Origin of the sequence: Psychrobacter sp. L7 (genome assembly GCF_002810365.1) — a bacterium.
GTDB lineage: Bacteria > Pseudomonadota > Gammaproteobacteria > Pseudomonadales > Moraxellaceae > Psychrobacter > Psychrobacter celer.
The window spans coordinates 1-57,671 of the sequence record NZ_NEXR01000002.1; the positions used below are offsets into that span (position 1 = coordinate 1).

The 57,671-nt window shown below is 47.0% G+C and carries 51 protein-coding genes and 1 rRNA gene (1 of these 52 running past the window's edge); 30 read left to right on the forward strand and 22 right to left on the reverse strand.

All coding sequences use genetic code 11. The annotated features are described in order from the left end of the window. Positions 1-221 precede the first annotated feature (221 nt). The 6 genes from rrf (at position 222) to CAP50_RS02695 (ending at position 5,488) form a co-directional block, all read left to right on the forward strand. Positions 222-336: ribosomal RNA gene (rrf, locus tag CAP50_RS02670) — 5S ribosomal RNA — on the forward strand. 287 nt (positions 337-623) lie between these two features. Continuing rightward, positions 624-1,682 carry a TRAP transporter substrate-binding protein gene (locus CAP50_RS02675; protein WP_100748983.1) on the forward strand — a complete coding sequence of 353 codons (1,059 nt, stop codon included), beginning with the start codon at positions 624-626 and terminating at the stop codon, positions 1,680-1,682. Between the two features lie 17 nt (positions 1,683-1,699). Continuing rightward, the gene (locus CAP50_RS02680) at positions 1,700-2,227 is read left to right on the forward strand and encodes a TRAP transporter small permease (protein WP_100748984.1); all 528 of its coding nucleotides are present in this window, start codon (positions 1,700-1,702) and stop codon (positions 2,225-2,227) included. Next, complete coding sequence (locus tag CAP50_RS02685) at positions 2,224-3,513, forward strand: TRAP transporter large permease (protein WP_100748985.1); 1,290 nt, start codon at positions 2,224-2,226, stop codon at positions 3,511-3,513. Before CAP50_RS02680 ends, CAP50_RS02685 begins: the two co-directional genes overlap by 4 nt. A 264-nt stretch (positions 3,514-3,777) precedes the next feature. Beyond that, positions 3,778-4,803 carry a 5'-nucleotidase gene (locus CAP50_RS02690; RefSeq protein WP_100748986.1) on the forward strand — a complete coding sequence of 342 codons (1,026 nt, stop codon included), beginning with the start codon at positions 3,778-3,780 and terminating at the stop codon, positions 4,801-4,803. 82 nt (positions 4,804-4,885) lie between these two features. Continuing rightward, positions 4,886-5,488 (forward strand): rhomboid family intramembrane serine protease, encoded by a 603-nt coding sequence (locus CAP50_RS02695; RefSeq protein WP_100748987.1) that lies wholly within the window; start codon positions 4,886-4,888, stop codon positions 5,486-5,488. Positions 5,489-5,502: 14 nt separating this feature from the next. Here CAP50_RS02695 and CAP50_RS02700 read toward each other — a convergent pair whose 3' ends face one another. From CAP50_RS02700 to CAP50_RS02710, 3 genes are all read right to left on the reverse strand, one after another. Next, on the reverse strand, positions 5,503-6,051 hold the full coding sequence (locus CAP50_RS02700; protein WP_100748988.1) for a hypothetical protein: 549 nt from the start codon (positions 6,049-6,051) through the stop codon (positions 5,503-5,505). Positions 6,052-6,285: 234 nt separating this feature from the next. After that, entirely contained in the window at positions 6,286-8,154 is a 1,869-nt protein-coding gene (locus tag CAP50_RS02705; protein WP_100748989.1) for a sodium:solute symporter family protein, read from the reverse strand. Between the two features lie 3 nt (positions 8,155-8,157). Then, positions 8,158-8,418, reverse strand: coding sequence for a DUF4212 domain-containing protein (locus CAP50_RS02710; protein ID WP_100748990.1), 261 nt, complete (start codon positions 8,416-8,418; stop codon positions 8,158-8,160). Between the two features lie 678 nt (positions 8,419-9,096). Between CAP50_RS02710 and CAP50_RS02715 the strand changes: the two genes are divergently transcribed. Continuing rightward, complete coding sequence (locus CAP50_RS02715; RefSeq protein ID WP_075102512.1) at positions 9,097-10,593, forward strand: alanine/glycine:cation symporter family protein; 1,497 nt, start codon at positions 9,097-9,099, stop codon at positions 10,591-10,593. A 128-nt stretch (positions 10,594-10,721) separates the two neighbouring features. On the opposite strand, the gene CAP50_RS02720 is transcribed toward CAP50_RS02715, so the two are convergent. Beyond that, entirely contained in the window at positions 10,722-12,359 is a 1,638-nt protein-coding gene (locus CAP50_RS02720) for an electron transfer flavoprotein-ubiquinone oxidoreductase (RefSeq protein ID WP_100749110.1), read from the reverse strand. A 555-nt stretch (positions 12,360-12,914) separates the two neighbouring features. Here CAP50_RS02720 and CAP50_RS02725 point away from each other — a divergent pair. The 4 genes from CAP50_RS02725 to CAP50_RS02740 all read left to right on the forward strand — a co-directional run bounded on the left by CAP50_RS02725 (position 12,915) and on the right by CAP50_RS02740 (position 16,762). Continuing rightward, positions 12,915-13,664: a DUF1285 domain-containing protein gene (locus tag CAP50_RS02725; protein WP_100748991.1), complete on the forward strand. Its 750-nt coding sequence runs from the start codon at positions 12,915-12,917 to the stop codon at positions 13,662-13,664. 209 nt (positions 13,665-13,873) lie between these two features. Further along, entirely contained in the window at positions 13,874-14,932 is a 1,059-nt protein-coding gene (gene murI / locus CAP50_RS02730; protein WP_241900625.1) for a glutamate racemase, read from the forward strand. 186 nt (positions 14,933-15,118) lie between these two features. Beyond that, positions 15,119-16,147: a DUF4062 domain-containing protein gene (locus CAP50_RS02735; RefSeq protein WP_153045424.1), complete on the forward strand. Its 1,029-nt coding sequence runs from the start codon at positions 15,119-15,121 to the stop codon at positions 16,145-16,147. 315 nt (positions 16,148-16,462) lie between these two features. Then, on the forward strand, positions 16,463-16,762 hold the full coding sequence (locus CAP50_RS02740) for a hypothetical protein (RefSeq protein ID WP_075102515.1): 300 nt from the start codon (positions 16,463-16,465) through the stop codon (positions 16,760-16,762). Positions 16,763-16,936: 174 nt separating this feature from the next. On the opposite strand, the gene CAP50_RS02745 is transcribed toward CAP50_RS02740, so the two are convergent. From CAP50_RS02745 to msrA, 3 genes are all read right to left on the reverse strand, one after another. Further along, positions 16,937-18,418 carry a lytic murein transglycosylase gene (locus CAP50_RS02745; RefSeq protein ID WP_100748993.1) on the reverse strand — a complete coding sequence of 494 codons (1,482 nt, stop codon included), beginning with the start codon at positions 18,416-18,418 and terminating at the stop codon, positions 16,937-16,939. A 240-nt stretch (positions 18,419-18,658) separates the two neighbouring features. Next, positions 18,659-19,372 (reverse strand): DUF1499 domain-containing protein, encoded by a 714-nt coding sequence (locus CAP50_RS02750; protein ID WP_100748994.1) that lies wholly within the window; start codon positions 19,370-19,372, stop codon positions 18,659-18,661. Between the two features lie 268 nt (positions 19,373-19,640). Beyond that, positions 19,641-20,162, reverse strand: a complete 522-nt coding sequence (gene msrA / locus CAP50_RS02755) for a peptide-methionine (S)-S-oxide reductase MsrA (RefSeq protein WP_100748995.1) — start codon at positions 20,160-20,162, stop codon at positions 19,641-19,643. Between the two features lie 289 nt (positions 20,163-20,451). Between msrA and cmoA the strand changes: the two genes are divergently transcribed. The 5 genes from cmoA (at position 20,452) to cmoB (ending at position 25,010) form a co-directional block, all read left to right on the forward strand. Then, positions 20,452-21,228: a carboxy-S-adenosyl-L-methionine synthase CmoA gene (cmoA, locus tag CAP50_RS02760; protein WP_100748996.1), complete on the forward strand. Its 777-nt coding sequence runs from the start codon at positions 20,452-20,454 to the stop codon at positions 21,226-21,228. 236 nt (positions 21,229-21,464) lie between these two features. Next, a complete protein-coding gene (locus CAP50_RS02765; RefSeq protein WP_100748997.1) occupies positions 21,465-22,538 on the forward strand; it encodes a hypothetical protein in 1,074 nt (357 codons plus the stop codon). 5 nt (positions 22,539-22,543) lie between these two features. Continuing rightward, entirely contained in the window at positions 22,544-22,993 is a 450-nt protein-coding gene (locus tag CAP50_RS02770; protein ID WP_100748998.1) for a hypothetical protein, read from the forward strand. After that, on the forward strand, positions 22,990-23,685 hold the full coding sequence (locus tag CAP50_RS02775; protein ID WP_100748999.1) for a hypothetical protein: 696 nt from the start codon (positions 22,990-22,992) through the stop codon (positions 23,683-23,685). Before CAP50_RS02770 ends, CAP50_RS02775 begins: the two co-directional genes overlap by 4 nt. A gap of 305 nt (positions 23,686-23,990) precedes the next feature. After that, a complete protein-coding gene (cmoB, locus tag CAP50_RS02780) occupies positions 23,991-25,010 on the forward strand; it encodes a tRNA 5-methoxyuridine(34)/uridine 5-oxyacetic acid(34) synthase CmoB (RefSeq protein ID WP_100749112.1) in 1,020 nt (339 codons plus the stop codon). Positions 25,011-25,106: 96 nt separating this feature from the next. On the opposite strand, the gene CAP50_RS02785 is transcribed toward cmoB, so the two are convergent. Further along, on the reverse strand, positions 25,107-25,325 hold the full coding sequence (locus CAP50_RS02785) for a DUF2788 domain-containing protein (protein ID WP_075102521.1): 219 nt from the start codon (positions 25,323-25,325) through the stop codon (positions 25,107-25,109). Between the two features lie 478 nt (positions 25,326-25,803). Here CAP50_RS02785 and argS point away from each other — a divergent pair, with 478 nt between their 5' ends. The 3 genes from argS to CAP50_RS02800 all read left to right on the forward strand — a co-directional run bounded on the left by argS (position 25,804) and on the right by CAP50_RS02800 (position 29,852). Next, positions 25,804-27,633, forward strand: coding sequence for an arginine--tRNA ligase (argS, locus tag CAP50_RS02790; RefSeq protein ID WP_075102522.1), 1,830 nt, complete (start codon positions 25,804-25,806; stop codon positions 27,631-27,633). 64 nt (positions 27,634-27,697) lie between these two features. Further along, entirely contained in the window at positions 27,698-28,519 is an 822-nt protein-coding gene (locus CAP50_RS02795) for an SPOR domain-containing protein (RefSeq protein ID WP_075102523.1), read from the forward strand. A 241-nt stretch (positions 28,520-28,760) separates the two neighbouring features. Continuing rightward, complete coding sequence (locus CAP50_RS02800; RefSeq protein WP_100749000.1) at positions 28,761-29,852, forward strand: PTS transporter subunit IIC; 1,092 nt, start codon at positions 28,761-28,763, stop codon at positions 29,850-29,852. Positions 29,853-29,950: 98 nt separating this feature from the next. On the opposite strand, the gene CAP50_RS02805 is transcribed toward CAP50_RS02800, so the two are convergent. The 6 genes from CAP50_RS02805 to rdgB form a co-directional block, all read right to left on the reverse strand. Next, entirely contained in the window at positions 29,951-30,895 is a 945-nt protein-coding gene (locus CAP50_RS02805) for a c-type cytochrome (RefSeq protein ID WP_100749001.1), read from the reverse strand. Between the two features lie 514 nt (positions 30,896-31,409). After that, a complete protein-coding gene (locus tag CAP50_RS02810) occupies positions 31,410-32,423 on the reverse strand; it encodes an SDR family NAD(P)-dependent oxidoreductase (RefSeq protein ID WP_100749002.1) in 1,014 nt (337 codons plus the stop codon). Positions 32,424-32,753: 330 nt separating this feature from the next. Further along, positions 32,754-34,025: an ATP-dependent protease ATP-binding subunit ClpX gene (clpX, locus tag CAP50_RS02815; protein WP_100749003.1), complete on the reverse strand. Its 1,272-nt coding sequence runs from the start codon at positions 34,023-34,025 to the stop codon at positions 32,754-32,756. A gap of 132 nt (positions 34,026-34,157) precedes the next feature. Then, positions 34,158-34,796 carry an ATP-dependent Clp endopeptidase proteolytic subunit ClpP gene (gene clpP, locus CAP50_RS02820; RefSeq protein ID WP_172953052.1) on the reverse strand — a complete coding sequence of 213 codons (639 nt, stop codon included), beginning with the start codon at positions 34,794-34,796 and terminating at the stop codon, positions 34,158-34,160. A 511-nt stretch (positions 34,797-35,307) separates the two neighbouring features. Beyond that, complete coding sequence (gene tig, locus CAP50_RS02825; RefSeq protein WP_075102528.1) at positions 35,308-36,645, reverse strand: trigger factor; 1,338 nt, start codon at positions 36,643-36,645, stop codon at positions 35,308-35,310. Positions 36,646-37,092: 447 nt separating this feature from the next. After that, positions 37,093-37,710 carry an RdgB/HAM1 family non-canonical purine NTP pyrophosphatase gene (gene rdgB, locus CAP50_RS02830; RefSeq protein WP_241900637.1) on the reverse strand — a complete coding sequence of 206 codons (618 nt, stop codon included), beginning with the start codon at positions 37,708-37,710 and terminating at the stop codon, positions 37,093-37,095. Between the two features lie 559 nt (positions 37,711-38,269). Between rdgB and CAP50_RS02835 the strand changes: the two genes are divergently transcribed. Continuing rightward, positions 38,270-38,899 (forward strand): superoxide dismutase, encoded by a 630-nt coding sequence (locus tag CAP50_RS02835; protein ID WP_075102530.1) that lies wholly within the window; start codon positions 38,270-38,272, stop codon positions 38,897-38,899. 134 nt (positions 38,900-39,033) lie between these two features. Here CAP50_RS02835 and CAP50_RS02840 read toward each other — a convergent pair whose 3' ends face one another. From CAP50_RS02840 to CAP50_RS02850, 3 genes are all read right to left on the reverse strand, one after another. Continuing rightward, positions 39,034-39,840: an HNH endonuclease gene (locus CAP50_RS02840; RefSeq protein WP_100749005.1), complete on the reverse strand. Its 807-nt coding sequence runs from the start codon at positions 39,838-39,840 to the stop codon at positions 39,034-39,036. A gap of 82 nt (positions 39,841-39,922) precedes the next feature. Next, the gene (locus CAP50_RS02845; protein ID WP_100749006.1) at positions 39,923-40,741 is read right to left on the reverse strand and encodes a DUF72 domain-containing protein; all 819 of its coding nucleotides are present in this window, start codon (positions 40,739-40,741) and stop codon (positions 39,923-39,925) included. A gap of 40 nt (positions 40,742-40,781) precedes the next feature. Next, a complete protein-coding gene (locus tag CAP50_RS02850) occupies positions 40,782-41,843 on the reverse strand; it encodes a polyprenyl synthetase family protein (RefSeq protein WP_446737502.1) in 1,062 nt (353 codons plus the stop codon). A 752-nt stretch (positions 41,844-42,595) separates the two neighbouring features. Between CAP50_RS02850 and fadB the strand changes: the two genes are divergently transcribed. The 5 genes from fadB to CAP50_RS12665 all read left to right on the forward strand — a co-directional run bounded on the left by fadB (position 42,596) and on the right by CAP50_RS12665 (position 47,984). Next, positions 42,596-44,755 (forward strand): fatty acid oxidation complex subunit alpha FadB, encoded by a 2,160-nt coding sequence (gene fadB, locus CAP50_RS02855; RefSeq protein WP_100749008.1) that lies wholly within the window; start codon positions 42,596-42,598, stop codon positions 44,753-44,755. Positions 44,756-44,994: 239 nt separating this feature from the next. Next, entirely contained in the window at positions 44,995-46,167 is a 1,173-nt protein-coding gene (gene fadA, locus CAP50_RS02860; protein WP_075102534.1) for an acetyl-CoA C-acyltransferase FadA, read from the forward strand. A 269-nt stretch (positions 46,168-46,436) separates the two neighbouring features. After that, the gene (locus tag CAP50_RS02865; RefSeq protein ID WP_100749009.1) at positions 46,437-47,012 is read left to right on the forward strand and encodes an isochorismatase family protein; all 576 of its coding nucleotides are present in this window, start codon (positions 46,437-46,439) and stop codon (positions 47,010-47,012) included. A 151-nt stretch (positions 47,013-47,163) separates the two neighbouring features. Continuing rightward, a complete protein-coding gene (locus CAP50_RS02870; protein WP_100749010.1) occupies positions 47,164-47,817 on the forward strand; it encodes an HD domain-containing protein in 654 nt (217 codons plus the stop codon). Beyond that, complete coding sequence (locus CAP50_RS12665; RefSeq protein ID WP_172953050.1) at positions 47,814-47,984, forward strand: hypothetical protein; 171 nt, start codon at positions 47,814-47,816, stop codon at positions 47,982-47,984. The genes CAP50_RS02870 and CAP50_RS12665 overlap by 4 nt, the downstream gene beginning before the upstream one ends. Positions 47,985-48,079: 95 nt before the next feature. On the opposite strand, the gene asd is transcribed toward CAP50_RS12665, so the two are convergent. Next, positions 48,080-48,901, reverse strand: a complete 822-nt coding sequence (asd, locus tag CAP50_RS02875; protein ID WP_100749113.1) for an archaetidylserine decarboxylase — start codon at positions 48,899-48,901, stop codon at positions 48,080-48,082. A 110-nt stretch (positions 48,902-49,011) separates the two neighbouring features. Here asd and dtd point away from each other — a divergent pair, with 110 nt between their 5' ends. From dtd to phoR, 3 genes are all read left to right on the forward strand, one after another. Beyond that, complete coding sequence (dtd, locus tag CAP50_RS02880) at positions 49,012-49,467, forward strand: D-aminoacyl-tRNA deacylase (protein ID WP_100749011.1); 456 nt, start codon at positions 49,012-49,014, stop codon at positions 49,465-49,467. A 187-nt stretch (positions 49,468-49,654) separates the two neighbouring features. Further along, entirely contained in the window at positions 49,655-50,359 is a 705-nt protein-coding gene (phoB, locus tag CAP50_RS02885) for a phosphate regulon transcriptional regulator PhoB (protein WP_100749012.1), read from the forward strand. Between the two features lie 170 nt (positions 50,360-50,529). Continuing rightward, positions 50,530-51,621, forward strand: a complete 1,092-nt coding sequence (phoR, locus tag CAP50_RS02890) for a phosphate regulon sensor histidine kinase PhoR (protein WP_241900626.1) — start codon at positions 50,530-50,532, stop codon at positions 51,619-51,621. 87 nt (positions 51,622-51,708) lie between these two features. On the opposite strand, the gene CAP50_RS02895 is transcribed toward phoR, so the two are convergent. Then, positions 51,709-52,329: a M23 family metallopeptidase gene (locus tag CAP50_RS02895; protein ID WP_100749014.1), complete on the reverse strand. Its 621-nt coding sequence runs from the start codon at positions 52,327-52,329 to the stop codon at positions 51,709-51,711. 200 nt (positions 52,330-52,529) lie between these two features. Here CAP50_RS02895 and CAP50_RS02900 point away from each other — a divergent pair, with 200 nt between their 5' ends. Next, positions 52,530-53,237 (forward strand): putative quorum-sensing-regulated virulence factor, encoded by a 708-nt coding sequence (locus CAP50_RS02900; protein WP_241900627.1) that lies wholly within the window; start codon positions 52,530-52,532, stop codon positions 53,235-53,237. A 34-nt stretch (positions 53,238-53,271) separates the two neighbouring features. On the opposite strand, the gene CAP50_RS02905 is transcribed toward CAP50_RS02900, so the two are convergent. Continuing rightward, positions 53,272-54,183: an alpha/beta hydrolase family protein gene (locus CAP50_RS02905; RefSeq protein WP_100749015.1), complete on the reverse strand. Its 912-nt coding sequence runs from the start codon at positions 54,181-54,183 to the stop codon at positions 53,272-53,274. Positions 54,184-54,500: 317 nt separating this feature from the next. On the opposite strand from CAP50_RS02905, the gene CAP50_RS02910 reads away from it, so the two are divergent. Next, positions 54,501-55,184 (forward strand): LOG family protein, encoded by a 684-nt coding sequence (locus tag CAP50_RS02910; RefSeq protein ID WP_100749016.1) that lies wholly within the window; start codon positions 54,501-54,503, stop codon positions 55,182-55,184. Between the two features lie 194 nt (positions 55,185-55,378). Here the strand turns inward: CAP50_RS02910 and CAP50_RS02915 are convergent, their stop codons facing one another. Together CAP50_RS02915 and CAP50_RS02920 are read right to left on the reverse strand one after the other, a co-directional pair. Then, positions 55,379-56,902, reverse strand: a complete 1,524-nt coding sequence (locus CAP50_RS02915) for an FAD-dependent oxidoreductase (protein WP_100749115.1) — start codon at positions 56,900-56,902, stop codon at positions 55,379-55,381. 741 nt (positions 56,903-57,643) lie between these two features. Continuing rightward, positions 57,644-57,671, reverse strand: partial view of a GNAT family N-acetyltransferase gene (locus CAP50_RS02920; protein ID WP_100749017.1) — the 3' end only. 1,061 nt of this gene lie beyond the right edge of the window; 28 of the gene's 1,089 nt are visible here — the last part of the coding sequence; its start codon lies beyond the right edge, outside the window — the gene reads right to left on this strand; its stop codon occupies positions 57,644-57,646.

Here is a 57,671-nt window from a genome sequence, read left to right on the forward strand (position 1 = left end):
GTTGTATGGTCAAGCCAAACGAGCAATTAGTACAGGGTGTGGAAGCGCAGCGATGTGTGGAGCTAACCTGTACTAATTGCTCGTTTGGCTTGACCATACAACACCCAAGTGGTTTGTATCAAGCAATTATATCGATATCACCTTTATCCTTGATTCAGTTAGGATAAGTGATACTTAAGTCATTAAGTAAAACAAACACAGACTCATATCTAACCCCCTTTGCTGACGACAATAGCACGATGGCACCACCTGATCCCTTCCCGAACTCAGAAGTGAAACATCGTTGCGCCAATGGTAGTGTGGCTCCGGCCATGTGAGAGTAGGTCATCGTCAGCTCCCTATACCCTAAAAGCCCCCTAACTTGATTGTTAGGGGGCTTTTTTATCTAAAACTGTTAACTGCTATTAGCTTTGGTTCTAGTAAGCGGCTTTTGACTCAATAACAAGTTTAAGCATCCAAAATGATTTGACTTATATCATTATAACTGCTAATTTTAAATAGTAATATTTATTACAGGTCTATAAAAGGATGTTTTAGGCTTGTAGCGTCATAAATGATTTGACGAGATAAATACTAAGTTTGTCTTTGACTTTTATTCTTACAGTTATCAAAAGGAATTGATAATGAAGTTAGCTCCTCTTTTTTCGATTGGTGCATTAGCTGCCGCGAGTCTTTTTGGTTGTTCAAATCAATCTGCGGATAGTACCGATGGTGTGTCAGCAAATTCTCAAGAAACCACTGTTCTACGTTTTTCTCATTTTTGGCCTGCAACCTCCTCAATCAGTACAGAAGTCTTTGAGCCATGGGCCAAGCAAATCGAAACTGATTCTGATGGCCGATTAAAAGTTGAGCTATACCCTTCAGCAGGTCTTGCAAAAGCTGACGTGACCTATGAGTCCGCTGCTAAAGGTACCATAGATATTGGCTCACAAGCGCATGGTTATACCAATGGACGTTTTCCATTAACGCAGATCACTGAGCTTCCAGGTTTGTCTAATTCTGCCACACAGATGGGCTGTATGCTACAAACCCTCTATGATGACGGCACCTTGGCCGGTGAGTATGAAGACTCACATCTCCTCTTTATGTATGGTGCTGGACCTGGCTCTTTGCACACGACCGATAAGCTAATACGCACGCCAGCAGATATGAAGGGCATGCGTATTCGTCGTCCTTCTGCGGTCGCTGGTGATATCATAGAAAGTGCTGGAGCCTCGCCTGTGGGTCTGCCTGCCAATGATATGTATACTTCTTTACAGCGCGGTGTCGTTGATGGTCTGAGCTTTCCGTGGGAAGCTGTGACAGCTTTTAAAATAGACGAAATCACCAAATATCATACCAATATTCCTTTTTATAGCTCTGCCCTGATGGTCACGATGAATAAGGACAAATACGACGCCCTGCCTGATGATTTAAAACAAGTTCTTGATAACAACTCAGGCATGGCGCTTGCCAGAAAGGTAGGTGAAGTATTTGATAAACATGACGCTATGGCAATAAAAGCGGCCCAAGCTAAAGGCGATGAGATTGTGGAGATTCCAGATCCATTAAATGATCCGGATTGGCGAGGCCCATTATTAGAAGGCACAAAGAAATATCTCAAAGATGTAAATGCTTTGGGCCTAGATGCAGATAGTGTTTACGAAAAAGCCAAAGCCGCCAGCGCCGCCTGCAAGGTCTAACCTAAAGGAGTCGCCGCATGGCCTACTTGGTCAAAATCAGTACCTTCATCTCACGGCTATGTCAGCTCATCGGTGGTATCAGTCTGATCATCATCGTTTTGACCACCATGCTAGATGTTACCGCCCGTTATATCTTCAAGCTCACCGGTGGTGAGTTTGGTTTCACTGTCAAAGGCAGCGTCGAGATTGTTTCTTATTTTATGCTGTTTGCGCTATTAGCTGCCTTTGCCGCTTTTGTCGAACGCTCACAAATCATTGTTGATGTTTTCACCCAAAAGATGCCCAAGTCTATCAAAGGTTATATGATGGGCGTCTTTATGCTGGGGTTCTTTGTCATCGGTATCGTCTTTGCTTGGGGGCTGTTTGAGAGCGCCGTTGATGCTATCGAGTTTGGCAAAGTCACCCAAGATTTGCGGATTTCAATGATGCCCATTTACCTTGTCAGCGCCTTTTTAAGTGCTTTGCTGGCCATTCGATCCTTGATCGAGTCCATCAATATCTTTAAGACAGGCGAGTTTTTTGACGCTGAGGAGACAGGCGCATGAGTCCAGAAATCGTTGGAGCCATCGGCTTAATCGTCATGATCCTACTCGTCGTTTTACGAGTACCCGTTGCCCTTGCTATGCTTGGCGTTGGTCTGGTCGGCTTTGGCGCTGTGACGGCACCGAGTGGCGCTGTACAAATGCTCAAAGACCTCCCCGTCGACGTTTTAGCCAAATATGACTTTAGTGCCATTCCATTATTTATTTTGATGGGTGTCTTTGCCACTCATTCTGGTATGGCAGGCAAATTGTTTGAAGCAACCCGCACCATCTTTGGCGGTGTTAGGGGCAGTTTGGGGATCGCCGGTATCGGTTCATCGGGTATCTTTGCCTCAATCTCGGGATCATCGTTAGCGACCGCCTCTACCATGACCAAAGTGGCCTTACCACAAATGGAGAAGTATGGCTATCAGCCAGGCTTTGCCTGCGGCATTTTAGCGGCTGGTGGTACGCTTGGGATTATGATTCCGCCCAGTATTGCCTTACTGGTTTATGCCATTTTGACCCAGCAGTCGGTCGGTGACATGTTTATTGCAGGATTTTTGCCCGGTATGCTAGGCATGGTCATGTATTCGATCACTGTCATGATCATGGTGCGCTGGAAACCACACTTGGCGCAGCGCGGTGAATCTACCTCATGGAAAGCCAAGCTGATAGCGTTGACAGGACTCATTCCCTTTAGCTTTATCTTTATCGTTATTATCGCTGGTATTTTCTTTGGGTTGTTTACCCCAACGGAAGGCGCTGCCGTCGGGGCGTTCGTTTCTTGGGCTTATGCGTTTGCCAAAGGCATGCGTATGAAGGGACTAAAGCAGTCGTTGATTGAAACCTTAGCATTATCTGCAGTGGTGTTTTTTATGCTACTAGGTGCAGAGGCGCTGGGCTACTTTATCTCAGTCTCTAGATTGTCATATACCTTAGCGAGCTGGATTGGTACCTTGGCAGTGAGTCCAATGGTGGTACTGATTTGTATTTTGATCATGTACTTTTTATTAGGGCTATTTATGGATGCCTTGGCGATGCTGGTCATCACCATTCCGGTAGTGTATCCGATCATCGTAGCCTTAGGTTTTGATCCGGTATGGTTTGGTATCATCGCGGTACTGACGGTAGAGCTTGGGTTGATTACGCCGCCGATGGGCATGAACATCTTTGTGATTAAGGCGATGGCTCCGCATATTAAGCTGTCCGATATGTTTCGAGGGGTAGCGCCGTTTATTGTCTCCGATGTGATTCGCTTGGTGATTTTGGTGGCGTTCCCTGCGATTTCTCTGGTACTGCTAGCATAAAGGGAGGCGGCTAACGTACAAGATAGGCAAGACATGTCGCGAACGACAACGCTATCTTTTTCAAATAATAGCCTAAACGGTAACTGTGTCTAAATGGCCATATTGTTTATAAAGCAATATGGCTTTTCTGTTTTAGTGATAATGGTTGAACGATAACGCTCGCTATCGATGCCAGCGCTAGTCATAAAAGTGCCATATATCTTCTGGTAGCGCCTTGTTACAATAAACTCTACCATGGAGCCTGACAAGTGAGAGCCTTTTATTATGGCAGTTGATTTTAGTAATACGTTGATTGTAGCGGTCTCTGCAACGGCGCTGTTTGATTTAACGGAGTCTGAGAGCTATTTATCACAGTTATTAGCGCAGCATCCTGATACGGCCATTAAGGCGTTTCGCGATTATATGACGGAGCGCGAAAACGATCCTTTGAGCATTGGCGCAGGCTATCCTCTGATAAAAGCGCTGCTAAACCTGAACAGGTACTGTCAGGCTGACAGTCAAGAAACTGAGCTAGAAGCGCCGCTGGTTGAGGTGGTTATCGTCTCAAAAAGCAGCCCTGATACTGGTATTCAGGTTCTCAATGCCATTCGTGAGCATGGCCTCAATATTTCTCGATCGGCTTTTATCTCAGGCAGCCCGGTGGCGCCTTATATCGATGATTTTAATGTGGACTTGTTTTTGACCACCAATCGCGAGGACGCTCAGCAAGTTGCCGATGCCAATATTTGTGCGTGTGCCATCTTGGATGCGACGCCTGTCAATACTTATGAGCTGGATACTCAGCAGCTGCGTATCGCTTTTGATGGTGATGCGGTGCTCTTTGATGACTCAGGTGAGCTGCTTTATAAGCAAAAAGGGCTACGCGCCTTTCATGACCGTGAAGCCAAAATGCGGGATTTGCCGATAGAGAAGGGGCCATATGCCGAGCTCTTGATTAAGCTCTCAAACCTGCAAGAGCGTCTGCCGGCGGGGCTTAGCTACTCTCCGGTAAAAATCGCTCTGGTCACCGCTCGCAACGCCCCTGCCGATTTGCGGGCTATCAAAACATTGCGAGAATGGGGCGTCAATGTCGATATGGCGTTTTTTTTGGGTGGACTAGAAAAGACAGCGGTGCTCAGAACCTTTGCGCCGCATATCTTTTTTGATGATTCAATCCAGCATATCGATGCAGCGCGCCGTTTTATCCCAACGGCTTTGGTGCCTTATCATTCAGCCTCGTTGCTACACGGTGATAGCTATTTGGCCGCTGATAAAGAAAACAGTCTGCTATTTATACCAGTTCCACGTTGACATACAATGTATCTGTTTAATTTAGAATCAACTATAGCGTAAGCATTAAATACAAGGCATAGAGTCAAGGGCAGGTCACGATATGAATGGGCAGCAGTTATTTTCTCTCATCATGACACGGGTCAAACAAGTCATCGGACTATATGCTTTTGTGCTGATTCCAATGTGGGGGATGTTTTTTTTAAATGAAACGGTCTTTTTTGGCATCTGGAATGTATTTGGTATTGTACCGCGTGCTTTAGATGTAGGTAGCATGATTGGGGTGGTCGCTTCATGGACAATGCACGGTAACTTTTCTCACCTATTGGGCAATACCATCACGTTGTTGCAGATTTTATTTTTGTTTGGGTTGTTTGAAAAAAACGCCTATCGTACGGTGATTAAACTGGTGATTGCCTCAGGGCTGGTCACTTGGGTCATCGGTTCGCCGTCTTCTATTCATATCGGCGCATCGGGGCTATGCTTTGCCATGATTGGGTATATGATCGGCGGCGCGGTATTTGCCAGACGTTGGGGCTACCTGCTCGCTTGTATTGTCATGGGTACAGGCTATTGGCTGATTATCAAGCAAGGTTTGATGCCGCAGCAAGGCATTTCATTTGCCGCGCATTTCGGCGGCTTGTGCGCCGGTCTGCTATTGGGTGCCAACTCCAAACATACCTATCAGGTAGGCTCTATACGCTAAACACGGTAGAGGCGTTATGGATTACTATCTGTGCAAACACGGATAAATAAAGAATCTGCTTTGGTCAATGGGTGCCATGTGCTGGTTTGCTGCACATGCTCATCAAGTGATAGGGTGCTGCCTGCTTTTGGCAATATATAATCTGCACGCGCAGGCGCCGCGCAATCGATGACTTGCGGGATTTTTTGTACGCTTCTACGTCTTTCAAACAGATAAAGAGTGACTAAGCGCATATCCGCATTGTCTACTTGGGCACGGGCATTTTTGATATCTGCAGCGATAAAGCGCAGTATTTGCGGTTTGGCATAAGACCAAGGCCGGAACCAAGTGCGACTCTCTGCTGTTTTGACCACCTCTACGCCCGCGGGCAACTTGCTGACTTGCTGAGAATACCAGTTGTATTCTTGGTGAATTTGGAAGGTAAAAATGCCAACCGCTGCAAAGAGTGGCACCAGCCACTTTGGCGCGCGTTTGCCCGACAGTTTACTGAGGTGAGCTATGATCAGTGCCAGTCCAGCCATACCAAACGCTGCGGCTATGGTGGCAATAAACTCAAAAAGCATAAAATCCTCCTTAATGGGTTAGAGCGGTTTGCGTTTTATTTAGGCAAAAATAAATCTGGCAACCATCCAAGACTTATTCTTCACCTAAAGGGATAAAAAAATCACTCACAAGCAGCGCCTGCCTGTGAGTGACACTTTACATATGATATCTATAATCATTCCAAGAAAAAAAGTGACGTTCAACATTTATCCTTTTAGCGTGGTTTGATTATAGAGTCAACATGGCTCGTACGCCTAGTGGTCGATGGCACCGCCAGCGCCGCGCGGAGAGCGAACACTTTCAACCAGCTCTTGGATGTGCAGCGGTGGCGCTTTTGTCGAATAAGAAACGATAAAGGCGACCGCAAAGTTAATCAGCGCGCCAATGGCCCCAAACGACAGCGGTGAGATACCAAACAACCAGTACTCTGCGGTATCGGGGAGGTTGGCAGTACCACTGATAAAGAACCAGCCTTTAAAGACAAAGATATATACCAAGGTCGTGATAAGACCGGCGAGCATCCCAAAGATTGCGCCCAGATTATTGATGCGTTTTGAGAAGATACCCATCATTAGCGCGGGGAACAAGGAGGCGCCAGCGATACCAAAGGCCAAGGCCACCACCTGTGCGGCAAACCCTGGCGGATTTAGGCCAAGCCACGTTGCCACCACAATCGCAATCGCCATAGAGATTCGAGCAACTTGTAGCTCTCCTTTATCAGTGATGTTTGGGTTGAGGTTTCGTTTGATTAAATCGTGACTAATGGCAGACGAGATGGCCAGCAACAATCCTGCCGCGGTCGATAGCGCGGCTGCCAAACCACCAGCAGCGATAAGACCGATCACCCAAGGTGGCAGCTGAGCAATCTCTGGGTTGGCCAAGACTAAGATATCGTTATTGACATCCAGCTCATTACCCGCCCAACCTGCTTCAGCAAAGCGTCCATCAAGCTCTTGGTCGTGAGCGGCTTGCGCCTTGGCGACTTCTGCCGTAGCAGCGGTGACATCGCCACCTTCTGCTTGCGCGGCCGCTAATGCAAGTTTTGCCTCACCAAGACCGCTATCGAAGTAGCGTTGAATACGGCCATCATTATTTAAGTCATTATATTTAATAAGACCCGTATCTTCCCATGTGCGCATCCAGTCAGGACGCTGCTCATAAGGCAGTGCCGGCTGATCAACGCCTTGTGGATAGATGGTGTCGTTTAAGTTCAGACGGGCCATGGCACCCACCGCCGGCGCGGTAAAGTATAGCAATGAGATAAAGACCAACGTCCAGCCAGCTGTCCAGCGCGCATCAGCGACTTTTGGTACAGTAAAGAAGCGAATGATAACGTGTGGTAGGCCTGCTGTACCAATCATAAGTGATAGCGTAAACAGTACCATGTTAAGCTTATTTGGCACATCAGCAGTATAAGCAGTAAAACCAAGATCAGTGACCACCTGATCAAGCTTGGTCAAAATAGGCACGCCGGACTCAGCATGCGTAGAAAAAAGACCCAAACCTGGAATAGGGTTGCCGGTCAGCTCAAGCGAGATAAAGACAGCCGGAATGGTATAGGCAATCATCAAGACGATGTACTGAGCGACCTGTGTATAGGTAATGCCTTTCATCCCGCCTAGTACTGCGTAGAAAAACACCACCACCGCGGCAATGATAAGACCTGTGTCATTCTCCACTTCTAAAAAGCGAGAGAAAGCAACACCTGCACCAGTCATCTGTCCGATAACATAGGTGGTCGATGCCACAATCAGACAAACCACCGCAATCATCGCCGCTGTCTTGGAATAAAAGCGATCGGAGATAAAGTCTGGTACCGTAAACTTTCCAAACTTACGTAAATAAGGCGCTAACAGCATGGCCAGTAAGACGTAACCCCCTGTCCAGCCCATCAAATAGGTGGAGGCACCGTAGCCACCCGCGGCCAAAAGACCCGCCATCGAGATAAATGACGCGGCACTCATCCAGTCAGCAGCAGTCGCCATACCATTGACGACAGGATGGACGCCGCCGCCTGCCACATAAAATTCACTGGTGGTCCCAGCACGAGCCCAAATCGCAATGCCGAAATATAGCGCAAAGGATAGACCCACAAAAATAATGTTAATCACATATTGACTCATGATCTATTCCTCATCTACGCCATATTGTTTGTCCAGCTTATTCATACGCCAAGCGTAGAAAAAAATTAAGACGATAAAAACCCCGATAGAACCTTGCTGGGCAAACCAAAAGCCCAAATCAGTACCACCGATTTTTATACCTGCCAAAAGAGGACGTAAGAGAATAGCAAAGCCATACGAGCATAATGCCCAAATGATAAGGCTGCCTAAAATGAGACGGACATTGGCACGCCAATAGCCGGATGGATCGTTGTGGTTTTCCATAGGACAACTCCTTTTGTCTTACCTAAAATATCATGATTGATCTCAGTCTTGTCAGTCTGATAAAGACATCTGACAAGCACGCACTGACGATCAGATAACGCGAGTGCTGATTTAGCATGATGACTATTTGCCAAGATCGCTGTATTTAAGAGCGCTATAACAAACAATATTTGAGGAAGAAAGGAGGGGGGCAGACCATCCACTGTCTTTGATTACCGTCTCGTCTTCCTGACAAGCGTCTTAAAGTTTTTAGTATGCCAAACAATCATGACAATAAGTGAATATTCAATAAGTCACAATGCCTATAAAATTTAGTCTATCACTTTCAAGTCTGTGTCACTGCAAACAAATAGGCATAAACCAAAAATCCTGCATAACCATTAGTAATAAAAACCTGATAGGTGGATGACAGTATGTAAAAACCATCACCGCTGGCTTACTTTATGCAGTAAATTGGTTACTTTTATCATTCTATAGGATGGGAGAAGCCTGCAGTATTTATTTTAAAAATAAATATCTTGAACCGATAAGTAAACGTGATGGTCGTGGCGCACCGAATCTCTATAAAATGCACAGCAGATTTGACGACTGAGCATGGTATGCTGGTTTTAATGGCGTTTATTTGATATAAAACGCAAAAAATAAGCAAGTTTTAAAAAATATTCACGAGGAGTTGATATGAGTGAAGGGATAGTAGGGTGGTTTAACAGCCTCGTAAATTATGGTGTCAGTATTATCTGGGGGAACAACGATTGGTTGATTGCCAGTAACCCTTGGTATGGTCTGCTGATGTTTGTACTGATTGGCGCAGGTCTGTATTTTACTGTCGTGACACGTTTTATTCAGTTTCGCCACTTTGGTCATATGTGGAAGCTATTGCGCGTCTCTAACCAAGGACGCAAAAATGGCGGTATCAGCTCATTTGAAGCATTGATGACGTCGCTGGCGGCGCGTGTGGGTACGGGTAACTTGGCAGGGGTTGCGATTGCGATTTATCTCGGTGGGCCAGGTGCAGTGTTTTGGATGTGGATGACCGCGCTGGTTGGTATGTCGACCAGCTTTATCGAGTCGACTCTCGCTCAAGCATACAAAGTCCCTCACAACGACAATGTGTACCGCGGCGGACCGGCCTACTATATCGAAAAAGGCTTGGGTAAACGCTGGCTTGCGATATTTTTCTCACTGTGTCTGCTCGTGGCCTTTGGTCTTGCTTTCAATGGCGTACAGTCCAACACCATCGCACAAGCGACCAACGAAGCCTTTGGCGTGCCAACATGGATGACAGGCCTTGTATTGGTGGCACTGGTCGCGCCTGTGGTGTTTGGAGGGTTGCGCTCGGTGGCTCGTATCGCGGGCAAAATCGTCCCTATCATGGCGATTTTGTATATTTTATTGGCACTGTTTATTATCATCACCAACTTTAGCCAATTCCCAGCTGCCATCGCCTTGATCGTAAAATCAGCTTTCGGATTTGAGCAAGCGGCGGGCGGGGTCATCGGTTATGGTATCGCTCAGGCGATGATCAACGGTATCAAACGCGGACTGTTTTCTAACGAGGCAGGCATGGGGTCGGCACCCAATGCGGCAGCTACGGCTAAAAGCCATCCTGACCATCCCGCGGTGCAAGGGTTTATGCAAATGCTCGGCGTGTTTATGGATACGCTGGTGATTTGTACCGCAACGGCTTCTATTATCATTTTGTCAGGCGTGGTCGACCCCAATGTCGAGCAAGAAGGCATTCAGCTGACGCAGCTGGCATTGTCGCAGTACGTGGGTGATTTGGGTATTATCTTTGTCGCCATTGCCATTTTCTTCTTTTCTTTTACTTCCATCATTGCCAACTACAGCTATGGCGAGTCGAACCTTGAGTTTATCTCAGGCGCCAAAAACGCCAAAGTGATGATCATGATATTCCGCTTTATGGTATTGGGAATGGTGTTTATTGGTGCTATCGCCAGCTTGCCCGCGATTTGGAACTTTGCGGATTTATCCATGGGTATGATGGCACTCGTCAACTTGGTGGCTATTTTGCTCTTGTCTCCTGTGGCGCTACGCATACTGCGTGACTACGAGCGTCAAATCAAAGAAGGCAAATCAGGTACACAAATCAAATTTGACCCTGATGATTTTGTCAAATTAAAAGACGAAGCCAACCGTGACGCTTGGACAGATTAAGATGGGTTGTCGCGTCATTTAATTGAGGCATTGAATGTATAAGTATTAAAAAACCGCCCTTATAAACTAAGGGCGGTTTTTTATTGCTCAGCGGTGAGCAGATGACTGCTCAAGGCTCTCCAACACCATTACATGTTTGGATAGTTGGGGCCACCGCCGCCTTCTGGCGTGACCCAAGTGATGTTTTGTGATGGATCTTTGATATCACAAGTCTTACAGTGTACGCAGTTTTGCGCGTTGATGACGAATTTTGCGCCTTCGGCATCCTTGACCACTTCATAGACGCCCGCTGGGCAGTACAAACGCGCAGGCTCGGCATAGAGAGGTAGGTTGATCGACACTGGCACGGTTGGGTCAGTGAGCTTAAGATGTGTTGGCTGATCTTCTGCGTGGTTGGTATTAGAGATAAATACCGACGACAGCTTATCAAATACCAGCTTACCATCTGGTTTTAGGTAGGTCGGCTGATAGGCATGGTTGGCACGCTCTAGCTGATCATAGTCAGGGATGTTGTCATGCAGGGTCAGTGGCATTTTACCTTTTAATAGATTGTGCTCGATAAAGGTAAAGGCGCCGCCCATAAACAGACCCATGCGATGTATCGCAGGGGAGAAGTTGCGTGACTCATAGTTGTCTTGATATAACCATGACTCTTTATACATAGTGGTATAAGCCACCACTTCGTCGTGCTGGCGGTCAGCTTGCAGCGCCTCAAAAATCGCCTCAGCCGCGAGCATGCCTGATTTCATCGAGGTGTGCGTGCCTTTGATTTTGGCTGGGTTTAAGAAACCAGCATCGTCACCGACCAACACGCCGCCTGGGAAGGTGAATTTTGGTAGAGAGTTTAGGCCACCTTTGGTCAGGGCGCGGGCACCGTAGGAAATACGCTTGCCGCCTTCTAAGACGTTTTTGATAACAGGGTGCGTCTTTAAGCGCTGCATTTCATCAAATGGCGACATATATGGGTTGTGATAAGACAAATCTGCCACCAGACCAAAGCTGACTTGGTTGTTTTCGTCGAAATACAACCACCAGCCACCCGTCGAGCCAGTTTCGGTCAATGGCCAGCCAAGACCGTGCATGACCACGCCTTGCTCATGTTTTTCAGGTGCCACTTCCCACAGCTCTTTTAGACCGATACCATAATGCTGAGGATCGGCGTCTTTATCGAGACTAAAACGGCTGATTAAACGTTTACCCAAGTGACCGCGGCTACCTTCAGCAAAGATGGTGTATTTGGCCAGTAGCTCATAGCCTGGCTCAAAGCTTGGCTTGGCCTCGCCGTCAGCTGCCACACCCATATCGCCTGTCAAAATACCACGTACTGAGCCGTCATCATTATATAAGATATCGGCGGCAGGGAAGCCTGGGAACATCATCACTTCTAGCTCTTCTGCCTGTACGGCAAGCCAGCGCACCACATTGCCTAGAGAGACGATATAGTTGCCATCGTTGTGCATCGGTGCTGGGATTAAAGGGTCAGGTACTTTGGTTGAGCGCGTGGCTGAATTGAGATAATAAAAACGATCTTCGGTCGCAGGTACGTTGAGCGGGGCACCTTTTTCTTTCCAGTCAGGGATGAGCTCATTGAGCGCGCGTGGCTCGATGACTGCACCAGATAAGGTATGAGCGCCAAACTCAGAGCCTTTTTCGACCACACAAACCATAAACTCATCATTGCCCGCCTCAATGGCAAGCTGACGCAGACGGATAGCCGCAGACAACCCTGCAGGACCGCCGCCGACGATGATGACATCAAACTCCATAGACTCGCGTTCTATCTCAGGCTCTGCAGCCACGCTTTGTGCTTGCACGTCTTGCTCGACCGTATCTGTCGCTACCGTATCGCCATCAACGACTGGCTTTTGATTGTCTTGCTCTTGCATACCTACTCCTAAACTTATGGTGGCTTATCTCAGGGCATCATTAGCTTAACAATTAAATAATAGACTTGTGGCGCTAACATCACTCGACATATGGCTGCCCGATAAAAACTGTCTGCGCCGTATCAATAACAATGAGCTGGGCTCTTTGCGAAAAACCATTTATGCAAAGATATCAACGCTTTAAAAAACGCCTCATTGATACAGCACCCACTTAACCATGTAAATAAAAACACGTAAATGAAAAATCGTTACTCATTATAAAAGAAAAGTCTTACAAACACGATACGCATTTGTGAGTATCGATGTTAAGGTGAAATTAAAATAATGAGCTAATTATGATGATTGATTGACGACAAAGATTCATCATACCTGAAACTAAAATTTATAGTCATAATAGATTTGCCAAACTTTGCATACTAGATAGGAAATCATAAGATGGATAGCCATAACAAGCAAGCCAATAAATACCAGAACGATACGCCACAAGCCCCAAACGACGTGCCATCAGACCTAAATAGTATGGATGCATTGAGCCAGTATCTAAAGACCACTGCTGGGGCGCGCGAGGGGCGAGCCATACCGCCACTAGAGCGCTGGCATCCTGAGCAAGTGACGGATATGGATTTGGTGATCAAGGCAAATGGCGAGTGGTGGCACGAAGGCGGGCAAATGACCAGAGAGTCATTGGTGAGTCTGTTTGCCACGATTTTGTGGAAAGAAGAAAATCAGGGCAAAACAGAGTATTTTTTAAAGACGCCTGTACAAAAAATTCGTATTCAAGTTGAAGATGCGCCGTTATTGATCAACGATGTGGGTATCGTTGAAGAGGCAGGCCTGCGCTGGTTGGAGTTTACCACGATCACAGGCGATGTCGTTCGCTTAGATGACGAGCACAAAATCGTCTTAAAGGCGTATAATCCTAATGTACCAGACAAGCATACCGAGAGGCAGCCTCAGGCCAGCAGCGCTCAAGCCAATAATGCACAAAACGCCAAAGACCATCAGCAACAAGCCGCCGAGCAGCAAATACGTCCGTATATGCCCGTCAGGCATGGCTTGATGGCACTGATCGGCCGCAATACGTTTTATCATTTGGCTGAGATTGGTGAGCTGACAGAGCAAAACGGTGAGACGATATTAACCTTACAAAGTGGCGGGCAATGCTATCAATTATCGATGCCTTAAGCTATCAATGTCTTAACGTACCAATTAACGTACCAATCAAATTAGCAATAACTTAAGCTATCAAGGCCTTAAGATATTGCTAATTTGTAGCATAAACAATAAATAGCAAAGCGTGACAAAATATGTGTAGCAGTTTGATTGACTACCGACAAGTCACGCAATCAGCAGTATAAAGATACCGATATGACCAAAAAAACGACAGTACAGCCATGAAGGGTATGAGCGAAAATGACGCGCTAAACGTGGATAGGGCACATCCTGAAGCTGTGCTAGCCAAACACATGAAGACAGCGGCTATCCGGCAGACCGCTGCTCATGCGGTGGCAGCTGAGGCAACGACTTATCATGCCGACCCAAACGCACCGATAGGCTTGTTTGACTCGGGGGTAGGCGGTCTGTCTGTGTATCTGCATCTGGCCGAGCAGCTGCCTGCTGAGCGCTATGTCTATTATGCCGATACGCTACATGTCCCTTATGGCAATCGCGACAGTACCGATATCGAGAGGCTGACATTAAGAGCGGTCGAGTGGTTGTATCAGCAAGGCTGCAAACTTATCGTTATCGCGTGCAACAGTGCTTCTGCCTATGCGCTAGAGACGGCTAGGCGTTGTTATCCGCAGCTTCCTATTGTGGGATTGGTGCCAGCATTAAAACCGGCGGTATTGGCCAGCACTACCCATCGCGTGGCGGTGCTGGCGACCAAGGCGACCTTAAATGGTGCGTTACTAAACAAGGTTATCGATGCGTTTGCCCTGCCCAATAATGTAGAAGTGACTAAGTACTTTGACCCTCTACTAGTGCCATGGGTGGAGGCGGGCATGCCAGAGGAGGACGAGACCGCGCGGCGTTTACGTCAGCAGCTCACAGTCTTTGCGCAAGCTGGTATCGATCAGTTGGTCCTTGGGTGCACGCATTATCCGTTTTTTAAGGGTTTTTTGTTGGAGGAAATTGCGCGCCAGCAGTTATCGATACAGGTATTGGACTCAGGACAGGCGATTGCAGAGCGGGTCAAGCAGCTGCTACTGAGCAATCAGCTATTGGCAAGTGCTAATATTAAAGGCAATGGCTATAACCATATCAATGAAGATTGCAATGATGATAGCGAGAATGACAGCAACGCTCACCGAGCGATAGCGACAAACCATCAAATATCGCCTGTTGTTCGACTGCCGTTGACTTTTTATGCCAGCAAATATGATGATACGTTGGGCGCTTTGATAAAACAATTGGTCGGACAAGAGACCGTTTTGCAATACGCTTCTAAATAAGTGCTATTATGGAATTTCTGATCAGCGGTTTGAGTGTCAGGCGCGCCTATATGACGATGAAGCTGCTGTAGTCGAAATAAAATAATTCCATTTCTATAAGTTTATGCTAGTCTGTGCAAAACAAGATATTTGTGCTTTATTTTATCTGCTTGTTACTTATGTCATGACTGAAGCTTAGAGGTGATTGTGCCAAACCGTCGCTATCATATCCACGTCATATGCGCTGATAATGATCAATTGCTGGTACTGGACAACCTAGCGATATTTTTTCAGGCGCGCGCTTTTTTGACTTATGATGTGTCAAGCCAACTGTCAAAGGCGTCGGTATATGGGCGTCAATGCATCGACTCCTGCGACTATGCGTTGATGGTAATCGGTGATAGCTACGGTACCGTACAAAAAACCGGCGTCAGCCAAATGCATTTGAGCTATCTAAATGCCAAAGCCAAGCTCAAGCCTCTACTGGTCTTAATCAAAAACCAGCCGCCAGACAGCGCCATTAGCCGCCAGTTACAAGAATTTATCAACGCAGTGACCAAGCAAGACAATCGCATATACTATTATGACAATGCTGATGAAATCGAAAGCCTGCTGGTACAAGCCTATTACACCATCATTGCTGCGCATAAAGTCACGGGCGGCTGGATAAAGGCCAGTGACGAGGTTATTGAGTTTAGCAAACAAGCTACTACGCAAAAAACCGCTGAGCGGCCGTCCGCCAAAAAAGCCATCAACAAACACAGCCTGACCCAACATAATCTTGCCTACCCTCATGAGCAGTCCAAAGCCAGCTTTGCAGAAGATAATGTCAGTAACCTCATCGTTTTGACAGAGTCCTTTGAGATCTCTTATAGTGCGCAAGCCTATGCAGGGGGTAACCTGACAGATGTGACACGGCCGATGACGCTGACATGGCAAGAGGTGCTGATTGCCTTATCAAAAATTCCCTCGACGTTCTCTAGCTATGGTCTACAAACCGCCATCAACCGACTGATAGCATCAAAAGCTGAAGCAGACGTCAAGCAAGACATGCCAAATGTCCACGCGGTCGCGCGCTGTCAGATATCACAAGACGACTTAAACGTCTTGCAGCGTCAGCTGGTCAGTGCCAATTGGATACAGCTGACCACCTATGGCACACGGGTATCGCAGGAGCTATGGAAGCTGACTTTTTATGCAAAAAACTTGTTAAAAAACACCCCGTCTCAGTCTTAATCGCCTTTTTTACATTCTTCTCTTCTTTGGTAACTTATTTGTCTTAGCAGTCCTCTAGTGATAGCTGTCTCGAGCAGATATGCCGCAAGCATCTGCGCGCGACTACGTTTTGTAATACAAAGCATACGTGGCAGAGGTTGTGAATCTGAGCAGGACTGGTGATAATAAGAATCATGAGTCAGCGCACGTTCAGTCGATAGCCGAATGCCATGAACGAAATGACTAAAGAACAAAATCACTAAAACGATAACACGTCATACAATAGCGCTGAGATACGTATCATTGACGATCACTGAATAATTAAGGAGAGTAGACATGAGTAACTCTAAATATGATGAACGAAACCATGAAATCGACGGCTTAGAAAAAGCCATGCATGATGCCGATCAGTTTCGCACCCTAGAAGAGCAAGTTGCCGATATGAAACGCCGCGGCATTGACCCTAGCCAAGCCTACAAAGACTTGGATAGAAAAGAAGAAGATGCGGATTGGGGTGATGAAACATGGAAAGAAAATGGCAAATGGGAGCCAAAAACCCCTGCTGACCTAGACGACAAGGCACGGGAAAACTGGGATGGCGACAATGGTAAGCCCAATCCGCCGCCTATCGTATAACGCCGCGTCACTATAATCAAAGGATCAAAACGTAGGTTTGTCAAAAAGACAACGCTAAAGACTTATCTGTTAAATGTACCGTCCTAAAGGTCTCGTCCTAAAACACATAAAAAGGCCACGCTAGCTATAGCGTGGCTTTTTTGCTATCAGAGGGAGCGCGATAAAACCTAGCGGTTATGAGCCTTCATCAATACGTACCAGCTTGATAGTACCGTCGCTGCCGATCACGCGGCGATAGCGCGGGTTGCTAGACGTAGAGGGCTGCGGCGACTGAGAGTAAGCGCTTGGCGCGGTGGTCTGCTGCTGGATCAATTGCCCCATACGATCGGCAGGTGCTGGGTTTAAAGGCTGACTATTAACGGACGGATTGCCGGCTGGTTGGCCATATTGATTACCATACTGGCTTTGGCGAGGGGCGGCACTACCAACGATGGTACGATAAAATTTTTGCCCTGCACGGCCATCAGCAGGGAAGATACCGCGGCTGGTTTGGTATTGCTGAATTGCCGTACGAGTGTTGTCACCGATGATGCCGTCGACACCGCCAATATCATAGCCAGCATCGAGCAGTGCTTGCTGAATGTCTTTGGCTTGTTGGCGGCTGATACCTGGGTCATCTGTGGGCCACGCAGTGATAAAGTCCGTCTTGCTGCTGTCTTCGCGCGTGATCAGATCTGACAAGTGCGCGATGGCCAATGCGTAGTTTTCTGACGCGTTATACGAGTAAAAGGTATCAAAGTTTTTACCAACCAAAAACGCCGGCCCTTCTATACCAGCTGGTAATAGCAGTCCTGCACTACTCAAATCATAGGGCAGCGGGCTACCATTTGCCAATGTCAGACCTTGGCTGCGCCAGTGACTCATGGATTTTTTGTTTTTACGATTGGACGCCGCCCAGTAGCCATCAGGGAGTTTGACTTCATAACCCCACGGCTCCCCTGTACGATAGCCACGGTTGTCCAAAAAGTTGGCGGTAGAGGCTAGCGCATCAGGGACGCTATTGACGAGGTCGCGGCGACCATCGCCATCAAAGTCGACGGCCAGCTCCAAAAAGGTGCTCGGCATAAACTGCGTTTGCCCAAAGGCGCCCGCCCACGAGCCTGTCATGTCGTTTGGTGCGATATCACCGCGTTGGACGATTTTGAGCGCGTTGGCAAACTCCCCCTGAAAGTAGCTTTGGCGACGATCAAAGCAGGAGAGAGTCGCTAAGGATTCAAATAGCGGTTTTTTACCTAGTGTCTGACCAAAGTTGGACTCCACGCCCCAGACGCCAAGGACGTGCTCGGCTTTTACGCCATAGCGCGATTCAATTTGGCGCAGCGTATCACGCCATTGGCGCTTGGCACGAATACCATCTTCGACGCGCTCTTTGTCCACCAGCGCCGATAGGTAATCCCAGACATCTTTTTGAAACTCGGGCTGATAGTTAAGCGACTGAATAACGCTAGGATCAGGCTGAGCTGGGCGATAGTTGTTGAAGGTAAAGCTGTCTACGCCGCGAAACTTACTAGAGCCTTTTAGCCTATCTAGACACTGCTGAAACTCGCTATTGGACAAGTCTGGCGCTGGTGGTTTGGCCGCTTGGGCAGTGCTGGCAAAGCTCAGACCAATAGCCGCAGCCAGCATGGATAGGGTCGAAAGAGGAGTCAAACGCATGAGAATATCCTATAAACGTCAAAATTATTATGAGAAGTGGCTGGGACGTGATGATAAGTAATGGTTATAAATAAGAGCGATCAATAAAACAGCATAAAGTGCAAAATCGTCATATTTACTTAGAGTAACCAATCTACATAATAAAGAAAAGCGGTCGCAGCACCCTGTTACTATAAATTGACGTAGGTGTGAGGTTGCAAGCGGCTTTTGCTTCTTGTCAAGCTTCTATCAAGGATGTCGCTACGACTCTAAAACCTTATCCAGCTCTTTGACAAAACGGCGTATACGCTCAGCATTTTTGCCCAAATCGCTGCCACCAATTCGTGATTTACTACGAATATCGACCAGCCGCTTGCTACCTGCATCGGTGATACGTATCACCACATCGTCCTGAAAACCAAACCAAGGCGTCGTATCTGTCGCCTCCACAATACCGGTGTCTGCGTCTATCACCACCAGCTCCCAGTCCAGACTGCTAGCGGCTTGTTCGCAGGCTTTGAGCAGCGTAGATTTGGATTGTGGGTAGCTTAATGTGCTCAAGTCAGGGTAGGCGACGCGCTGCTGTGCTGCGCTCTCGGTGCCAGAGTATGTCGCAGGGTTTGGCGCGTCAGCCCGCAAAGGAATGATGGCCACAAATTTAGGCGGGTTGGTAAGGTCGGTTGAAATATCATGAATGGGTGGTACGCTTTTGGCTTTGTGCAGCATGGTGAGCGGTATGAGGATCGAGCTGCTCGCTAGCAGCATAGTGATGATGGTGGTGCGAAAGCTAAGCGTGTGGCGTTTGAATAACGCTTGTAATAACAACATGATCAGTGCCGCACCGCCTGCGAGCATCGCCAAACTAAATCCGGCAAAGGCGGTACCCAAATCCACGATGCCATATTTATATAATGGCCCTGGCAGTACGACCAATAACAAACCCATCAGGCTGACGAAGCTGATAAAAATTTTCATCAAATCTCTCTATGATTGTCTATTGCTGTGAGTAGCCAGCCATGGTCTGTGACAGATAGATCAGGCATAGAGCCGATAGTAGCAGAGGTGTTTCTACTTCATCAATCTGATAATACTGCTCAATGCTTGCTTCATTTACTGAGAAGGGCGGTCCGTCTTTTTTATCTTGATCATAAATAAGTATGAGTAATAACTACGCCGCATAGCGTAAAGGTGCGTCCTGCCAGATGACCTTTAGCCGAATGATGCACCCGTGATGGCGCGTCAGTTAATTGACCATATATTCGCTAAACTCTTTACGCAGTTTGGCAAGTTTGGGCGGGATGGCAAAGTTGCAGTAGGCTTGGCCTGGGTTTCTATTAAAAAAGTCTTGGTGCGACTCTTCAGCCTTATAAAACGTCATAGTAGGATGGACTTCTGTGACGACGTTGACGCCCATATCGCGCAGTTTGTTGATGGTGCGATCGACGGTTGGTTTTTGCTCATCGTCTGTATAGAACACCACGCTACGATATTGACTGCCGACATCATTGCCTTGACGATCTTTGGTTGTGGGGTCGTGAGTGGCAAAAAACACATCAAGTATCACCTCCAGAGGAACAACAGTGTCATCAAAATCGACCTTAATAACCTCCACATGACCTGTGGTGCCGCTACAGACGGCCTCATAGTTGGCCGATACTGCGTCGCCGCCCATATAGCCTGAGGTCACGGACGCTACCCCTTTTACGGACAAAAAGACCGATTCGGTGCACCAAAAGCAGCCACCGCCTAAGATAATGGTTTGCATAATTTTTCCTATTATTATAAAGAGATGATCAGGTTATATAATCACTTCACTCTAAAAGTGACATAGTGCTACTGGTGTAAATGTTGGTCGCAGACGGTCATTTTTCAACTTTCAACGACCTGCTTAAAGACTCTATCAACTCAATGATACGGTTAGTTTAACGACTGCTTCAATCATCAATTGATTGCCCTTAGCATGACCTATTTAGCTTAGCAGGGCATCTGATGGCAATAAGTAACAAACAGTAATGTTATAATGGGCTTTTGCTATTATCAAAACGAGTCGCCCCATGAGCCAATCCAATCCTGCCACTATCAAGCATGACACTTTATTTACCACACCTCTCGACAAAGCGGCGCGCTTTTCTTTTGATGAGCAGGTGGTGGCGTGTTTTCCAGATATGATTCGCCGTAGTGTACCAGGTTATGGGCAGGTGCTGGCGATGTTGCCTATTTTTGCTCGGCGTCATTGCAAGTACCGTCAGCAAGGCGATGATGGCCGCCGTGTCAGCCGTGTGTATGATTTGGGGTGCTCACTTGGTGCGGCTAGCATGGCGCTGGCTGGGGAGTTTGCGCCGCAGGATTTACAGATTAAAGCGATAGATATCTCGCCTGCGATGACCACAAAAGCGGCGACTGTGCTCAATGATAACTATCCTGAGCACGATATCGAAGTCGTCACCGCCGATATCCGCGATGTGACACTTGAGCCATGCGATATGGTGATTTTAAATTTAACGCTACAGTTTTTGCCAGCCGCCGATAGAGTGGCAGTGTTAGAGAATATCTATAACGCACTGAGCGAGGGCGGTATATTGGTGTTGACTGAAAAAACCCATGCGTTTGATGAGCAGTATGATGCGTGGTTGGTTGAGCGCTATTATGACTTTAAGCGCGCTAATGGCTATACCGAGATGGAAATCAGCGGCAAGCGTAATGCGCTAGAAAACGTCCTTATCACCGATACCTTAGACGGGCACCATCAGCGTTTGGATAAGGTGGGTTTTGCGCGGCATCTGACATGGTTTCAGTTTTTGAACTTTGTGTCGCTAGTGGCGTTTAAATAGGATAAAGGCAACTTAACTCAATAGCCAATATGATTAATAATAGTCTTAAACTAATTGAAAAACTTAATAAAGTAACTTAAATCTACTCAATTTAGTATCTCTCGACAGTTGATGTCGCTTAAAGGTGTTTTATACTTGTATTTATAAATATTTATCTATAGAGTTATAGGAGTTATACTTAATATTAAAAGTGAATTTAAAGAATAAAGTAATAAAAAATTTAATTGAGGAACAGCATGAACAGCTTGGAAGCTATTGAATTAAAAGAAAAAGCTATCAAAAGTATCAAATATCTAAAAGCACGTCAGGCGGGTTTTAAAGATTTTAATGTCTTAATGAAAGCTAACGGCTTATCTGCATCGGTTGGGATGGATAGTGTTATTAATAAGATAAATAAATTAGATGAAGAAATAGATAAAAAAACTATCAAGAAATTAGCAGTAGCAATAGATGACTATCTAAAGAGGCATATTATGTTTGCTTCAAAGAGAATTTATATTTATAAGTTAAATAAGAGCCAACTGCTAAATATAAAATCTGGATTTCATTGTGGAGATTACTTTTCAGATAGATTGGAAAAAGGAAATGAAAAATCATTTGATATAACATTGCCTGAAAACAAAATAAAGAAGACGAGCTTAAAAATATCTTTAAGTAAAACCCTTGAGGTTTTTTATATTAAAGGTCTTCGTGAGTATATTAATAAGGAGTCTATGCCCTCTTTGATTGATGAAGTAGACGATAATGATGTGCGTGAAGTTATTGATGTATTTAAGGTAATTCGAAACAAGATAACTGTTTTCGATTTTATTGCGCTTGATTTAAAAAACGAAGCTTTAATCTTAGGTTTGGATTTGGAGAGTAGCTTCATTAGAGCTGAAATGAATAAATCCTATGCTCGGCTTTATGATATTTTTAAAAATCATTTTAATATTACTAATGTTGATCCAATGGACTTGAGACCATGTATTGAAAAGATGGAGCAAGAGAAAACTGGTAATATACTAAAACACAAATTTTCGACAGATAATGGTGGATATAGTCATACTAGTGGAAGCACATCTAAAAAACTAGACACTAGAAGTGATAAATTTTATATCAATGGAGAAAAAAATAGTATACTTGACTACTATGGAACTATTAAACGCTATTCCTTACAGAAAAATGAAGAACCTATTATTTCTATTGAAATGAGCTATCGCGAATATGCTAAATCTGCTTTTTCAAAAATTGATTATGCAGTAATTACTGATGTAAAAACAGAAAAAGGCTTTCAATTCTGCATTGATAAAATTTTCCAACATGCGTGATTCATATGAATAACATATTTCATTTATACATAGTAAAAATACATAAGCATACATTTGGTCGTGATGATGCAAGTGAAATTAATTATTCCTGTAAGAATATATTAAATGAAATAATAGAACAAAATAATTTATCTAAAGATTCAATATTCAATTATTCATCTCTTTTTAAGAAATCAAAATTAAAAGAAGAAGATAAAGATGTATTTATACAGTCAGTTTATGTGTTAGCACATATTAATGTGAAATTTTTAGAACAACGCTTTCATTATTTAGATAGTGCTGGTTGTTGGGAGGAAATGGATTTAGAGAATATTTTTCAATCGTACAAAGAGAATGAGTTCTATAATCCTATAACGCACGAAAAAATAAATGAAAAAAAATTTAATGATATTGTTTTACCTTATTTTTGCCCAACTGAAGAATTGATTTCATTGCTTAAAGGAGTCAGGCAATGAGTATAGGAAATACTATAAATGACTTTATTTCAGCTCGTGAATTGATGATGCACGACCTGCATTCAAGATTTTCGTATGATGAGTTTATTGAGTTACTTTATAAGGACTTGGAATATATTGCTTCTGTTATGATGGATGGAGTTGAAACATATATTGATATGTCTGAAACAGAAATATCACGTCAAATTTATAATAATTTAAAAATGAAAAATTATGGTGCTGAATTAGATAGTGACAAAAATGGAAATGCTGATATTTCAGTAATATCAGGAAGTTACAAATGGATAAGTGAAGCAAAAATTTTTGGTGGTGCAAACAGATATGGATTTGATCACATAAACGAAGGTTTTTTGCAATTAACTACTAGATATAGTAAAGGAGAAAGTCATGCTTATCATGGCGGATTATTTATTTATATAAAACCAAAAGGAAAAAATGATACAGAAAAAAGCGTAATGGATGGATGGAAAGCAATGATAGAAAGCAATAAGTATGAACTGAATAATCTAGAAATCGATGGGCATCATCAAAATAAAAGATACTTAACAACTAAACATGATCATCAAGTTAGTGGCTATCCATATGTCGTGAAACATATTCCTATTTGTCTACTTCATCTTCCAGAAGATAAAAGTGGGTTAAAAGCCGAGAAATATGCACTAGCTAGAAAAGAATATAGAAATAATAGCTAGAGTATTTTTTAATTAGATTATACGGTTGAAAATGATATAAGTTTTAGTCAAGAAAGTATGATTTCAATAATAATAGCATTGAATTAGCTAGAAGTTAGATTTAGATTGGAGAATAAGTTTTTTATTATAATCTATAAAATATTTAATCAGAAACAGGCTTAAAATAATCGATTGTTATTTATTTGGAAGCTATTTCTAGAGTAAAACTATACTTTTAAGTCTTTTGCTATTACGGCTAGGACTTTATCTATTATTATCCTTTATAATAGGAAGTCTATCCTTTCAAAAACCACTATCCTATGACAATCCTGCACCAAACCATTGCCAACGCTGAACGTGAGCTATATTTAACCTTATTAACCATCGCTGAGACGCATCCGAGTGCTTATGAGTGGCTGACGAAATTACCCGAATGGCTCACCGCTATCAAAGATAAGCGCAACTATGCGCATGCGCCCGCTTATCAGTCCTCAGTGGCGCGTTTGCCTGATTTAAACGTCGATAGCGTGAATTTAAATAGTTCAGCTATTACTATTAACGCTCCTCTTAATGACTCTGAGCGTAAGCAAGCTTTAGCGCTACTTAAGCAATTAATGCCGTGGCGAAAGGGACCGTTTCAAATAGGTCATGAGAGTTCAGGCATTCAGATAGATACTGAGTGGCATAGCGACTGGAAATGGCAGCGAGTTGCGCCGCATTTGGGCACCTTAAAAGGACGGCGCGTGCTCGATGTCGGCGGCGGCTCTGGGTATCATGGCTGGCGTATGGCAGGGGCTGGCGCGGAGACGGTCATTATCATCGATCCCTCTTGCTTGTTTTATCATCAGTTTATGGCGATTCGGCATTTTGTCGGCGCGGCTGATAGTTATAAAACGCATTATATCCCCGTCCCACTCGAAGCCTTACCTGAGCATAGTCAGCTATTTGATACGGTGTTTAGTATGGGGGTGCTCTATCATCGTCAGTCACCCTTTGAGCATTTGCAACAGCTAAAGGGGCAGCTGGTCAAAGGCGGCGAGCTGGTGCTTGAGACGTTGGTAATCGAAGGCGATGCCAATACTGTACTGGTGCCGCATGACCGCTATGCGCAGATGAATAATGTGTACTTTTTACCCTCTGTTGCAGCGTTAATCGGCTGGCTTGAAAAAGCAGGGTTTACAGACGTGCGCTGCGTCGATGTGGCCACGACTTCGACCAGTGAGCAGCGCCAAACCGAATGGATGACGTATCACTCTTTAGCAGATTTTTTAGATCCTAATGACCGAACAAAAACTGTAGAAGGCTATCCTGCCCCGATGCGCGCGACCATTATTGCCAAAAAATAGCACAGTAAAACAGTGCAGTGTTTAGTCGCTGTTTAGCTGCTTCGAACCCATTTGGATGGCTGTCGGTTGAACTGAAGGCACGCCCTAGAGGGTTGGTTAGATCAACCATCTCTCAAAGGCGACCTCTAATAAGAGCTTGAGTAAAAAGCCCACAAACCCAGCACCCAGTGCCAAAAAGATCCAAAACGTCCCAGCGCGTCCAGCCTCAGATTTTTTAGAGATGTCCCACATAATAAAAAATAAAAAGGCGATGAATATTGGTAGTAAGACGTACAATCCCCAGCTGGTGATGGTACTAGCAGCAATAGCAAACATAAAATAGTCCTATAAAGTGGTGACGCGTTGTCTGATTGTCTTTATTATTTTATCGTCTGGATGATGACAGGCGACTCGGCTCAGGTGGGACGTATTGCTTCACTACAGCAAGACAGCAATACAAACCATCATTATAGCGTGGAATGTACTGGGTATAAACTACCACAAAGCCTTGGACAACAGTAACGCTACAATCATAATGCTCGATGTTTCGTCACGCTTAGCGCAGTGCGCGCCGTCTTTATCAGATAGCCAAGGGTGAGGGGCAAATTGGGCTTAAAGTGTTGTATTTTGACACTAATTTCATCGTAAATAGTGCAATACAGCACAAAGATTGTTATATTTATAGGTTACTTGTTTTTTAGTATTAATGTCTCTTTTGCCTAGCCTGTCGTTATTATAATAATCCCATATCGACTGCTCGCATTCGTCATGTTTTATACCGTTTTTGTTGTTTATTTAATTGAGTTTATACCCTATGTCACAAGCCCAAATCGATACCTTAACCGCATTATTTGACCAAGCTGTTCAAACCTTACAGGCGCAAGACATCTTGCCTGCTGATTGGCAAAACAATAGCCAGATTACCCGTACCAAGGATTTGAGCCATGGTGATTTTGCCAGTAACATCGCGCTGACGGCAGCCAAAGCAGCTAAGAGTAATCCGCGTATGCTGGCTGAAAAAATCGTCGCCGCGTTGCCTGATAATCAAGACATTCGCCAAGTCGAAATCGCCGGCCCTGGTTTTATCAATGTGTTTTTGAACAGCGATGCCAAGTTTGCAGTATTGGCAGATATCTTTGAGCTACAAGACCGCTTTGGTCTAAGCGAGCAATTTGCCGGGCAAAAAATCCAAGTCGAGTTTGTCTCTGCCAACCCAACCTCAAGCCTGCATGTCGGTCATGGTCGCGGCGCAGCGTTCGGTATGAGCGTGGCCAATTTGCTAGAGGCGGTGGGGTATGACGTCACGCGTGAATACTACGTCAATGATGCCGGTCGCCAAATGGATATTTTGGCAACCAGCACCTACTTGCGTTATTTGCAGATCAATGGCGAGCAGGTGACTTTTCCGGTCAATGGCTATCAAGGCGAGTATGTCCGAGATATCGCACAGACTCTAAAGGTGCAGCATGGTGACAGCTACGTTCATCCTTTCGCTGACGTCGCCAAAGACGTACCAGCAGATGCTATCTTTGATACCAATGCCGATGGTGAAAAAACACTGGTATCAGGCGACAAAGAAGCGCATATCGATGGTCTGATTGCCAATAGCAAATCCTTGCTAGGTGAGGGTTATGAGCTGTTTTTAGACGCGGCGCTGAGCAGTATCTTGGCGGATATCAAAGATGATTTAAATGACTTTGGGGTGCGTTATGAGTGCTGGTTTAGCGAGCGCTCAATCGATAGCGAGATCGAGCCCGTCTTACAGATACTAGACGACAAAGGCTATCTGTATGAAAAAGATGGCAATATTTGGTTTAAATCGACCGATTTTGGTGATGAAAAAGACCGAGTGGTACGCCGCGCCAATGGGCAAACGACGTACTTTGCCTCTGATATTGCTTATCACAAAAACAAGTTTGACCGCGGCTTTGATAAAGTCATCAACGTCTGGGGCGCAGACCACCATGGTTATGTCCCGCGGGTAAAAGCGGCGCTGACTGCGCTTGGCATCGATGAGGCGCGCCTCGATGTGGTATTGGTACAGTTTGTGGCCTTATGGCGCGGTAGTGAAAAAGTACAAATGTCGTCACGCTCAGGCAAATTTGTCACCTTGCGCGAGCTGCGCTCTGAGGTGGGTAACGATGCGGCGCGTTTTTATTATGTGGCGCGTAAGCCTGAAGTGCATGTGGACTTTGATCTGGAGCTGGCCAAGTCGCAAAGTAAAGACAACCAAGTCTATTACATTCAGTACGCGCATGCGCGTGTCTGCCGCGTGTTAGAGAAGCTTGAAAACAGTGGTTTCGTGGTAGATGATGCCATTGGTCAAGCGCAGCAAACGAGGCTAAGCGCTCCGAACGAAGATGAGTTGATCAAGCTGCTAGCAGGCTATCCTGCGACCTTAGCGCGCGCGGCGACTGGCTATGAGCCGCACGTCTTGACCAATTATCTAAAAGAGCTGGCGGCGCTGTTTCATGGCTGGTACGACAGCAACCGCATCTTGCCGGTGAGCTTGACATCAGGTGAGACACCGAGCACTGATGAGATGGCATTGATGCAGGCGCGTCTACGGTTGTCAAAAGCGGTGCGTCAAGTATTGTCCAACGGACTTAATTTGTTAGGGTTGTCTGCCCCGTCTAGCATGTAGTATAAAGAGACGGCTGATAAGCGTAATTTAATGATAGTTAAATTCAGTAGGGAGAACCAGATCCATGCTAGCCAAAAAACCTAAAGGCGCGACCGAAAAGCGCAAAACCAGTAGTGTGTCAGGCTTATTATGGATGTTCGTCGGGGCGATACTGACCTTGATGATTGGGGTGTTTATCTACCTCTCGCCATTGTTTGATTTTAGTCCAGCAGATAGTGCCGCCGGCGATGACCCAGACCGTCAGGTACAGCCGCGTGTCGATACTGACACGGATAATGGTGATTATGAGTTTTATGACATATTGCCCAGTCAAGAAATGGCGACGATTCCTGATGAAGACATCGCCGAGGTGGGCAACAGTGCAATAGGCGATATCAATGCCTTTGAGCCGGATGTGGTCGTCACTCAGCCGCAGGATAGTAGCGCCAGTCGTGAGGATGAGTCAGGCAATTTCGGTATCGCGGATGGTACAGCGACAGCGCCTAATCAAGGCAATGGCGCGGCAACTGGCGAAAACAGTGATGAGATTGTCATTGTCGAAGAAGACGCCACTTACGATGGCCCTGCGCCTACTAGCAATAGTAATGGCGCTAACCGTAGCAATAACTCAGGTGCCGGGACCGCTAGCGTACAGGCTGCCAAACCGGCAGCTACCTACATTTTGCAGATCAATAGCTTTGGTGATGCTGATGAAGCAGATCGTCGCCGCGCCCAAGTACTGATGGCAGGTGTCGATGCAAGAGTGGTAAAAAACACCACAGGTAATGGTTTGCCCATCTATCAGGTCATCTCACGGCCGATGAATAATCGTCAAGCGGTGACCACCGCCCAGCAGCGCCTACAAAATAACGGCATCGACTCTATCATCGTCGAGCAGCGCCGCTAGCATCGGCAGCTTAGGAGGATGACTCGTTTATAAAAAAGGCGTTGCTTACTGGTACGAGCGACGCCTTTTTTATCGTTTATTTTAGGGCATGTCTTCAAATCACTCGATAGCTATCTAAATGGGCTAAAATGGCCAAATTTTGCTAAACATCGTCAAATAGCTGGTCAATATCACGATATTAACGGCGCTATTTTCCTTGTTTGACCGCAATTTATCTCCAAAAATTACAAAGAGCATGGCTATGACTGTATCGCACGCAGTAGCACCCCACGGTGTCATTAAGGCTTTTTTTCAAAAGTATTTTATTGATGCTTTTACTGGCATGGCGTTGGGCTTGTTTGTCACCTTGATAGCTGGTCTTATTATCTCGCAAATCGGTGGTTGGTTACATTTGCCAGCACTGGTGGCTGTCGGCAAGCTGGCTTCAGTCATGATGGGGGCGGGTATCGGCGTGGGTATTGCGTACTATCTAAAAGCACCGACGCTGGTGATGCTCAGCTGCTTGGTCGCTGGTATGCTCGGTGCCCACTCCGAGGCGCTAATGGCAGGGACGCTATTTACCGCTCAGGTAGGTGCTCCTGCGACTTTTGTCGCCATACCCGGCAATCCGATTGGCGCGTATTTGGCATCGGTATTTGCGTATCGCGCTGGTACATGGATCGCAGGTAAAACCAAACTCGATATCTTATTGGTGCCATTGGTGGTATGTAGTGTGGCGTTGCTGGTTTGTGCCCTTCTGAATCCGCCCATCGTCGCTGCCGTCAGCGCTATTGGACAAGGTATTCAGGCGGCCACTGAGCTGCAGCCGTTATTGATGGGGATTGTGATAGCTGTGGTGGTGGGTATTTTGCTGACACTTCCCACCTCCAGCGCAGCTATATGCATTGCTATCGGACTTGGCGGGCTAGCAGGCGGTGCGGCGGTGGTGGGCTGCGCGGCGCACATGATCGGCTTTGCGGTAGCGAGCTTTAAGGACAACGGCATGAGCGGGGTGATCTCTCAGGGGCTTGGCACCAGCATGCTGCAGATTCCCAATGTACTAAGAAAACCATTGGTGCTATTGCCTGCGGTCATCGCAAGCGCCATTGTCGGCCCCATTGCGACCGTCGGTTTTGGGCTGGCCTGTACTGCAACTGGCGCTGGCATGGGTACGGCGGGGCTGGTAGGGGTATTTGGCGTCATCGAGGCCTCGCAAGGACTGATGAGCACAGCACAGCTATGGACGGCGATTGTGTTATTGATGTTTGTGCTGCCAGCCGTGATTGCCGGTGTGGTCGCTTATGTGATGCGCCGTATGGGCTGGCTGGTAGAAGGTGATATGAAGCTACCTTAAGCACTACTATGATGGTTATGCATACCGCAAAAAAGCCCAGTTATTTATAGCTGGGCTTTTTATCTGAGTGCTTTTATTGTCTAAACCATTGAACTTTACTAACGGCGTACATCAACCGGCGCTCCGCCTTTTGGCCAATCTTTGTCTTTGTTGGCTTTGACTGGGCGCGGCAAGTGGGTGAAGTAGCTGGCCACATCGATGGCTTCTTGATCGGTTAGGGTATTGCCTTGACCAAACGGCATTTTACCTTTGACAAAAGCTGCTGCCTTATAGGTACGCGCCATACCTGCGCCGTCGTTGAATGAATTTTCACCAGCGACGGCAGGATATACGTAGGTGCCGTCGTCATTGTATTGACCTTCACCATTGTCACCATGACAAGTGCTACAGGTCTTGGCAAATATCTCCTTGCCTTTGACGGGGTCTGGGGTCAGCGTGTTGTCGACCTTGACAAACCCACGGCCTTCTGGCGATACCCCTATTGGCATATCTTGCGATAGCCATGTCATATAAGAGATAAAGGCATTCATCTCCTCTGAATCTAGATCCAGTGGCGTGCCGTTCATCGAACGCTGAAAGCAGCCATTGACCCGTTCTTGTAGCGAGTTGACGCGAGCATCACGCGAGCGGTAAATCGGAAAGATACCCGGTAGCCCATTCCACGGTGCGGCATAGGCTTCTGAGCCATTGGCTAAGTGACAGCTGGTACAGTTGAGCTTGTTGCCGACGTTATTTGGCAGCTCTCGGTACGTGTGATTGGCAAGCTCCAACCCTCGGCGGACAGCGGCGCCATATTCATTATCAGGGATGGTCGACTCATCTGGCATGCTGATGTTTAGTTTGGCACCGGGGTTTGCGGCCATGTCGTTTTTAATCTCAGCGGCGCGTGCTTCAAGCGATTTGACGCGTGCGAGGGCTTCTGCTTCTTCGACACGGTCCACCGCCTTGGTCTCTGAGTCGCTACAGGCCGTGATGCCAGTGGCACCGACAGCCACGATAGTCGCCAACAAAAAAGGCGACGGTATTGCTAGAAATTTTTTCACTGGAATATCCTTATTATAAAAGATAATATCTGAATATGTATTTATATGGTAATTTAACCGTCATGCTGATAGAACTGTGCCTAATCTATGTCTGGAATAAGTGCTGCATCAATAAAAAATCAAGCCGGATATTTAGCTGGTAAATAACAATATAAATAGATAATAAGCAGTAAGTTGCTAGAAACATAATTGTAGCAAATATAACGTGTTAAAGTATATAAATACGTAAAGTGTCACAGATTATGCGCAAGCGTCTACTCGCAAATAAGGTCAAAATCGCCAATCATAAACGCAGTGCTATCGATAGCGACAAACCGAAAAAAGGCGCTTAACCACACATGGGTTAAGCGCCTTTTTGTGTCAATTCTAAGTACAATCAGTAGGTAACTGTCTCATATGCGATGAGTGTCAATTTTGCTTGCTGCGACTACGCCGACAGAGGCGACGCAAAACTGCCCCCAGTCGTACTGTGTCTGTTTTATAGAGAGGCGACTCCAAATAGAACAAGAAAAAGTTATCTGCCATGATTGGGTTTTTTGGCACGTTGCGGTTTGAGCTTACGTGAGAGTTTGTTGGCGTCGTTTAGTATCTGGCTATATGCTGAGGGAAAGACGCGCTGTACGGCATCGATCATTTTGGCATCGTTGCCAATCAGGCAGCGGCGCTGGTTGGTCGCTACCGCCTGCAAAATAAGCCAAGCGGCCTCACTGGCATCGAACTTCAAAAACTTATTAAAACTTCTGATGGCTTTGGGGCCAGTACGCATGCCGATGTCATTGATGCTGTCATTACCGCGTGCACTATTGGCAATGTTGGTTTTGATACCACCTGGATGGATACAGGTCGCTGATACGCCGCAGCGCTGGATATCGAGCTCTTGGCGCAAGCTTTCGGTAAAGCCGCGCACTGCAAACTTGCTGGCGTTATAGGCAGATTGTGAGGGTTGGGCGGTCAGTCCAAAGAGACTAGAGATATTGACGATATGACCATGCTTAGAAAACTGGCGGGCGTTTTTGTCTGTGTGATTGCTATTGTCCGTTTCAGTGGCTTTGACACTATTTTTAATCAAAGGCAAAAATGCTTTGGTGCCATAGACCACGCCCCAAAAATTAATATCCATCACCCATTCAAGCTCGCTGATACTACTGCCTTCTACGGTAGAATACAGCGCCACGCCTGCATTGTTAAAGATAAAATTGACTTTGCCGTGCTCATTCATCACTGCCTCTGCCCAGGCTGCGACGGCTTTTTGGTCGGAAACGTCAAGTACTGTGGTGCAAGCGTCGATATCGTAGCCGATGAGCAGCGCTTTGGTCTGCGCCAGCTGCTCAGGATTGATATCAGATAGGGCAAGGTGACAGCCCATTTTTGCCAAATGAATGGCCAGCTCACGCCCCATACCAGAGCCTGCGCCCGTGATAGCAGCGACATGATCGCGATAGTATGGTGCGATGTCGTGATTTTGTTGAGAGGCGATAGGAAGGTGGCGGCGTAGTGAGCTTGCCATAGTGGCCATGTGGTTGCGCATAATAAACAATCCTTTGTCATCATCATTATTAGTGGGTATCTAAACCGCATATCGCAGGCGCGCTATCGCTACCAAAGATATGGGCTTAGATGGATAATCTACCTTAGCATGATTTATGCGGCACCCTGATAAGGTTTGATAAACGCCGCTGTCATTTTTTATGGGTTTTTTTATGGTCTTTTATACGCCTTTTGTGCGCTTGGGCATATATATTTACGCATACAGACGAGCGGACACAAAAAAGCGCCTGAGCACTGCTGCTAGACGCTTTTTTAGGATTGTTATCAAGATAGCCTACCACTTGTCCTGCTATCTTCAGTCATGCTCAGATTAAGCAATTTTAGGCGTTTTGCCTTCATTGATGACCGACTCATCGACCATCACGGTTTTGGCGTTTTTCATCGATGGTAGCTCATACATGGTTTCTAGCAAGGCGTTTTCTACGATAGAGCGCAGACCACGCGCGCCTGTTTTGCGCTCCATGGCTTTTTTGGCGATGGCATCGAGGGCTTCTTTGGTAAACTCAATCTCAGCGCCTTCCATATCAAACAAATACTTGTACTGTTTGACCAGCGCGTTTTTTGGCTCGGTCAAGATTTGCACCAGCGCTTCTTCATCCAGCTCTTCGAGCGCGGCAAGTACCGGCAGACGACCGATCAGCTCAGGAATCAAACCAAACTTAATCAAATCCTCAGGCTCGACTTGCTGAAGCAAATCTGAGCTACGGCGGCTGTCGTCTTTTGAGCTGACATCCGCATTGAAACCGATACCGCCCTTTTCGGTACGCTGCTGAATCACTTGGTCGAGGCCAGCGAACGCACCACCAACGATGATGAGGATGTTGCTGGTATCGACTTGGATCAGCTCTTGCTGTGGATGCTTACGGCCACCATGAGGCGGGATAGCAGCAACTGTGCCTTCGATTAGCTTGAGCAGGGCTTGCTGTACGCCTTCGCCCGATACATCGCGCGTGATAGACGGGTTGTCGCCTTTTTTGCTGATTTTATCAATCTCATCGATATAAATGATACCTTGCTCAGCTTTGCTCACATCATAGTCAGCCGCTTGCAGTAGTTTTTGCACGATGTTCTCGACATCTTCACCGACGTAGCCTGCTTCGGTCAAGGTAGTGGCGTCGGCCATGGCAAAAGGCACGTCGAGCAGGCGCGCTAAGGTTTGCGCGAGCAGTGTCTTACCAGAGCCGGTCGGGCCAATCAGCAAGATATTGCTTTTTGCCAATTCAACCATGGCATCATCAGCGCCAATCTTGGCTGTTTTGTTATCATTGGCCAAAGTCTGGCTAACTTTTAGGCGTTTATAATGGTTATAAACCGCCACCGCCAAGGCTTTTTTGGCCGCGTCCTGCCCGATGACATACTCATCAAGCTTGGCGCGTATCTCTTTTGGCGTTGGTAGTTTTTTATTGACCCACGAGGTATCAATATCGCTATCGTCGCTCTGCTCGGCACTGTCTGCGATTAAGTCGGTACATAGCTCGATGCACTCATTACAGATATTGGCGTCGTCAGAGGCAATGAGCTGTTGTACGTCACTTTTGGCTTTGCCACAAAATGAGCACTGTGGGGTGTTATCTTCTGCCATAAAAGGCGCTCCTAAAATTTAAAGCTTATAAGTATTCTGAGTATGTCCATCAATGCCCAAACAGCAAGTGCTCAGGCATAAAATGTAACAAAATGGCTGCGGATATCGCGATGATGGCGCGGCGCCCAAAGCCTACAACGAAGTCGGACGACGCTCTAGTACTTCATCGACCAGACCGTACTCTTTGGCTTCTTGCGCATCTAGCCAAAAGTCACGTTCGACGTCTTTTTCGATCTTCTCAAGCGGCTGGCCGGTGCGCTCAGCCAAAATGCGGTTTAGGCGATCACGGATTTTGAGGATTTCACGGGCATTAATCTCGATATCGGTCGCTTGACCTTGCGCGCCGCCTGATGGCTGGTGAATCATCACGCGTGCATTGGCAAGTGAGTAACGCTTGCCTTTTTGGCCTGCTGCCAATAGGAATGAACCCATGCTATACGCGCCGCCCATACAGATGGTCGATACCTCAGGCTGGATAAAGTTCATGGTATCAAAAATTGCCAAACCGGCACTGACTGAGCCGCCTGGTGAGTTGATGTATAAATGAATGTCTTTGTCTGGGTTTTCTGCTTCCAAAAATAGCAACTGAGCAACGATAAGGTTGGCCATGTGGTCTTCGACTTGACCGGTCAAAAATATCACACGCTCACGCAGCAAGCGCGAGAAAATATCAAACGAGCGCTCACCGCGTGAAGACTGCTCGACCACCATGGGTACTAAAGCAGATTGCGGAGCGCTTTGGATGTTTTGTACGTCGTTGTGCGCACTCATCAACATATCAAAATGCGGGTTGGCGGTGATGCGATCATAATCTGTCATAAAGATGTCCTATGTATAAGTCCATAAAATAAAGGGTTTGAGGGTAGCGAGTGGCCAAGTTTTGCTGACGGCTTATCATTGTAAATACGGCCGTTTATACCTAGTACGAGCCAGATGCCATAAAACCATCTAGGTGTCGCTAAAAAATAATTGAGCTAATGGTAACTTTTTTATTAAGGCAATAGTAACTTTTTAATGTGAAAATTGATAAATGACTGTCTATTAATAAGGCGTCTGCAACCATTTATCAAGGGGTTGGTCATAAACGAGGATGAAAAACACTCGATAAAAAGTCAGTCAGTGTGGGCGTACGCGTCAACACTCTATCCATCAGTAACTATCTACCAAGAAAAATGCCCTAACACAATGGTTAGGGCATTTTTGTATTACCTTGGCCGTCGTCACCAATGATCACCCGTACTTAGCGATGATAATAATGGTCTGGCTGGACGACTAAGCAAGATTACATTGCTTGCTGCTGCTGAGCGGCGAGCAGGTCTTGGTAGCTGACTTCTTTGTCAGTTACTTTACCTTGGCTGATCAAATAGTCGACCACTTGGTCTTCTAGTACCACAGACTCGATGTTGGCGCGTTGCTGCTTGTCATTGGTATAGTACTCGATGACTTCGCTTGGGTCTTCGTAGTTTTCGGCCGCTTCTTTGATGAAGTTTTCGACACGCTCTTGGTCGACTTCTAGGCCTTTGGTGTCGATGACGCGAGCGACGATGATGCCAAGACGGGCAGCACGTAGCGCTTGCTCTTCAAACAGCTCATTTGGCAGCATGTCTTTGTCAAAGCTGTCAGCACTGGCGCCGAACTGCTGAGAAAAACGCTGCATCATCATGTTGCGCTGACGCTCGATTTCTTGCTCTAGCATGGCGTTTGGTACGTCAAACTCGTTCTTTTCTAGCAATGCATCGAAAGTCGCTTGCTTGACTTGGCTACGCGCAGCGTTTTTGATTTCGCGTTCCATGTTTTTGCGTACGTCTTCTTTTAGCTTCTCAACGCCGCCTTCGGTCACGCCAAATAGCTCTAGGAACTCGTCGTCGATTTCAGGTAGCTTGGCTCTTTCCACCAATTTTACATTGATTTTGAACTGTGCTTCTTTACCGGCTAGGTTTTCTGCTTGGTAATCTTCTGGGAAGGTCACATCGATGACTTTTTCTTCGCCAGCTTTCATGCCTTTGATACCCGCTTCAAAGCCAGGAATCATCTGGTTGCTACCGATGACCAATTTGAAGTCTTCCGCTGAGCCGCCTTCAAATTTTTCGCCGTCGATAGAGCCTTCAAAGTCAAAGGTCACTTGGTTGTCTTTGGCTGCTTTGCCTTTCTTTTCAACATACTCTTGACGCTGCTTTTGCAGGTTTTCGATCATGGTGTCGACGTCTTCGTCACTGACGGTCGCCGTGTGACGCTCAACTTCGATTTCATCGATACCTTGTACGTCGATTTCTGGGAAGATCTCAACAGTGGCTTGATACACCAAAAAGTCGTCTTCTAGTTTGACGTCGTCGATGTTTGGCATGCCAACGGCGCGGATGTCTTCAGCTTTGATCGCTTCAAAGACCGTATCACGGATCACATCGTTGATCACTTCTTGCTGGATGCCAGCACCGTACTGTGAGCGGATGTGCGACATTGGCACTTTGCCTTTGCGGAAACCGTCGATTTTGGCGGTTTTCGCCACTTGGCTGATGCGGCCTTCTACTTTGTTTTGGATTTTTTCTACGGGGACTTTAACCGTCAGCTGAGTCTCTTTATTAGATAGCTTGTTGGTTGTGACTTGCAAATCTGTAGCCATGTTAATTACACCTTTAGGGTTAAATAATAATGATAGACAATCGCACCTCAAAATACGGGCGTGTGCTGCTGATTGCCGTTGGAATAAATAGGGGATAGTGATAGCGCGCAGTCGCTCAGCTGGCCTTTAAGCAATCGCCTCAGGCGTCCCTATAACCTAACTGCGCCAATGCCATAAGGCCAAGCGCCGTCAGGCAGCGTTTGAGTACACGCTATCAAATATCAATAATAAACCGTTTATGCCGCGCATAATAACGCTTTTTGCTGAATTATACAGGCAAATAACGGCCTTCAACAAAATTTTAAAAGTAGAACAGTATAATCTATCTGTTTATTAAAGTAAAAATTATCTGTTTGCCTATTGTTTACCTATAAAGCGTTCTTTATTTACCTCATGTTTGATGACATGCATCAGTAGCGCTAACGCTATTTTAGAGCGCGCCAACTGTCATAGCGCTAGCTGCGCCAATAACTGCCGAATGGCTTGGCCGCGGTGACTGATGTTGTTTTTGTCAGCGGCGCTCAGGCTGGCGGCCGTCGTTTGTAGCTTGGGCAGCCAAAACAGGGGGTCGTAACCAAAGCCGCCGTCGCCTTGCGCTGCCTGCAAGATCTCACCATGCCACAGACCTTGGGCGATAATCGGCAGCGGGTCATCGGCATGGCGTACCATCGCCAGCACACAAACAAACATGCCTTTGATAGGCGTATCTGGCGAGGCGGCGCGAATAGGCTGCAAATCAGCGATGAGCTTGGCGTTGTTTTTAGCATCATTGCCATGCTCGCCTGCGTAGCGCGCCGAATAGATGCCAGGCGCGTTGCCCAATACGGGCACGCATAATCCTGAGTCATCTGCAATGGCAGGCAGGTTGCTGGCTCGGCTGGCATGCCGCGCCTTGATGATGGCGTTTTCTACAAAGCTCAATCCATCCTCGATGGCATCATCGATACCGAGCTGGCCTTGTGGGACGATCGTCACATCCAAATCTGCCGCCGCAAATAGGCGTTTAAACTCAGCAAGCTTGCCTTTGTTATTACTGGCGAGTACCCACTGGCTGGCAGCGGTCATCTCATTTGGCGATGGTACGGGGTGACCAGATAGTCGGTCTGTGGTAGTGCTCATAAAATCATTCCATCAAGTCGAGGGACAAAAAAGACGTTACCAGTAAATGCGGTAGACTAAATAGAGTAGGCATGCATAGTGGCTCGCATCCGCCCATTTATTATACCGGTTAAGCTCAAACAACCAGATAGCGTGGCTCGATAAATAACCAATTGCTATACAGGTTGTATCGTCCATAACATTTAGTAACTGATATTGCCGCGTACTGTTGCTATAATAGGTGCCAAGATTCAGTGAATGATATCTTATAGCTTGTAAATATTAAGTTAATAAACGCTCGCGAAGTCAAAGACTTGGCTTTCGGGCAAAAAATAACACTAATGTTACTTTTGGATTCGTGACAATACGTGATATCGTGAGTAAAAATATCATGTATTAAACGACAAAAGTATTAAGCGATAAAATTCATCTCAAACAATAAACTCAGCCAATTTAGCTCGGTATGTTGCTTGCCTCTTTGAGGCAGGTGAGATAAGAGCGGCAAATAAGCAAGGATAAAATAATTATGTCAAACATTACTCTACCAGATCTACCTTATGCAAAAGACGCGCTAGAGCCACATATCAGTGCCGAAACGCTAGAATACCATCATGACAAGCACCATGCCGCGTATGTCAATAAACTAAACGATTTGCTACCAGGCTCTGGTCTAGAAGACAAAACATTGCCAGAGATCATCGAAGCCACGGCAAAAGATGACAGCAAGCAAACCATGTTTAATCAAGCGGCGCAAGTATGGAACCACACGTTTTACTGGAACTGCATGACCCCAGAAAACGGCGGCGGCGAACCGACTGGTGATCTCAAAGCGAAAATCGAAGAAGATTTTGGTAGTTATGACAAGTTCCGCGAAGAGTTCAAAAACGCAGCAACCTCACAGTTTGGTTCTGGTTGGGCATGGCTTGTCGCTGATAAAGTCGGCGGTAAACTATCAATCGCGAAGACTGGTAACGCTGATAACCCATTGGCACACGGTCAAGTCGCGGTATTGACTTGTGACGTATGGGAGCACGCTTACTACATCGATTATCGTAACCGTCGTCCTGACTATGTTGATACGTTCCTAGACAAGCTCGTGAACTGGGACTACGCAAATGCGAAATATAAAGGTCAAGATGCGGGTGTTGAGAAATAATCTGTAGTCACTAAGTATTTGATTTACTTTATAAGTAGAAAAGAGGACGCTGAGAGGCGTCCTTTTTTTTGGCTGCTCTTTTATGTTCTGCTGCTGTTAATACAGCTTCACTTTACAATGACTATTTATATCTTTTACTTAGAGTTGTCAGCTATTAACGTTCTTATTTCATGGATTGATAATGTCTTGTCTTTCTTTCTATGAACGACACAATGACAGTTTGCGCATAAAGGAATTAAGTCGGTTTCTGGGTCTATCTCTTTAGGTGTTTCAAATTCTGAAACAGGAACTATATGATGAATATGAATAAAGCCTTCTGCATATTCTCCATAAAACTCTCCAAAGTTAAATCCGCAAGCAGTACAAGAGTCACCGTGAATAGCAATTGCTTGTTTTCTATATTTAGGATTTCTTTCGTATGTAGTTACATAGCGTTTTGATGCTTTACCTTCACTGAAAGATTCAAGCGAATCTTGATAATGTTCTGCATTTTTATCTGAGATATAAGCTGTTTTTTGCTCTGAAACCTTATTGATCCTGCTTTTAGAGATAATCAGCTGATAAGTATCCTCATCGATAGCTCTTACTCCATCGCGCCAATAATTGGATTTTCTCGAATCAGGGATTGTTTCTAAGTATTTGGACTCATATTTTGCTAAAACAGCTTCTTTAAAGGGTATGAAATCAGTAATAGTAGCAAAAAAATCATTTTTACTACTTTCTTTGTCGGGGTAGGTTTTACCGATTTTAGCGATAGCGAAATAGTGTGGCGCGTCAGATAACCTTTTACTAGAAAATTTTTTGTTCTTCAATGTTCCTTTGTAATAAATGACTTTCGTACCTGGTTTGAGGTGCTTTTGGTATCTTTTCGGGAAATGATAAAGAACACCAGTTTCATCGGCCCAAGCCGATTCGTCATTTTCAGTTATTATTGTATACACGCTATGTCCTTATGTTTCAAAATTAGCAATAGTATGAGTGCTATAAAAAGAGGTTGGTTTTTAATTAGGTCCATAAACTCTGTTAGATCACCTCAAACCCAAACTTACCCAATGCCTCACGTAACATCGCAATATTATAATAAGCATGCGCGTTGACGGTGTTTTGAAAAAAGATATAGAGCGTGTCAAAGTGCTGACGCTGATTGGCAATCGCTTGCGCCCAGTCCTGCATCTCAGCTTCAGAGTAGCGATAATCATGCCGATCGCTGGCGCTCATGGCATCCCACCAGTTCAGATTATTACCATGCATACGCAGGTAACCGGTGCGCTCAGTAAATATCAGCCGTGATGGTGGTAGACCGCTGACTTTAGGATAATCAACGCTGCACCAAATGAGACCTTGCTTGATAAAGCTATCGACCACTTGCGGGGTATGCCAGCCATTATGACGAAACTCAATGGCGAGTGGGTAGTCGCCAAACCAACTGACCAGATTGGCCAGATACAGCCGATGCTCGCGAGTACGATCAAAGCCATGGGGGAATTGCAATAGTAGGGGCGCGAGCGCATCGGCTTCGATGAGTGGGGATAGGGCGTTTAAAAACGCTTGTGCGTGCTCGCTTGTGCCTTTGCGCGCATGGGTAAAGTCTTGATGCAGCTTGACGGCGAATTTGAGCTCACTATCGGCTTGTACGTAGGCCTTATTAATCATACCAGAAAAGGCTTTTTGGCCGATGGGCGCGTAAAAGGTGCTATTGATCTCGACCGCGCCGTATTGACGAGCATATTCGCGCAAAAAATCTGTCTTTTTGGTGCCGGCTGGGTACAGCGTACCAAGCAAGTCGGTATCGCTATAGCCGCCGGTGCCAAGATAGATACGCGGTGTCGGGGTACCGTCCATGCTGACCACCCTTTATCGTTTTTAATGTTTATTGCTACGCTTATTTTTTACGTGACCATAGCCATTCGATGAGTGCCAATAAGGCGTTGGTGTCCTTATTACCGCTCAACTCACGCAAGATAGCAGCGCGTCCGTCATTAAACAGCGACTGCGCATAGTTGGTCGCCTGCTCAACCCCCATCAGTTTGACATAAGTGGATTTATCCAGTTTTTCATCGCTACCAGCAGGTTTACCAAGGGTGTCGGTGCTGGTGGTGACATCCAAGATATCGTCTTGGACTTGAAAAGCCAGACCAATATGCTGGGCGCATTCTTGTAGCGCCATGCGCGCTTGCGCGGTCGCGCCAGCACAAATCCCGCCCATCAGCATCGCCGCTTCGATGAGCGCGCCGGTTTTATCACGGTGGACGGCTTCTAATTGGCTTTGGGTAATGTCGGGGTTGGCTTCGGCATTGAGATCCAGCGTTTGCCCTGAGACCATACGGCGAGCGCGCGGCGCAAATACCGCGAGCAGCTGACTGGCAATCGCGGCATCAAATGGCGCAAAAGTCGGCAGCTCTGCGGTCAGTACCTCAAAGGCGAGGGTCTGGAGCACGTCCCCTGCCAGTAGGGCGGTTGCCTCGGTAAAGACAATATGCGCGGTTGGCTGCCCACGACGCAGCGCGTCATCGTCCATACAGGGCAAGTCATCATGTACCAATGAATAGGTATGCAATAGCTCGACGGCCAATGCCGCTCGGCGCGCCATATCATAATCGGAGTCGTTTTCTAACAGGCTTTCTAATAGAGGGTTTGCCGTGCGGCCTTGCGTCATGGTCTCAGAGGTATCTGGGCTGATAGGCTGTGCCTCGCCATGCCAGCGATTATCATTCACGCTGGCGAAGGCGCTGGCGACCAGTAGCGGACGCACCAGCTTACCTTGCCCCGTCATCACATATTGGCAGGCATCCAGCAGCGGGCTTGGCAGCTTGGCATACGCAAATAACACCTCGATATCTTTGGCAATCTGCGTGCGCACAATCTGATGAAATTGCTTGGTTTTATTATTGATATGGTGATCAGTATTATCATGCGCGCCGTCATTTATACGCAAAAAAGACATAAAGCCAGAAGTAGGAGAGACAGTCATAATCCAACCATTTATAAAAGAGACAAGAAAAATAGCGATAGTGTAGCATGATAGCTGGCCCTGCTTATGAAGCGCGTATCATCCGCGCCGCGTTTTTGGCAGTTTTTTGTCAAAGAGCATGCTAAAAAACACAAGAGGCAATGTCATCTGCACTGCGGTACGCCCTGCAGCCAACCCTCGTTACGTATTGCCCGTTTTATTTAGTGATTGAATGTGTTGTGATGAGGCGGCTGTCCACTGAGTATACAACTGGTCACTTAAAGCACATTAGTCACTAGGTAAAGGCGAGTCTCGACTTAAGAGTGACTTGTGAGTATGGTATTAGCTTGTGACAGTGAGGGGCATAATCCCCTACACTAATTGCCGTGGAAATGGGCTGATAAAGGCAGTCGCCGGCGTGAGTGAGCCGGACTGCCTAAACCGTCATCGCTGCATCTACATGCGATGGCGCTCCCCAATCAGCACCGACAGCCGTAGTAGATACCTGTAATATATAAACAAAGCGCCAAACGATGTTGTACAAGCGACGTAAAAATAAGTACATTACTATGAGCGCTGGATAATAAAGATATCTTCACTGTGCGCCCGCTAGTGGTTTGTCGTCATGACGATGTTTGTCTTGGTGGCAGCATCGGCGCACAGTGCTATTACCCATTTTACTAACAGTAACTGGCTATTGATTGTAATCCAAAACGTAGCTTTCGTTATATAGCAAGGAGTTTCAAATGGTATACCAAGGAAATCGCATCACGGTGACAATGCTAGAAGACGGCATCGCCAACATGCAATACAACGCCGAAAATGAGAGCGTGAACAAGTTTGATGCCGAGACCAACAAGCAGTTTGGCGAAGCGGTCAGCGCTTTGGAAAAAGCCGACGACGTAAAAGGCCTTATTGTCACTTCAAGCAAAGGCGTGTTTATCGCGGGCGCTGACATCACAGAGTTTGTTGGCTCATTTAAAAACCCAGAAAACGAGATCAAAGACTGGGTGGTGAGTATCAATGATACCTTTAACCGCTTTGAAGATCTGCCATTTCCAAAAGTAGCTGCCATCAATGGCGCAGCGCTTGGCGGTGGTTGTGAGATGACCTTGGTGTGTGAATATCGCGTCATGAGCGACAAAGCCATCATCGGGCTACCAGAGACTCAATTAGGTATATTCCCGGGCTTCGGCGGTACGGTACGTAGTACGCGTGTCATCGGTATCGACAATGCGCTTGAGCTAATCGCTACTGGTAAACCAAAAAAACCACTAGAAGCGCTAAATCTTGGTCTGGTAGATGCGACCGTCCCTGCTGATGATCTGCAAGACGCTGCGATTGACCTAGTGAAAAAATGTATCTCAGGTGAGCTTGACTGGCAAGCCAAGCGTGAAGAGAAGCTAAATCCTGTAAAGCTCAACCAGCTTGAGCAAGCGATGGCGTTTAACAGTGCCAAAGGCATGATCTTCTCTAAAGCCAATCCGAAGCAGTACCCAGCGCCTGCGATCGCGATCGAAGCAATCGAAAAGCATGTCAATCTGCCACGTGATAAAGCGATCGAAGTCGAAGCGGCAGGTTTTGCCAAAGCGGCAAAAACCCCTCAGGCTGAGAGCTTGGTCGGTCTGTTCTTAAACGATCAATTGGTCAAAAAACTGGCCAAAAAGCACAGCAAAAAAGCACATGAAATCTCTGAAGCGGCCGTACTTGGCGCAGGTATCATGGGCGGCGGTATCGCGTATCAGGCAGCCAGTAAAGGCTTGCCAATCATCATGAAAGACATCAAGTCTGAGCAATTGGATTTGGGTATGGGCGAGGCCAGCAAGCTACTTGGCAAAATGGTCGAGCGCGGCAAGATGACCCCAGCCAAAATGGGCGAAACGCTCAGCCGTATCCGTCCGACTCTGAACTATGGTGATTTTGCTGAGACTGATATCGTTATCGAAGCGGTGGTCGAAAATCCAAACGTCAAACGTGCGGTACTCAAAGAAGTCGAAGGGCTAGTAAAAGACGATTGTATCCTAGCATCAAATACCTCGACCATCTCTATTACTTATCTAGCTGAAGTACTTGAGCGTCCAGAAAACTTCGTCGGTATGCACTTCTTCAACCCAGTACACCGTATGCCACTCGTTGAAGTTATCCGCGGTGAGAAGTCATCAGAAGAAGCCATCGCGACCACTGTGGCATTGGCCTCCAAGATGGGCAAGGTGCCAGTGGTGGTCAACGACTGCCCAGGTTTCTTGGTAAACCGTGTCCTCTTCCCATACTTTGGCGCGTTTGACTTGCTGCTCAAAGAAGGCGCTGATTTCGTCCATGTCGATAAAGTCATGGAAAAATTCGGCTGGCCGATGGGTCCTGCTTACCTAATCGACGTCGTCGGTTTAGACACGGGCGTACATGGCGCAGAAGTGATGGCAGAAGGATTCCCTGACCGCATGAAGCCTGATTATAAAGGGGCGATCGAGCATCTATATGAAAACGAGCGCTTAGGTCAGAAAAACGGCGTTGGTTTCTATAAGTACGAAACCGACAAGCGCGGTAAGCCAAAGAAAGTTGCTGATGACGCCACTTACGAGCTACTCAAAACCACGACAGATAGCGACAAAAAAGAGTTTGATGATCAAACCATCATCGACCGCACCATGCTGGCTTTCTGTAATGAGACCGTCCGCTGCCTAGAAGACAACATCGTCAGCACGCCAAGTGAGGCAGATATGGCGATGATTATGGGCGTTGGTTTCCCGCCGTTCCGCGGTGGCCCTTGCCGTTATATCGACCAAATGGGTCTCGATAACTACTTGGCACTATGCGAAAAATACGCACACCTTGGCAAAGCCTATGAAGCGCCGCAAAAGATTCGCGACATGGCAGCCGCTGGCGAGACTTTTTACGCCACAGCGTAACGAGCATACCGTATTAGGATAAGTGGGGTGCGTTTGCTGACATCGTTATCGGTGATAAAAAAATAGCAGACGCACCGTTTTGGTCGGTTTCATCAGGTCTGGCCTGCCGCGACAATATCCAGATCCAGCGCGAAAACATCTAGATAGTTATCGTACTGATGTACGGATCGCGTGATAGATGGCTATAGAGCCTGATTAAATCGACAACACTGACAATAAAAATTGAAAAGGAAGATAGTATGACAACTTTAAGTCCAAAAGATGTGGTCATCGTAGATGGCGTACGCTCGGCGATGGGAAGATCTAAAAACGGTATGTTCCGCCATGTTCGTGCTGATAATCTCTCAGCAGAATTGGTGCGTGCTTTGGTAGAGCGCAACGATTTTGACACCAACGATGTCGAAGACATCATCTGGGGCTGTGTCAACCAAACCCTAGAGCAAGGTCTAAACATCGGCCGCAATATCGGCCTGCTGGCTGGTATTCCAAAGACTGCTGGCGGCCAAACGGTCAACCGTTTATGCGGCTCTTCTATGCAGGCGCTACATACCGCTGCCGCGCAAATCATGACCGGTCAAGGTGATGTCTTTATCATCGGCGGTGTTGAGCACATGGGTCATGTTGGTATGATGCATGGCGTGGATCTCAACCCAGCAGCCTCTAAACACTATGCTAAAGCCTCAAACATGATGGGCTTAACCGCTGAAATGCTGGGCCGTATGAACAACATCACCCGCGAAGAGCAAGACGCTTTTGGTCTTGAGTCACATCGCCGTGCGTGGGCTGCGACCACTGAAGGCCGCTTTGATAATGAAATCATCGGTATCGAAGGCCATGATGCAGATGGCCGTCTGCAGCTATGTACCGTCGATGAAGTGATTCGCCCAGATGCGACGATGGAGCAAATGCAAAAACTGCGTCCAGCCTTTGACCCTAAAGGCGGTACAGTGACTGCCGCGACGTCATCTGCACTCTCTGACGGTGCGTCAGCGATGTTGGTCATGAGCGCGCAAAAAGCCAAAGATCTTGGTCTAAAGCCTCGCGCTCGTATTCGTAGCATGGCTGTCGCTGGCTGTGATGCGGCTATCATGGGCTACGGTCCGGTACCTGCGACCAACAAAGCCTTAAAGCGCGCTGGCATGAGCGTCGATGACATGCAAACCATCGAGCTAAACGAAGCCTTTGCTGCCCAAGGTCTATCTGTACTTAAAGCCTTGAACCTGACGGACAAGCAAGACATCGTCAACATCAATGGTGGCGCGATTGCACTGGGTCATCCACTAGGGTGTTCAGGTGCTCGTATCACGGTTACCTTGCTAAACGCTATGGAGCAGTCTGACACCGAGCTTGGCCTTGCAACCATGTGTATCGGCCTTGGCCAAGGTATCGCCACTGTGATTGAGCGTGTATAAGACTTTTAACGAGCAATGTTAGTCTGGTTTATTTAACAAAAACTCCAATCTCTATGATTGGGGTTTTTTTTATGGTTGCATGCTAAAAATTGTATGACAAACACGTGTTTATAACGTGTGCATAAGTTGTTAATAAAAATTATCTGCATTGACGCCCCTACAAATCTATGACTAAATAACAGTGAAGCGAACAAGCGTATGAAATGAATAAAACCTATAAGCCAGCACTATAATATAGCTATCATTGTCAGTCATACAAGGAGTGTACTATGTCTACCATGATTACCGACCGCACGTATCGTATCGCTCGCGAAAATACCCAAGCGATGCTGATCGATGTCCAAGAGCGCCTTACCCCGCATATCTATGATCACGAAAATATCGTCAAAAAAACCGTGGCACTGATTAAGGGGCTGCAGGCGCTTGATATCCCTATCATGCTCAACGAGCAGTATAAAAAAGGCCTTGGCGATACCTTGCCTGAAATTCGTGAGGTGCTTGCAGATAACAATGCCAAAAGCTTTGAAAAAGTGACCTTTAGTGCGTGTGATAACGATGAGTCATGGCACCATTTGGCGCAGCAAAACCGCAGTATTGTGTTGCTGTTTGGGGCAGAGGCACATGTATGCGTCATGCAAACGGCGCTTGATTTATTAGACAACGGTATGCAGCCGGTCATCATCGGAGACGCTGTCGGTTCGAGATTTCCGTATGACAAAAAACAAGCCATTCGCCGTATTCGCCGTGCAGGTGGAGTGATCAGCACGGTTGAGTCTATCTTGTTTGAGCTGTGCCGCAGTAGTCAAGATCCAGCGTTTAAAACCATCAGCAATTTGATCAAATAGCCTTTTGTCCAAATTGCTTTGTTTGTGCTGCCGCAAGTGTGTGGGTCAGATATAAAAATAGCGCTTGAGGCTATCAGCGCTATTTTTACGTCTAGGGTCGGGTTTTGTATTAAAATGAGCGCTACATTTGCTGACTGCTTAAGAGAGAGACATGCCATCCAACCATTCAATCCACCCGACACCTTCAAATGACAATGCCTTAACGGATACTGCGCCTGCTGATCATATCGATATCGATGATGTGACGCATTTTTTATTAGAATTAGATGCGCTAAAGCGTGTCAATCGGCGCAGCTATGTCACCCAGACCACCCGCCGCGAAAACTCAGCTGAGCACTCTTGGCATTTGGCGATGGCGTGTTGGTCGATTGCTGACTTGTTTGCGCTAGATGTCAATCACGAGCAGCTGCTCAAGATGGCGCTGGTTCATGATTTGGGTGAGATTGATGCTGGTGATACTTTTTTATACGACAATACGCGTCATACGGCGCATATCGAGGAGCGCCAAGGCATGGCGCGCTTGCAAGCGGAGCGTGGCAATGGCATTGCTAACTTAGCAGCGGTCTGGGAAGCACAGGAGACAGGCGATAGCAAAGAAGCGCAGCTGCTACGGGTGGTGGATCGCTTATTGCCGTTTTTGCTCAACCTCAATACCAACGGGCAGACGTGGATTGAGCTGGGGGTGACGCGCTCGCAAGTGGCTGGCGCGCATGCCTTTATCAAAGACAGCTTTCCGCCTATCCATGACTGGCTGTCACAGCGTATCGACCATGCGACCAAGCAAGGCTGGCTAATCGATGCATGACCAATAAAATCGTTCGCTTGGGTCAGTTTGGTACGGCTAACGCTGGCCGCGGCACCTATCGGCAGCGGCGCAAAACTGGCACACGATGCCAAAAAAAAATAGGCGTGCTGCGACCCTTCGATGCTGCCCAAAATCATCCCAGTAGCACTGTGCTTATTTTAGATTGATCAACTATGGTCACATAGATAGCCATTAAAAAACCCAGCCAAGCGTGATTATTCGCGCTTGACTGGGTTTTGTCTTAAAAAAACAGACAGATTATCTAGCCCAGTAGCTGTCCCATTTTTACCACACTATTGGCTTGCAGGCTGTCTTGCCAGTCGGCTTTGGCGGTTTTCGGTAGTACGACTATCGCAGTGGAGCCGAGATAAAAACGTCCAAGTTCATCGCCTTTTTCAAGCTCCATGTCGTGTTCGGTTTCTTGAATATCGTCGGTACGGCTGATTTTGCCAGTGGCGACTGTCTCGATACCAGCGACGATCATCGCGCCGACCATCACGACCGCAGCTTTGCCGTAGGCGGTATCAAACAGACACACCAAACGCTCATTTCGCGCAAACAAATCAGGTATGTTGGCAGCCGTGGTGTTGTTGACAGAAAACAGCGTGCCTGGTACATAGCGGGTTTTGGTCAAGGTACCAGTAAACGGCATATGAACGCGGTGATAATTGCTGGGTGCCAGATAGACCGTGGCAAAACTGCCATCGGCAAAATAATGCCCATCTTCGCTATCGGCCAGCAGTTGGCCGATATCATAGTAGCGCCCTTTGGCTTGCAAAAGCTTATGGTCGTCAATCTGACCGAGCTGCGAGATGATGCCGTCAGCTGGGCTGACAATCCCCTGAGGCGTGGCGTCGATAGGGCGCGCGTCTGCTTTTAACTCGCGAGTAAAAAAGTCATTAAAGCTCTCATAAGCACCTAAGTTTTGGCGCTCATACTCATCCAAGCTGATATGATAGGCTTTTGCAAAGCTACGAATAAAGGTGCGCTTGACATAGGGGTGGCGACTGGCAGCCAAACGGCCAGCGACTTTACTGAGCTTTTGTTGCGGGACAAGCTGCTGCAAGGTGGTGAATACATTCATAATATGGCGACCAAAATAAAGGTGAGAGAGTAATAAATAGGCAAATAAATGATGATATTTTATCATGGACGGCCTAAGTTTGTATGAGCATAATTGGTAAGGGAGCATAAATGAAAGCATTGATACAGCGGGTACATGGTGCAAGCGTCAGCGTCGATGGGGGTTGTGTCGGGCGTATAGAGCGCGGCGTGCTGGCGTATATCGGCTTGGGGCCTGAAGACGACCTACAAACGGCCAAGCGGATGATTGATAAAATTCTTGGCTATCGTATTTTTGAAAACGACGATGACCCTGCCAAATATGGCAAACTGGACAAAAATGTCCAGCAAGTCGCTGGAGGGCTGCTGCTGATATCACAGTTCACCCTGATGGCGAAGACCGACAAAGGCCGGCGTCCTGATTTTGGCGGTGCCATGCCACCAGAGGCAGCGCGCGTGCTGTTTGCTCAGCTAGTCGACTATGCCAACAGTCAGCACCCTCAGGTAGCGACGGGTCAGTTTGGCGCAGACATGCAGGTTATGAGTATCAATGATGGGCCACTGAATTTTATATTAGACGTGAGCTAAAGCATCAAATGTGAATCATGATGGTGAGTGCCATCTGTTTGAGGGAAGTGGCTTGGTTTATAGCAGCCGCTTAAATGACAAATGTCATCAAACTGTCACAATTACCGCGTTTAATAGGCAAGCAGTGGCGAGCGATTATCGCCCTTTTTTATACGTCTGTTTTGTCCCTTATCACTGAGAATACCCTATGTATAATGAGCAAATTTTGATTGTTGAAGATGAACCTGCAATCCGCGAGATGGTCGTCATGACGCTAGAGATGGCCGGTTTTGATAGCTTGCAGGCAACGGACGTATCAGAGGCGCACCAACAAGTGGTCGACCATCGGCCAGCGCTGATTTTGCTAGATTGGATGCTGCCTGGGGACAAAAGCGGCATTGATTTTTGTCGTATGCTCAAAAGTGATGAGCTACTCGCTGAGATACCCGTCATCATGCTGACGGCCAAAAGCGAAGAGGACAGCAAGGTGCACGGTCTGGATGCGGGCGCAGATGATTATATGACCAAGCCTTTTTCGACGCGCGAGCTGATCTCAAGGATCAAAGCGGTGTTGCGCCGTAGCAATGCTTTGAGCGCCGACAAGACCATTGAAATAGGTAAGTTAAGCCTCGACCCCAAAAGCCAGCGGGTCATGGCGTCTGGGCAAATCATCGATGTCGGACCGACCGAATATCGGTTGTTGGCGTTTTTTATGAGCCATCCTGAGCGTGCCTATACGCGCACCCAGCTGCTTGATCAAGTGTGGGGCGGCAATGTCTATATCGAAGACAGAACCATCGATGTGCATATCAAACGCCTACGCAAACTGCTGCGCCCTCATGACTGCGATAAGCTGATACAAACGGTGCGCGGTACTGGTTATCGCTTCTCACGCTTTGTTGAGGCCAAATAATCGGCACTCATACTGCCAAAACAGCCGCCGCAATTCTGTTGCCAGTCCAGCTATCATCACCATAGTTATCAGTAAGTGATTATCAGTAAGGGCCACTTAGCAGATAAGGGTAGTCATCATTATGATAACGAGAGAACAAGTAGGGCAAAAAAATAGGTCACGAAAAATGGATGAGTAACATAATGTCAAAGCAATGTACCGAACAAGATATCTCAGAGCCGATAGCGCTACAAAACACCACCGATCAATTAAAAAAAATAAGAAGTGCGCTGCGGGCGCTGCGCGATGCGGTGATTTTACTCAATGACAGTGATGGTCTGGAATGGTGGAATCAGGCTGCTGAAGATTTACTATTATTGCAGGCAGCAGATAAAGGCCGATGTATTTTTGACTTTATTGGCGCATCTGAGTTTCGCCAGTACTATCAAGCGCCGACGCTGGCTGACGAAGGTGTACATATAAAGTCATGGCGCGCGCCTGAGCGTTATTTAAAGTGTGAGCTGACCCCGTTTGCCGACGAAAAGCTATTGATCATCTACGATGTGACGCGTCTGCATCATCTAGAAGAGATGCGCCGCGATTTTGTGGCCAACGTCTCGCATGAGCTGCGTACGCCGCTGACCGTGATGATGGGGTATTTAGAAAACTTTTCGGATCAGCCAGACATGCCGCCGCACTGGAAGCGCGGCTTTGAGCTGATGACCCAGCAGACAGCGCGCATGAATAGAATCGTCAATGATTTATTACTGCTATCGCGTATCGAAATCGAAGAGACTCATGAGCTACATTATATCGATATGACCAAGCTGCTGACCCATATCTATGATGATGCACAGGCCTACAATCAAGAGTACGGTCATAGCATCCATCTACAGATAGACACCTATGATGGGCTGTACGGCTCAGAGATGTATCTGACCAGCGCCTTATCCAATCTGGTGATCAATGCGATTAAATACACGCCAAAAGGTGGTGATATCACCGTCAGCTGGACCAAAACAGCAGAGGGTTGCCGTTTCGCTGTCGAGGACAATGGCATCGGTATTGCGCCTCAGCACATCGCCCGCCTGACAGAGCGTTTTTATCGTATCGACAAGGGTCGTAGCCGTGCCACAGGCGGCACAGGCTTAGGGCTGGCTATCGTCAAACACGTCTTATACCAGCATGAAGCCAACCTACAAATCGAGTCGGTAGAAGGCGGCGGCTCGACATTTAGTGCGGTGTTTCCGCCAAATTACGTGCGCTCTGCTGCCATTAGCTGAGGTTTGATGGCTATTAATATAATATTTGATGGCTGTTAGCCAATGTCAGATGGATACGCAAGCAATCGTCGTGCTTATCATGACAGGCTATCGAGCAGGCTCGGATTTTTGTAAAAGCGGGTAGGGATTGACCGCATTGCCTTGGATATAAACCCCATAATGCACGTGCGGCGGTGTGCCCTTGGCGTTGCCGCTATCGCCGACATAGCCGATGATATCACCCGCATCGACCCAGTCATTGGGGGCGATATCGGCATACTCCTCTAAGTGAGCATAGTAGTGCCCAGTGCCGCCAGGACCGACGATGACCACCACACGCCCGCCTAGGGTGTTTTCGCCGACCTTACTGACGATGCCTGCTGTCGTCGCTTGTATCGGTGTGCCTCGCGCGGCAAATATATCAATCCCTTCGTGTGTGCGGCCTTGACTGCGCGCTGCGCCCCACGTGTCGCTCAGGTTTTGCTGAGGCAGTGGTGAGGGCAGGCTGTTTTCTGTTGGCAGATCTTGCTGCAATAAGCTGAGCTGTTGCCATTTGGCGACGACAAAGGATTGGGTTTGTTGGCTGATGCTGGGCCATAATCTGTCTAATACAAACAGCAACATCAACAATACTGCTGCCCTGATCAGCAGCTTGAGCAGGCGGCGAAAAAACCTAGGCCGCGGTGGTGGATTGGGCCTTGATGGTGGCTTGTTGCCATCGGTGATCATAGCGATCCTTTGTCAGTATGGTCATAGATATTATAAGAGACCTGCGCTAGCAGGTTTGTATCGCATTGTTATATCTGCTTGTTATCTTTGGGTTTTAGCCCCATAAACAACAAAGCAGTCTATGGGATACCGTGCGTTTTTGCGCTGGATAAAACAGACTGTTATTGATTATGGATACCCCACGTGCTACAGCGAGTTTTATGACTGATTGCCTCAATATGCCAAGTCTGACTGATACTGCTTTGGTTATCGATACCGAAACCGATCAAGGCCGTGACCCAAGACCGATTCAGGTTGCTACCATCAACGTAGCGACGGGGTTTGAGTGGATGAAGTACTTTAATAGTGGCCGCGCCATCTCACCGGTGGTCATCAAAGTACATGGTATCACCGACGATGATGTGGCGGGTCTTGAGCGTTTTGATCTACAAGCGTTTGATTTGCCCACCTACCTCATCGGCCATAATGTGCGCTTTGACTGGCGCGTGATAGGCCGTCCGACTACCAAGCTGATCTGTACGGTGCGGCTCGCCCGTGTGGCCTTCCCAGAGTGGCGCTACTACGGTCAGTCTAAATGTATCGAGCAGCTGCTGGGCAAGTCTGCAGCGAGTGAGCTGACCTGCGCCGCCCATGATGCGCTGGGTGACGCCCGTATGTGTTACCTGCTGTATCAAGCCTGCTGCACGCGTCTACAAATCGCGCCGACAGACTTTGCTGCGGCTCATGCCATCGCCAATCGAGCCAATCCTGCCAGTAGGATGCCATTTGGCAAATATAAAGGCCGACTTATCACCGAAGTGCCCATTGGCTATATCAAGTGGATGCTAGGTAATATCCATAATTTGCAGCCGTCGCTATACTCTGCTCTACGCCAACGCGTCAAAGCAGAAAACGCGCAAAAAGATTGACGCATCAAAAAGTCGTGCCTTAAAAAGCCATGTCCTAACACTGCTGCTCCAACCAGTCTACCGCCATTTGCCATAGTGCTGGGGCTTTTGCATGGGTGCGGCGACTAAAATAGCGCATATGACCGATACGACTTAAACCAAAATATTGCGGGGTATAAAAACGCTTTTCGACAGGCATCTTGGTAAACACACGTATCATGTCGTCCATATTTTCGCTGTTGGCGATATCATCGTCGCTAAACCCCAGCCATAAAGCGGGCATGCTAAGCTCATCATAAAAATGAGTATGTATGCTGTGACCAAAGGCGGTTTTGATATAGCCTGCGCCATTGCACCACTCGCGCCACTGCCGAGCAACGCCGCGCGGTAATGGCTCGCCCATACCGATTTTATCCGCTGGTGTATAGCCTAATACCAAGTTACTAAGCGGAATAAAAGCATCCATAAAACCCATGGCCTTGAGCTTATAGGGCATGTCCATGTTTTTGATTTGCCCTGACGAGCAGGCGACATTGAATACAGATTGTATGGTCTGATAGTTTGGCATCAAGCCAATCAGCTGACCGCCGGCACTGTGACCGATGATGTGATATGTGGTATCGGCAAACTCATCTTGCAGAGCATCAAGCACGGCTGGCAGGTCATGACGCCCCCAGCTGATCAATGAGGCGTCACATTTGGGTAGCTCGGTGCTTAACGACTCGCCGATACCTTCGTTGTCAAAGGTCAATACACCAAAACCGCAGGTGGCCAAATAAGTGGCAAAGTGGTGATAAAACTGACGTTTAATACCAGTGGCAGGCGCTATCATGACCGCCGCTTTTATCGTATCTTGCGGGCGATATACTGTCGCGGCTAGCGGCTGATTGCGTTCAGTCATGATACTCAGAGCATCGGTTTTTATGACATGGCTGTCTGTTGGTAGGGGGTTTTGCGGTTCTTCCATGAGTCGGCCTTATGGTCTGATCTATAGGGTGGGGGCTGGCGTTTTATGGTTGTAGCGGCTACAAGGTTTGGGCAGCTCGGCTGGCTCTAACGGCGTGATGGTCAGTCCGTTATGAGACTCTGATGCGCGGCTTTGATGATATCAAGCTCATGTAACAGCAGCGCTTATGTTAAGATAAATGAAGGTAGGTGAGGCGGGCAATGATGACTTGTAAGTTCTATACGCTATGACTGGAGCGGTGCTTTTTCGCATTTTTATCGTCATCTGTCAACTGAGCACTCACCTAAAAACAATAATATAAAAATTAAGGAAGCACTATGCAAATGAAAATCAATAACGACACTTATGAAGTAATCACCAGTCAAGATATCACCAATATCGAAAAAGCCGTCGATAAATCCTCACTGACCATGCCGCTGGTTGCGGTGTATTGTGGCTCGCGTCTAGGTAATCATGAAGTGTATGAGCAAGCCGCTCGCGAGCTGGGTCTTGCGCTGGCAAAAAACGGCATGGGTCTGGTCTATGGCGGTGCTAGCATTGGGCTGATGGGGGCGGTGGCAGATGAGGTCGTCAACGGCGGCGCTCAAGCGGTCGGTGTGATTCCAACCTTTATGCTCAAACACGAAATCGCTCACAATCAGTTGACGCGCCTACATTTGACCGACACCATGCACACGCGCAAAACCGTCATGGCAGAGTATGCCGATGCTTTTATCACCTTACCAGGTGGGCTTGGCACGCTCGAGGAGATCATGGAGATTGCCACGTGGCGTCAGCTTTATCAGCACGAAAAACCCATGATTATTCTGAATATCAATGGGTTTTATGACCGAATGATAGAGCACTTGGCCTATACCGCTGAGCAAGGATTTATGAAGCAAGAAGATTTGGCGCGTCTGGTGGTGTGTAATACCATCGGTGAAGCGATTGAGATGCTAAAGACTGTGGTCACCATCGACGATGCTGTCGATACAGAAAAAATGGCGGGCAGCGAAAGCTAAAATGTGCAAAGTCTCACAGACTGCCAAACCCAGAGATTAAAGCTCTCAGAGAGCAAGACGCTCAGAGGCCAAAAAGCGCAGACCATCCAATAACGGTGGTCTGCGCTTTTTTTATTGAATTATTGAGTAGGAATTTTGCTTCGTCTGCGCTGTGAGCGGGATAGAAGCAAAAGTAAGCCAAGATCAGCGATGCCTCATAAGCTAGACAGTATGGCCTCACGGATACCATGGTTTACTCCTGCCATGGCCACTGGAAAACCGCGCTGCTCAGCCAGATCGCGAGCCACACTATCGATGGTCAAGCTATCGTTGTGCGCCAGATATGGCCATTTATGAGCATAGCGGTGACGGTTTGCGGGCGTATCTGTTGTCACCAAACCCAGCTCAGTCAGCTCATTGACGATTTGATCCGCTGCAATTAAGGTCGAGGAGGCTTTGACGTTTTCTGCACGGGCATAGCGGATATCAGCGTACAAGCTGACGTCAGCGACGCGCAAAGTATCGTCTTCTCCAGGGATTTGCTGCCCACCATACAGGGCATTGCCAACGCTACGAGCACTATGAAAGGTCGGTACAAACTGCGCCACATAATCGATGGCTTGTTGGCTACGCGCTTGTAGCGGCGCTTTGTCCCAGCCATCCTCGATGTAGTGTACGTACTGCTGCGGTAGCTTGGGCTGGGCGCTGTCAGTATTCGACGCTACCAACCCATCATCAAACAAAGTAATGGCATGACTCATGCCATGAATCTGAAAGTAACCATCAGGATAAGGCGTCAGCTGTGCCATGCCCTCAGGGGTGCCGCGATTGCCATAGACGATGATCTCGGGTATCTGACCACCAGCTTCGCCCCAGTGGGTGATATAGGAGGACTTAAATTCGACCATACGGGTGACGGCGACACCGACCATATCATCGATGACCCCTGTACGAAATCCGCACGCATTGATCAGGTAGTCGACCTCGATAGCGTCTTCTTGCACCGCCTCTGTCGAGCTGCTTGCTGATTGGTAGTCGATGCGCCATTTGGTCACATGGTGATCGGCGTTTGTACAGTTTTCACAATCGACAGGCATGACCTGTGTCACCGTCGTATCGGTAAACACATGAGCGTGCTCATACTCTGCCAATGCTAGCTGTGCTGACGCGGCAAGGCGAAAGATATTCCAGCCGTACTCTTGGACGACGATAAGCGGGAACTTGACTTTGTTTAAATCCAGATACTTGGCAACTGGTATCATCCACTCATCGACTGTGCGAGGGATGGCGACTTGCTCACGCTCGGCCAGCGCCAGCAACTGCTCATGGTTATAGAGCTGATAGTAGTCCTCGGGCTCGCCCAAGACTTTATTGTTTGGTTCCTGCGCAATCAGCTCGCGATAGGCGTCTGTCAAAATATCAAGGCGTGGTAACAAATCCTCAGGCAAGCCCTCATCGCGTGTCGGGACGGCGAACACGGTGGGGCGCACATCGATGGTATAAGGGTATAAGCGCAAAATATCGATACACTGCTTGAGTAAGGCGACGCAGTCTTCGTCAGGGATTTCGCGATACAAGTTGCCGCCGGCATGCAAGTGGCACATTGGTGGGCCGTCGATGAGAGATTGTTTTTTTTCAAACACATACGTCTCAAGCCCTAATGCAGCCAAGCGAATGGCAATCGTCGCGCCTGCCGTGCCGCCGCCTAAGATACCCACACGCTTTGCCGGTTGCGGCATGTCCGCCGTCTTCGCCGATGCTGCATCAGTGGCTGTATTGGCTGGTATGCCGCTATGGCTAGAGTTGGTGTTGTGATAAACGTATTGCGTCATTGTCGTTGTCATATCCTTGATAGCCTGAGCCGCGCTTAGGCTGCACTTATTGATTATAGGGTCGGTCGCTTTTAATATGCGTGCGCCTATCGCCAACTTCAACATCTTATCGTCATTGTTAGTCAATGCTGATCATTCATATAAAGCTGTTTTAATATAGGGGATATTTTACGAAAGTTGAGGCGAGCATAAGATGACAAATACGTAAGTACATGCATGAGTTTTGTCAGTAGAGCCGAGAGCATGACAACCCATAGGCTGTAAAAGCGACAAGGCGCCGTGGTATAAAAGGTAGGCAGTCTGGTGGTTTTAGAATAAAAATTAGCCAAAACGATAAGGGGTGACCGCTGCAAGTAGCGTTGATGTTTGTAAAATAATCCGGCTTTTGTAACAGTATATATTGAGACAAACGCCGCGTTTTTAGCCTGTGCTATATAGTGAACAAACCTTAAAATAGCGACAGCGCTACTGGTCTTCACTTTTTTTATTTGACAGCAATGTGTCTTATCTTTATCCACATTTTTAAAATAAAGATACGCCCTAGTCAAGAATAGCCATGATGGTGGCTGCTTTTTGTGTTGGCTTATGAGGGTTAGGGTGATGGTGATTCAGATGATGGTCGTATAAAAGACGAATGTGAAGGGCGCTCTATATATCTGCGAGCGCTTCAGCTGGT

Coding starts and splice junctions, on each gene's coding strand:
- fadB (WP_100749008.1), top strand. CDS start 42,596: ATGGTATACCAAGGAAATCGCATCACGGTGACAATGCTAGAAGACGGC.
- phoR (WP_241900626.1), top strand. CDS start 50,530: ATGAGTAACATAATGTCAAAGCAATGTACCGAACAAGATATCTCAGAG.
- clpX (WP_100749003.1), bottom strand. CDS start 34,025: ATGGCAGAAGATAACACCCCACAGTGCTCATTTTGTGGCAAAGCCAAA.
- CAP50_RS02910 (WP_100749016.1), top strand. CDS start 54,501: ATGCAAATGAAAATCAATAACGACACTTATGAAGTAATCACCAGTCAA.
- CAP50_RS02900 (WP_241900627.1), top strand. CDS start 52,530: ATGACTGATTGCCTCAATATGCCAAGTCTGACTGATACTGCTTTGGTT.
- CAP50_RS02895 (WP_100749014.1), bottom strand. CDS start 52,329: ATGATCACCGATGGCAACAAGCCACCATCAAGGCCCAATCCACCACCG.
- msrA (WP_100748995.1), bottom strand. CDS start 20,162: ATGCAAACCATTATCTTAGGCGGTGGCTGCTTTTGGTGCACCGAATCG.
- CAP50_RS02845 (WP_100749006.1), bottom strand. CDS start 40,741: ATGGACGGTACCCCGACACCGCGTATCTATCTTGGCACCGGCGGCTAT.
- CAP50_RS02765 (WP_100748997.1), top strand. CDS start 21,465: ATGAACAGCTTGGAAGCTATTGAATTAAAAGAAAAAGCTATCAAAAGT.
- clpP (WP_172953052.1), bottom strand. CDS start 34,796: ATGAGTGCGCACAACGACGTACAAAACATCCAAAGCGCTCCGCAATCT.
- CAP50_RS02705 (WP_100748989.1), bottom strand. CDS start 8,154: ATGAGTCAATATGTGATTAACATTATTTTTGTGGGTCTATCCTTTGCG.
- CAP50_RS12665 (WP_172953050.1), top strand. CDS start 47,814: ATGACCAATAAAATCGTTCGCTTGGGTCAGTTTGGTACGGCTAACGCT.
- CAP50_RS02695 (WP_100748987.1), top strand. CDS start 4,886: ATGAATGGGCAGCAGTTATTTTCTCTCATCATGACACGGGTCAAACAA.
- CAP50_RS02720 (WP_100749110.1), bottom strand. CDS start 12,359: ATGGAGTTTGATGTCATCATCGTCGGCGGCGGTCCTGCAGGGTTGTCT.
- CAP50_RS02835 (WP_075102530.1), top strand. CDS start 38,270: ATGTCAAACATTACTCTACCAGATCTACCTTATGCAAAAGACGCGCTA.
- CAP50_RS02675 (WP_100748983.1), top strand. CDS start 624: ATGAAGTTAGCTCCTCTTTTTTCGATTGGTGCATTAGCTGCCGCGAGT.
- CAP50_RS02800 (WP_100749000.1), top strand. CDS start 28,761: ATGACTGTATCGCACGCAGTAGCACCCCACGGTGTCATTAAGGCTTTT.
- CAP50_RS02715 (WP_075102512.1), top strand. CDS start 9,097: ATGAGTGAAGGGATAGTAGGGTGGTTTAACAGCCTCGTAAATTATGGT.
- phoB (WP_100749012.1), top strand. CDS start 49,655: ATGTATAATGAGCAAATTTTGATTGTTGAAGATGAACCTGCAATCCGC.
- murI (WP_241900625.1), top strand. CDS start 13,874: ATGAAGGGTATGAGCGAAAATGACGCGCTAAACGTGGATAGGGCACAT.
- CAP50_RS02905 (WP_100749015.1), bottom strand. CDS start 54,183: ATGGAAGAACCGCAAAACCCCCTACCAACAGACAGCCATGTCATAAAA.
- asd (WP_100749113.1), bottom strand. CDS start 48,901: ATGAATGTATTCACCACCTTGCAGCAGCTTGTCCCGCAACAAAAGCTC.
- tig (WP_075102528.1), bottom strand. CDS start 36,645: ATGGCTACAGATTTGCAAGTCACAACCAACAAGCTATCTAATAAAGAG.
- CAP50_RS02850 (WP_446737502.1), bottom strand. CDS start 41,843: ATGTCTTTTTTGCGTATAAATGACGGCGCGCATGATAATACTGATCAC.
- CAP50_RS02865 (WP_100749009.1), top strand. CDS start 46,437: ATGTCTACCATGATTACCGACCGCACGTATCGTATCGCTCGCGAAAAT.
- rdgB (WP_241900637.1), bottom strand. CDS start 37,710: ATGACCGCTGCCAGCCAGTGGGTACTCGCCAGTAATAACAAAGGCAAG.
- CAP50_RS02785 (WP_075102521.1), bottom strand. CDS start 25,325: ATGTTTGCTATTGCTGCTAGTACCATCACCAGCTGGGGATTGTACGTC.
- CAP50_RS02810 (WP_100749002.1), bottom strand. CDS start 32,423: ATGCGCAACCACATGGCCACTATGGCAAGCTCACTACGCCGCCACCTT.
- CAP50_RS02710 (WP_100748990.1), bottom strand. CDS start 8,418: ATGGAAAACCACAACGATCCATCCGGCTATTGGCGTGCCAATGTCCGT.
- CAP50_RS02725 (WP_100748991.1), top strand. CDS start 12,915: ATGGATAGCCATAACAAGCAAGCCAATAAATACCAGAACGATACGCCA.
- CAP50_RS02700 (WP_100748988.1), bottom strand. CDS start 6,051: ATGCTTTTTGAGTTTATTGCCACCATAGCCGCAGCGTTTGGTATGGCT.
- CAP50_RS02680 (WP_100748984.1), top strand. CDS start 1,700: ATGGCCTACTTGGTCAAAATCAGTACCTTCATCTCACGGCTATGTCAG.
- fadA (WP_075102534.1), top strand. CDS start 44,995: ATGACAACTTTAAGTCCAAAAGATGTGGTCATCGTAGATGGCGTACGC.
- CAP50_RS02740 (WP_075102515.1), top strand. CDS start 16,463: ATGAGTAACTCTAAATATGATGAACGAAACCATGAAATCGACGGCTTA.
- dtd (WP_100749011.1), top strand. CDS start 49,012: ATGAAAGCATTGATACAGCGGGTACATGGTGCAAGCGTCAGCGTCGAT.
- CAP50_RS02770 (WP_100748998.1), top strand. CDS start 22,544: ATGAATAACATATTTCATTTATACATAGTAAAAATACATAAGCATACA.
- cmoA (WP_100748996.1), top strand. CDS start 20,452: ATGAGCCAATCCAATCCTGCCACTATCAAGCATGACACTTTATTTACC.
- argS (WP_075102522.1), top strand. CDS start 25,804: ATGTCACAAGCCCAAATCGATACCTTAACCGCATTATTTGACCAAGCT.
- CAP50_RS02685 (WP_100748985.1), top strand. CDS start 2,224: ATGAGTCCAGAAATCGTTGGAGCCATCGGCTTAATCGTCATGATCCTA.
- CAP50_RS02795 (WP_075102523.1), top strand. CDS start 27,698: ATGCTAGCCAAAAAACCTAAAGGCGCGACCGAAAAGCGCAAAACCAGT.
- CAP50_RS02750 (WP_100748994.1), bottom strand. CDS start 19,372: ATGAAAATTTTTATCAGCTTCGTCAGCCTGATGGGTTTGTTATTGGTC.
- CAP50_RS02745 (WP_100748993.1), bottom strand. CDS start 18,418: ATGCGTTTGACTCCTCTTTCGACCCTATCCATGCTGGCTGCGGCTATT.
- CAP50_RS02690 (WP_100748986.1), top strand. CDS start 3,778: ATGGCAGTTGATTTTAGTAATACGTTGATTGTAGCGGTCTCTGCAACG.
- CAP50_RS02775 (WP_100748999.1), top strand. CDS start 22,990: ATGAGTATAGGAAATACTATAAATGACTTTATTTCAGCTCGTGAATTG.
- CAP50_RS02870 (WP_100749010.1), top strand. CDS start 47,164: ATGCCATCCAACCATTCAATCCACCCGACACCTTCAAATGACAATGCC.
- CAP50_RS02915 (WP_100749115.1), bottom strand. CDS start 56,902: ATGCCGCAACCGGCAAAGCGTGTGGGTATCTTAGGCGGCGGCACGGCA.